The following is a 56,736-nucleotide window of genomic DNA, read 5'->3' as shown; positions in this document are numbered from 1 at the left end:
GCCGCCGCGGGCTTTACCTCGAAGACCTCTACGTGCAGCCCGCGCTGCGCGGCAGCGGGCTCGGAACGGCACTGCTGCGCCGGGTCGCGGCGATCGCCGTCGAGCGCCAGTGCGGACGCTTCGAGTGGTCCGTTCTCGACTGGAATCAGAATGCGATCGACTTCTACACGAAGATGGGGGCCACCGTGCTGCCCGATTGGCGCATCGTGCGCATCACCGACGCCGCACTGAATCGGCTCGCGGGCGCAACGAGCTGAGGTGCCACGGCTATTTTGCGCCGCACTCCCCGCGCTCCCATAGCGCGCGAATCGCGGCAATGCCATGGGCACCGGCTTCGCGCGCCTGCTCGAGCGTCGCGAGGCTCATGCCGCCGAGCGCGTAGACGGGAGCATTGCCGAGCGCCGCGAGCTCGCGAAACCGCAGCCACCCCAATGGCTCGGCCGTAGTATGCGTGGCAGTTGGCAACACGGGGGAAATAGTGACGAAGTCTGCCCCGATCCGGTTCGCATGCAGCACTTGCGCCTCGTCGTGACACGCCGCCGACATTAAGAATTCCGCCGGCAACGGCCTAGAGCCGCATGCCATCAGCCGCGTGCTCGTCAGATGCACGCCATCCGCTTGCAGCGACCGCGCCATATCGGCCGGCGCGTTCAGCAGCAATCGCGCCTCGTGGCGCCGGCAGCACGCCAATGCCTGTTCAGCCAACTGGGCATATTGCAAAGCAGTCAGCGTTTTGGCACGCAGTTGAACCAATCGGATGCCGCTTTCCAAAGCTCGTTCCAAGCGTCCGACGAATTCGGCGAAGGGCCTATCGGCCGGCGGCTCCGGCGTGACGAGATAGGTCTGCGGCAGGTCGATCGGCTGTGCCATCGAAACTCTCCCAATATGCATGAGGGAAGACAGGGCCGCGTGGCCGCGTTCGGATGCGACGACGCCGGCCGCGTTCGCCCGGGACTCGCCAGCGCTCAAGCCTCCGGCTCCTGCCCCGCCGAGGAAGCGTCGCCGAGCCACCCTTGCGTTTGCTCTCCAGGCAGCGCCTCGACTTGCCGCAGCTTCGTACTCATGACCCGCGTGCGACGCTCGGCCGCCTCGATCGAGCGCGTCACCGTTTCGAGCTGAGATTTCGTCTTGGCCAAAACGTCGCCGAACTTGCCGAACTCGGTCTTCACCGCACCGAGCACCTGCCATACTTCGCTGGACCGCTTCTCGATCGCGAGCGTGCGAAAACCCATCTGCAAGCTGTTCAAGAGCGCCGTCAGGGTCGTGGGACCCGCTATCGTGACGCGGTAGTCGCGCTGCAATTGATCGCTGAGCCCCGGGCGGCGCAGCACCTCGGCATAAAGCCCTTCCGTCGGCAAGAACAGCAACGCGAAATCGGTCGTGTGGGGCGGCGCCACGTACTTCTCGGCGATCGTGCGAGCCTCGGCGCGCACGCGCGCTTCCAAAGCACGCGACGCCTCTTCGACGGCGGCCGGATCGGCCCGCTCCTGGGCGTCGATCAAGCGTTCGTAGTCCTCCCGCGGAAACTTCGCGTCGATCGGCAGCCAGACGGGCACGGCCGTGCTCTGCGCATGGCTTGTGCCGCCCTCGCTCCGCCCGGGCAGCTTGATCGCGAATTCGACGCGCTCCGCGCTCTGGGGCACCGTTGCAACGTTCTTCGCGTACTGATCGGGCGTCAGCATCTGCTCGAGCAATGCCTCGAGCTGCACTTCTCCCCATGTGCCGCGCGTCTTCACGTTCGTCAGGACCTTCTTCAGATCGCCGACGCCGGCTGCCAGCGACTGCATTTCACCAAGGCCGCGGTGCACCTGCTCGAGCCGGTCCGAAACGAGCTTGAACGACTCGCCGAGCCGCTGCTCGAGCGTCGCGTGGAGCTTCTCATCCACCGTGCGGCGCATTTCCTCGAGCTTCGTCGCATTGTTCGCTTCGATATCCTTGAGCCGCGCCTCGAGCGTCGCCCGCACTTCGGCGAAGCGCCGGTCGTTCGCCTCGACGAGCTGCGCGAGTTGCTGTGCCAGCGTGTCGCCGAAGCGCTTGAGCGCGGCCGCTTGCTCGTCGCGCGATTCGTGCGCATGCCGTTGCAGGCTGTCGCGCATCGCATCGAGCTGAGCGGCGTTCGTTTCCGTCAATTGCGCGAGACGCTTGGCGAAGCCGTCGATCTGCTGGTTCTGCACAGTGGCCACGCTCGTCAATTGCGCGGCGAGCGTCTGCTGGAATTGCGCGAGACCACCGCCGAGCTCGGCACGGGACAAGCGCGACGTTTCGGCCAACTCGCCGCGCAGCTCGCGTTCGAGCCGCTCGTAGGCGCGCGCCTGCGTTTGCCCGGCCGTCTCGATGCATTCACCGAGCTCGGCGACGGCGGTGCGATCGTTCGCGTGGCTCGCGCTTCGGATCGCCATGGCGAGCGCGATCGCCAACAGCACAACGGCAACGACGAGCGCCGCGATGAGGATCGTCGTCATGAGCGCGGGCGGCCCAGCACTTCGGGATTGATCGGATTGGGCGGCTGCCCCGCGCGCGGCCCCATGCCAAGAGCGGCAATGAGATTGTCGGCCGCGAGGTTGGCCATCGCCCGGCGCGTGGATTCGGTCGCACTGGCAATATGCGGGGTGAGCACGACGCTCGGCGCCGTCAGCAGCCGCGGGTGTACGCTCGGCTCGCCCTCGAACACGTCGAGCCCCGCCGCGGCGAGGCGGCGTTCATGCAGCGCATCGGCCAGCGCGGCATCGTCGACGATGCCGCCGCGGGCGATATTCGTGAGCGTCGCCGTCGACTTCATCAGCGCGAGCTCGGCCGCGCCGATCGTATGGTGGCTTTGCGCCGTATAGGGCACCACGAGCACGACGTGATCGGCTTGCCGCAGCAAGTCTTCCTTGGCCAGATACTGCGCGCCGAGCTCGGCCTCGATTTGCGGCGCCACGCGCGAGCGGTTGTGGTACAGGACGCGCATCGAAAAGCCGCGAGCACGACGAGCGAGCGCCTGCCCGATGCGGCCCATGCCGATGATGCCGAGCGTCGTGCCGTAGACATCGGCGCTGAGGAAGCCGTCGTAGCGCCAAGCGCCCCACTTGCCGGCGCGCAGCCAATGCTCGCTTTCCGTGACGCGCCGCGCCGCCGCCATCATCAGCGCCCAGCCGAAGTCGGCCGTCGCTTCATTGAGGACGTCGGGCGTATTGGTCGCGATCACGTTGGCCGCGTTGAACGCGTCGATGTCGAAGTTGTTGTACCCCACGGCCATGTTCGCTACCGCGCGCAGCCGCGGGGCCACCGCGAAAATCGCCGCGCCGATCGGGTCGCCCGCCGTCAGCGCACCGTCCTTGTCGGCGAGCCGCCCTGCGAGCTCGTCGGGCGCCAGCGCGGGCCCGTCGTTCCAGTCGACGTCGAAGTACTGCTTCAGGCGCTCGACCACGTCGGGAAAGATCGGACGCGCGACGAGAATCTTCTGCATGGTGTCCTTCCTTGATTAAAAAAACAGGCAGGTCGTGAGCAAGAACAACGGGACGAGGACGGCTGCCGACCATGCGAGGTACCCGAAAAAGCTCGGCATGCGCACGCCCCGCGACTCCACGATCGCCTTGACCATGAAGTTCGGCGCATTGCCGATGTAGCTGTTCGCGCCCATGAAAACGGCACCTGCCGAAATGGCGGCCAGTGTCGACGCCCCGGCGTTCATCAACGCGTGCGCATCGCCGCCCACGAGATTGAAGAACACGAGGTACGTCGGTGCGTTATCGAGAAACGACGACAGGATACCCGTCGCCCAGAAATACATCGCGTCGATCGGCTGACCGTTGCTGCCGGTCACGAGATGCAGCACCGAGGCGAACGCACCGTCCTCGCCGGCCCGCAGCATCATGACCACCGGCGCAATCGTGATGAAGATCGCGCCGAAGAGCTTCGCCACTTCCTCGATCGGCGCCCATGTAAAGGCGTTGCCGGTGCGCGCCGTGCGCGGCGTGATCACGAGCGAGACGAGCGTGAGCACGACGAGCGACGCATCGCGCACGACGTCCTGTAGCGCCAGATGCGCGCCGAGCACGTTGAAAGCGATGCCCGGCTTCCATAGCCCGCTCATCAGGACGAGCCCGATGACGACGGCGAGCAGCGCGAAGTTTCGCTTGCCTTCGATGACGATGCCGATGGCCTCCGGCGCCCTGTCGCGATCGGGCGCTCCCGCTTCGCCGGGGCGACGGTAATAGTACGCGTCCAGCGCATAGAACACGGCCAGCAGCACGGCGCACACGAACAGCATCGGCAGCGCGAGATGACGCGTCGTCCAAAAGAAGCTCACGCCGTTCAGGAAGCCGAGGAACAGCGGCGGATCGCCGAGCGGGGAAAGCGACCCACCCACGTTCGCCACGAGAAAAATGAAGAAGACGAAGACGTGGACGATGTGCCTGCGATTCTCGTTTGCGCGCAAGAGCGGCCGGATCAGCAGCATCGCGGCTCCCGTGGTGCCCATGATGCTCGCCAGGGCGGTGCCGAGCGCGAGCAGCGCCGCATTGACGCGCGGCGAGCCATGCAGCGCGCCGCGCACGCAGATGCCGCCGGCGACCGTATAGAGCGCCGTCAGCAAAACGATGAACGGCACATATTCAGCGACGACCGCATGGGCGAATGCATCGGCAGCCGCCGCGGCACCGAACGCATAGCCGAACGGTGCAAGAAACGCGATCGCCCACGCAGCTGCGATCTTGCCGAAATGGCGATGCCAGAACGCCGGCGCGATCAACGGAAACAACGCAATCGAAAGCAGTATCCCGACGAACGGAATGGCCCACTGCGGGCCGAGCGCCGCGCCGTCGGGCATGACGGATGCAGCGGAAGCAGCCGATGCGGCCGAGGACCACCCGGCGACGGTCAATGCCAATGCACTCGCCGCCACCTTGCGCACGCAGGCGGCTCGTTTTCCAATCATGAACTTCCCTCTTGGTTCGTTGCAGTGCAGGCGATCGCGCGGCTCAAGCGCCGCGCACGACGATCACATGGACGCGATACGGGCCGTGTGCGCCGAGCACGATCGTTTGCTCGATATCGCCCGTGCGCGAAGGCCCCGAGACGAAATTCACGGCACGCGGCAGTTCCCCGCCGCCCTCGGCACGCATCAGCGCGAACGCCTCCTCGTGCCCGGCCACGATGCGCGAAGCGGGTACGACGGCGATATGCGTCTCGGGCAAAAGCGCCATCGACGCTTCGGTTTCGGGCCCCGACAGCAGCACGAGCGAGCCGGTCTCGGCCGTCGCGCAAAAGCACCCCGTCATGCCCACGAGATCGTCGTTCTCCGGCTTGCGGAACTCGACGGCGAGACCGGCCTGCTCCCACGGCAATGCTCGCAGCGCGGCCCATGCGACGGCCTGCGGTGCGGCGCCGAGCTGCGTCAAATAGCGTACCGCGGCAGCCGGGACCTCATCGAGCGATTCCACGAGTTCGACGGTGCTCGCCATGAGCCGCGCTTCGTCGACGAAACGTGCCGTGAGCCCTTCGCGATCGGACGGGAGCTCGGGACGCGGGCCCGGCGGATGCCGCGCGAGGTAATCGGCGACGGCCTCGCGCTCGCCCGGCTCGGGTTGCGCCGAGCGGCCCGCCGCCGCGCGGATTCGAGCGAGTATGTTGCGCCGCGCCGCCGATGTATCCATCGCGTTCACCATCAAGAGCCGAATGAATGGCCGATTATACGGGCCTTCTTTTTTGGGATACATCGCCCGTCCGGCCTGATACCGTGCCTCAGTCGGGGCCGTCGTCGGCCGGCGTTTCGATCCCGAAAACCTGCCGCAGATAAGCGAGATAAGCCTTGTCGTCGCACATGTTCTTGCCCGGCGAATCGGACAGCTTCGCGACAGGCTGCCCGTTGCAGCGGACCATCTTGATGACGATCTGCAACGGGCTGTAGCCGAGGTCGTTCGTTAGATTCGTGCCGACGCCGAACGCGAGCCGGCAACGACCCCGGAAACGCTCGTAGAGCTGCAGCACTTTCGGGATGTCGAGTGCGTCGGAGAACACGAGCACCTTGGTGCGCGGATCGCAGCGATTCTCCTCGTAGTGGCGCAGCAACTGCTCGCCCCACTCGAACGGATCGCCGGAATCGTGGCGCGCACCGTCGAACAGCTTGCAAAAGTACATGTCGAAGTCGTTCAAGAACGCCTTCATGCCGTAGACGTCCGACAACGCGATGCCGAGGTCGCCGCGGTACTCCTTCGCCCAATGCTCGAAGCCGTACGTCTGCGAATCGCGCAGGCGCGGGCCGAGCGCCTGGCAAGCTTGCAGATACTCGTGCGCCATCGTGCCGAGCGGCGTGAGGCCGTGCTTCTTCGCGTAGAACACGTTGCTCGTGCCGGCGAACTGCTCGCCGATGCCGTCCATCAGCGTGAGGATCACTTCCTCGTGCCAGCGTTTCGAGAAGCGCCGGCGCGTACCGTAATCGGCGATCTTGCAATCGGCGAATTCGGGCCGGGCGCCGAGCAGCGCGATCTTCTCGGACAGGCGCTCGCGGCCGATCGCGTAGTCGGGCTGCCGCTGCGTATTGCGGAAGTACACCTCGTTGACGATCGCGAGCACGGGGATCTCGAACAAGATCGTGTGCAGCCAGGGGCCTTTGATCGAGATGTCGATCTCGCCGTTGCCCTTGGGCGACGCCTCGATCGAAATGTACTTCTCGTTCAAATGAAACAGCGCGAGGAAATCGATGAAATCGCTCTTGATGAAGCGCATCGCGCGCAGGTACTCGAGCTCGTCGTCGGCGAAGTACAGGTTGCACAGCTGACGCACCTCGTCGCGGATTTCCTCGACATAGGGCGTGAGATCCACGTTCGGCGTGCGGCAACGGAAGCGATACTCCACGGCCGCCGCCGGAAACTGATGCAGAACGACCTGCATCATCGTGAACTTGTAGAGATCCGTATCGAGCAGCGAAGTGATGATCATGGTTTCGGCTAAAGCGCGCAATGAGGCGGCGCCTGGGCCGCCCGTCTCCGAGGATTCGCCGCATGTTACCCCAATGACGGCGCAAGGCGTGCGGGCCGTGCAGCGACCCGGGCACGATACGGGCCCGCGGCTCATAAACTAATCACGAATCGATCTAAACGACGCGAAGCCCCTCGGCACATCGTGGCGAGGACGTTCAGTTACAATACGCCGTTTGATGATTCGCATTTTCCCCAGATACCTGCAGGAGTTTGAATGACTCACGTTGTGACCGAAAGCTGCATCAAATGCCGCTATACCGACTGCGTCGACGTCTGCCCGGTGGACTGCTTTCGCGAAGGTCCCAACTTCCTCGCGATCGACCCCGATGAATGCATCGACTGTGCCGTGTGCGTCGCCGAATGTCCGGTGAATGCGATCTACGCCGAGGAAGACGTGCCCGGCGATCAGCAGCAGTTCACGGCGCTGAACGCGGAACTCGCGAAGGCGTGGCCCAGCATCACGAAAACGAAGTCGCCGCTGCCCGAAGCCGACGAGTTCAAGGATATCCAGGACAAGCTGCAGTACCTCGAGCGCTGACGAGACCTGGCGGCACGCCCACGCGTCGCGCTCGCTGACGCGCTGACACGCGCTGACGGCCAGCGCCGGTTTCGCCCGTCTCGCGCGTTCGGCGCGTTCGGCGCGTTCGGCACGAAACGAACCCTAGGGTATTGACAGGGCGAGAGCCGGTACATAAAATCTCGCTTCTCTGCTGTTGTTGTTCCCCGATAGCTCAGTCGGTAGAGCGCCGGACTGTTAATCCGTAGGTCCCTGGTTCGAGCCCAGGTCGGGGAGCCAAAGAATGAATGGAAAAGCCCGTTCGTCATAACGGGCTTTTTTACGCGGGCTTTTTACGCAGTAGCCGCGCAATAGTCGCGGCCGCGCGATAGCCGCGCGCCGTTTTCACCGTAGCACGTTGTTCCCCGATAGCTCAGTCGGTAGAGCGCCGGACTGTTAATCCGTAGGTCCCTGGTTCGAGCCCAGGTCGGGGAGCCAAAGCTTCAGCCAAAGAAGGGCCCGTCGTTCGATCGACGGGCCCTTTTTGCATTCGAGGGCCGCCCGGCGGGCATCGGCAGCACATCGGCCGTTGGGCTCAGCGGCCGGCAGCGAGCCGTTGTGATACCTTCACCTCCGGTACCCGCCCCGCGTGCGCCGCACGGCCTCGGCCTGGCGCTTCGCGGCCGGGCGACTCCTCGCGCAAACGCACCATCGCCAGCTTGCCATGAGCCTCATTCCGCTTTCGCCGCTCTCCATCGTCACCGCCGCGTGCTTCTCGCTCGCCTGCGCCGCCTCGCCCGCGCATGCCGAGGAAATCGGCAGCGTCAATACGAACTTCCATATCACGGGCTCCGATCGCGTCGTCGTGGAGGCCTACGACGATCCGAACGTCGCCGGGGTCACCTGTTTCGTGTCCCGCGCGCGCACGGGCGGAATCAAGGGCACGCTCGGCATCGCCGAGGATCCGACCGAAGCGTCGATCGCCTGCCGCCAAGTCGGCCCGATCAAGTTCGACGGCCCGCTCAAGCGTCAGGCCGACGTCTTTTCCGAGCGCATGTCGCTGATCTTCAAGACGCTTCACGTCGTGCGCATCGTCGATGCGAAACGCAATGCGCTCGTCTATCTGACGTACAGCGATCGTGTCGTCTCGGGCAGCGCCAAAAACAGCGTGAGCGCCGTGCCGATGCCGGCCGGCACGACCATCCCGCTGCGCTGACGCGCGCCGTCCGCCTACGCCACGCGCCTTCGATGCCCATCATGGACGAGCCCCGCTTCCGCGATTGCGCGCGCTACTGGCGCTCGCCGCTCGTGCCCGGCGCCGACATGCTCACGGCCGAATACCGCGAGCACGAGTTCTCGCCGCATTGGCATGAAGCCTATGCCGTCCCCGTCATCGAGGCCGGCGCGGAAATGTTCTCGTATCAGGGCGGCCACTACGTGGCAGAGGCCGGCACCGTGCCCGTCATCAACCCCGGCGAGGTCCATACCGGATCGCGCGCGATGGAAGTGGGCTGGCGCTACCGCGTCTTCTACCTTCCCGTCGATTTCATGGCGGCCCTCGCGGGCGAGATCGCCTCCGCGCCGCAGCCGATGCCGTGGTTTCCGGCCGACGTCATCCGCGATCCCGATCTCGCGATCCGCGTCGCGCGCGCGCATCGGTTGCTCGAGGGCATCACGGGCGCCCGAGACGGTGGCGCCTTGCGCGGCGATCCGCTCGCTGCCGAAACGGCCCTGATCGACGCCATGTCGGCGTTGATCGCGCGCCATGCGTTGCGCCATCCCGAAGCGCGCCCGACGAACATCGATCCGCCGCGCGTCGCGTTGATGAAGGAACGGCTCGCGGCCGATCTGACCGCGCCGCTGAGCCTGAGCGAGCTGGCCGCGGACGTAGGCCTGTCGGCGTTCCACGCGGCTCGGCTGTTCACGCAAGCCACGCGCATGCCGCCGCACGCGTGGCGCAATCAGCTGCGGCTGCAGCGCGCGCTGGGGCCGCTGCGCGAAGGCGTCGCCGTGGCCGACGTGGCCGCAGCCTGCGGCTTCACCGATCAAAGTCACTTCACGCGGCACTTCCGGCGCATGTTCGGCGTCCCGCCGGGCCGGTGGCAGGCGGGCGACGGCATCCGCTGAGCCGTGCCCCGATGTTGCCCCGGTGCTTCCGCGATCCGATGCCTCGAAGATCCGGCCGCGCATCGGCAAACGGCGCCGGAACGCGTCCGTCGCAGCCGGCCGAAAGCAAGAACGTACAAGCGCTGCGCGGCAAGCGGACGCTATCCTGCCTGCAGGAGGACTTCCCCTTGAAACCGCGCATTCCGCTCAACGAATTCATCGACGGCGCCCGCGACACGATTCCGATGATGGTCGGCGCCGCTCCGTTCGGCGTCATCTTCGGCACGCTCGTCACCGCGGGCCCGCTGAGCCCCTGGCATGGCCAACTCATGTCGCTCGCCGTCTTCGCCGGCTCCTCGCAGTTCATCGCGCTGGGGCTGATCTCGGCGCATGCGAGCTTCCTCGTCGTATGGGCCACCACGCTGATCGTGAACCTGCGTCACGTGCTCTACAGCGCGACGCTGGCCCCCTACGTGTCGCGCCTGCCCGTGCGCTGGCGGCTGGCGCTCGGCGGCTTGCTGACTGACGAAGTGTTCGCCGTCGCCTACGCTCACTATCGCCATGCGCCGCCCGGGCGAATCGGGCCGCATTACTTCCTCGGTTCGGGCGTCGCCATGTACGTGAATTGGCAGCTTTGGACCCTGGCCGGGCTCCTGTTCGGCGCAGCCTTCCCGCGGCTGCAGTCGCTCGGGCTCGATTTCGCGATGGTTGCCACCTTCATTGCGATCGTCGTGCCGCAACTCGTCTCGCTGCGCTACGTCGCATCGGCCGCCACGGCGGGCGTCGTCGCCCTAGCCTGCGCCGGCTTGCCGTACAAGCTCGGCCTGCTGGCCGCCGTGGCGGCCGGAGTCGCCGTCGGCGTCGTGTTGTCCAAGCCCTGGGCGACCAGTGGCGGCACCGGCCGCGGCCGTTCCGGTTCGCAGGCCGACGGTGCCGAGCAGCGCGGCCGAGCCGAACGCGCCACAAGCGCCGAAGACGTCGAGCGCTCAGCCGTCGCGCATACCGGTCGCACCGCGGAGATCGCGCCATGAGCTACGTCGTCCTGATCCTCGGCATGGCGGTCGTCACGTTCCTCATCCGATCGACGGTATTTCTGCTCGGCGAGCGCATCGTGTTCCCGCCGCTCGTGCGCACGGCGCTTGGTTTCGTCCCCGTGACGGTCCTCACGGCCATCATCGTCCCGATGGCCGTCACGCCCCATGGTGGTGCACCCGAGATCACCTGGCGCAACCCACAGCTCGTAGGCGCGCTCGCCGCCTGCGCGGTCTCGGCCGCGACGCGCAGGCCCCTCCTCACCATCGCCGTCGGGCTCGCGGTATTTTTCGCCTGGCAAGGCTGGGTGGTGCGCTAGCCCCGGCCCGGCCCCGCGCTCGGCAGCGATACGGGGCGGGGGCCTGCCCCCAAATAGTCCGACGACATCGGAAACTGGCCCTCAAGTTCTGCGCTCGCTCGCCGTTATTCAGACGAAGCGCGTTTTTTGGCCGCGCGGCGCAGGGGCGCGCCGGCGCCCGGCGTCGGTAGCGGTCCGAAACGCGCGTGCAAAAACCGTAAAAGCGCCGGCCAGCGAGCGGATTGCCCAGTATTTGGGGTGCCGTGCCGGCTCGACCGTCGGGTGCCTGGGCGAACGCCGCCGGGACACCTTGCGAAGGACGCGCGACCAGGACAAGCCATGGGTCAAATCACCCTTTCCCTTCGAGAAGAGACGATCGCTTCGCTGCAGAAGGACTTCGACGCCTTCATGCGCGTATCGCTCAAGCTCGACCCCCAATTCGCGACGCCTTCGTTCGAGGACTTCCTGCGAGCGAAGCTGCTCGACAACATGGTCCCGCTGACGGAGCATGCCGTGCAGCGCATGCTTCAAGGTGGCCAGTACGCCTGGGCGAAGCGCACGCTGGAGAAGGAGTTCCCGGACGTCGTGGCGATCCTGATGCGTCAAGCCGAGGAGTTCGGCTTCAGCTTCGCGGTGCGCTCGGAATGGACGTCCGAGGAAGTGGCGAAGGCCGCCCGCGAATGGGCGAGCGCGATCGTCAAGGAAGCCGGCGGCGAGGATGCGCTCGTCGATCCGCTCGCCGCGCAGATCAAGTCGACGGTACGCGACATTCAATCGCTCGAAGAAAAAATGCAAACGCCGGCCTGGCGGCTCGCGGAATCGCTGCGTCAGCGCGTCTACGAGGCGAAGATCGCCTGCGAGACGAGCGTCGGCAGCTCGGCGCGCGAAAAACTCGGCGAATTGCGCGGATTGCTGAAGCTCGGCCTCGCGCACGGCTCGTTCCAAAAACAGGAAGCGCAACAGATCATGGAGTATCTGCGGCTGCTCAAGCCCGAGATCTTCGTCGAAGAACCCTACGACATCTTCACGCGCATGGCCGCTTGGATGCGCAGCTTCTTCATGCCGCCGGCCCGTCCGGCGCAGCCCCGCGCCGCCGAGCCGCGCCGCCCCCGCTGAACGCGGCGGGTCAATCCCACATCGCCTTGAGCTGCGCGGCGATATCGACGCGCGCCTTCGCCGCGGCGGCCAACCCCGCCGCCGTGGGCGGCGCGACGCTCGCTATGCGCGGCCACGCCTGCACATCGAACAGCCCGAGCAGCGGCTCGGGGATGAACCGCGTGCGCGATGCCCAGACGTGGCGGTCGCCTAGCGCGCTCTGGTTGTGCACGTAAAAGCGCTGCGGGATGACGATGTGCAGATCTTCCTTGGCCCGCGTCATCGCAACGTACAGCAGGCGCCGCTCCTCTTCGATCTCGTCTTGGCTGCCCGTGCCGAGATCGGACGGAATGCAGCCGTCGACGCCGTTGAGCACGAACACGTTGCGCCACTCCTGCCCCTTGGCCGAGTGGATCGTCGAGAGAATGAGGTAGTCCTCGTCGACGAGCGGCACCCCCGATTCGCCGCTCGTCGCATCGGGCGGGTCGAGCGTCAGCTCGGTCAGGAAACGCTCGCGCGTCGGGAATGTGGCGGCCAAGCTTTCCATTTGGAGGATGTCGGCGTGACGCATGGCCGCATCTTCATGATTGCGCTCGAGATGGGGCTCGTACCAGCGGCGCACTTGCTCGAATTGCGCCGGCCACGCGGTGCGCGCGGCACCGACTTCGTCCATCAATGCCGTGAACGCAGGCCAATCGGCCGCGGCGCGCGGCGGCGGCGCATACGCACCGAGCGCGGCCGGCAGCAGGCCGGCCTCGGCGACGGCGTCGAGCACTCGGCCGGCCGTCGCCGGACCGATGCCCGGCATCAGTTGCAAGACACGGAATCCCGCCACGCGGTCGCGTGGGTTTTGCGCCCACCGGAGCACCGCAAGCACGTCCTTTACGTGCACCGAATCCAGAAAGCGCAGGCCGCCGAATTTGACGAACGGAATATTGCGCCGCGCGAGTTCGAGCTCGAGCGCAGCGCTGTGATGCGCGGCGCGAAACAGCACGGCTTGCGCCTTGAGCGCCGTCCCCGCCTCGCGCGCTTCGAGCACCATTTCGACGACATAGCGCGCCTGCTCGACCTCGCCCGCGACCGTCACGAGCCTGGGGCGCTGCGCCGAGTCGCGATCGGTCCATAAGTCCTTCGTAAAGCGCTCCGCCGCCAATCCGATCACGGCGTTCGACGCCGCGAGAATCGGCGCCGTCGAACGGTAGTTCCGTTCGAGCGTGACGCGCGCGGCGCTAGGCGTGAAATGCGCTGGGAAATCGAGGATGTTGCGCACGGTCGCCCCGCGGAACGAATAGATCGACTGCGCATCGTCGCCGACCACCGTGAGCCCGCGCCCATCAGGTTTCATCGCGAGCAGGATCGTCGCCTGCAAGCGGTTGGTGTCTTGATATTCATCGACGAGGACATGGTCGAAGCGCTGCCCGAGATCGGCGGCAATCGACGGTTCGGCGGCCATCCGCGACCAGTACAGCAGCAAATCGTCGTAGTCGAGAACGTTCTGCGCTTGCTTGGCCGCGACGTAGCCGGCGAACAGCGCCCGTAAATCGGCCTCCCATTCGCGACACCATGGAAACGCCTGTTCGAGCACGTGAGGCAACGTCGCTCCCGTGTTGACCACGCGCGAATAGATTGCGAGGCAAGTGCCCTTGACGGGAAAGCGGCGCTCCTTCGCCGACAAACCGATCTCATGACGCACCACGTTCATGAGATCGGCGCAGTCTTCGCGGTCGTTGATCGTAAACGCGGGGGACACCCCGATCGAGTCCGCATATTCGCGCAGCAGGCGCGCGCCGACGCCGTGGAACGTGCCGGACCAGGTCAGCGCCTGTACCAGATCGGCACGCGTGCCGAGCGCTTGCGCGGCGATCCGCGTTGCGCGCCGCGTCATGTCCTGCGCCGCGCGCCGCGAGAACGTGAGCAGCAGCACACGCCGTGGATCGGCGCCCTGCACGAGCAGGTGCGCCACGCGATGCGCGAGCGTATTGGTCTTGCCCGAGCCCGCGCCGGCGATGACGAGCAGCGGCGCACCCGGATTCGCGCGCTCGCCGACGCCATGCACGACGGCAGCGCGCTGCGCCTCGTTCAGTTTCTCGAGGTACGGGACGGGCGGCACGGCACACACCGGCTCGGCTGCGGCAGAAATTGGGGACACGGGAATGAGCAATCGTTCGAACTGACGCGCGCCGGCAATCTCAATGAACGTGGCCGGCGCCGCGCATACTGTATAGCCATACAGGGTCACGCCGCAAGTACCGGGCGGCCCGAACGCGTTCATGCGGGTACTTTGATCGGATCTCCCGCGTGGCTTATGATGCCTGCCCTAGTCGCTTTCGCGCCGCATGCCGGCGCCGCTCATCGCCATGGCCAATCTCAATTTCACGCTCACGGGCGATTACGTCGAACTACACAATTTGCTCAAGCTGATGGGCCTGGCCGACAGCGGCGGCTCGGCGAAGGCGCTCGTTGCGGCGGGCGAAGTGAGGGTCGACGGTCAAATCGAGCTGCGCAAGACCTGCAAGATCCGCGCGGGGCAAGTCGTCATGCTCGGCGATACGCGCATCGCCGTTCACGAGCCGGGCTGAAGCACGGGCAGGCGCCAGGCATCCGATCTCGAAAATTGCACCCGCCGCCCTGCCCCGCAGCGCCCAGCACACTATTCGCGGCAGCGCAGACCATCGACAGGCAAGCGCCGAAGCAATAAGCTCTTTTCTTTCCGACAAAACAACGAGGGCCGCATGCGCTGAATGCGCCGATGCGCCGCCCGTTGCGCCTCGCTCGCTTCGCCATGCCAGAGTCCACTGTTACGAGGGCCGCCGCCGCGCCGGCCCCGCCACCGCTTTCTCGCCACGCAGCCGACACGGCTCGCCTGGCCGCCCCGCTCGCCATCGCGCAGCTGTCGCAGATGGCGATGGGCGTCACCGACACGATCCTGCTCGGCTCGTTGAGCGCCGACGCGCTCGCCGCAGGCGGCCTCGGCGCGGGGATTTTCTTCGTCATCGTCACGCTGCTGCAAGGCGTGCTGACTTCCGTGAGCGTCACGGTCGCCAATGCGCGCGGCGCGCAAGCCGAGCATCGCGTGCCGCACATCTACTGGACGGGGCTCGCACTGTCGGTGCTGCTTGCGGTCCCGGCCTTCGTGCTGCTCTCGTTCGCCCAGCCGATCCTGCTCGCATTCGGCGAACCGGCCACGCTCGCGCACGACGTCGGCGCCTACACGGGCGTGCTGCGTTTCGCCTCGCTCGGCAGCCTGATCGGCGTCGGCATGATGCGCGCGTTCCTGCCGGCCATCGGCGCGGCGAAGCGCCTGCTATGGGTCTCCCTCGTCGGCGTGGTATTCAACGGCGTGCTGAACTACGGGCTCATTCACGGCGCCTGGGGGCTGCCGCGGCTCGGCATGCTGGGCTCGGCCACCGCCACGACCGTCACGATCTGGCTCAGCACCATCGCGCTCGTCGCGCTGTTGCACGGGCGCCCGCGCTACAAGCACTTCGTGGTCGCCAAGCGCCCCACCATGCCGCTCATGAGCGAGTTGTTCTCGATCGGCTGGCCCGTGGCGATCACGTACGGCGTGGAATCGATGCTGTTTCTCTGCACCGGCCTGTTCATCGGACTCATGGGTGAAAAGCCGCTGGCTGCTCACCAGGTCGCGCTGAGCGTGAGCTCCGTGACGTTCATGGTGCCGCTCGCCATCGGGCAAGCGGCCAACGTGCGCGTCGGCTATTGGATCGGCGCCGGCAATCGCATTGCCGCACGTCACGCCGGCTTCGTCGCGCTCGGGCTCGGCGTCGCCTACATGTCGATGACGGGGCTGCTGTTCATCGTCGCCCCGCACACCATCGTCGGCCTCTATCTGAACATCGTCGGCCTCTATCTGAAGCTCGACGATCCGGCCAACGCGCAGACGATCTCGATCGCGGCATCGCTGCTTCGCGTGGCGGCATTGTTCCAGATCGTCGACGGCATGCAGACGATCGGCTCGGGCTGCCTGCGCGGACTCAAAGATACGCGCGTGCCCATGCTCGCCGCTGCGTTCGGCTACTGGGCCGTCGGCTTTCCCACCGGATATCTGCTCGCGTTTCACGCCGGCTATGGGCCACGCGGCCTCTGGTGGGGGCTCGCGGCTGGCCTCGCAAGCGTCGCCGTGCTGATGACCGCACGGTTCGAGCGCCGCACGCGGCTGCCGGCCAGAGCCTAGTGCCCTGAGTCGGTTTTCGTTTCGTTTTCAATAAGCAAAGCAATCTTTATTGGTTGGCGGGTGCGCGTCATCCGCCTAGGATCGTTACGGACTCTTCTGACAGGGTATTGGGCCCGCGCATTCGGCGGGCCGTTTTTTGTCGAATACGCCATGCGTAGTGCGTGATGCCACGATGTGCGCACGCAGCATGCGCGCCCGCATGCTTGACGAGTAATCAGCGCCGGCTTCTCATAGAATGCGGTAATGAGATAACGAGTGCCGCGCGAGCCCCCTAGGGCTCGATCAGGCCGGTCCGTCAGCGAAGGAAGAGTCCGACGTGTTCGATGAGCAATGGCGGCGGCCCTGGGCCGCTCGGCGTCAACCGCTGTGGCGCGGGCAGATCCCGCGTGTCGATGCGGCCCGCATCGGGCGCTGGCTCGCGCTCGTCTTTCTGGGCTGCTTGGCCGCCGCATGCGCAACGTTGCCGCCGGCCACTTCGCTGAACCGCCCTGCCACCCACGCGCTGGCCGACCCGGGCGCGACACCGCTCGGCCAGGCCCTCGCGCCGCTCGTGGCGGCACACGAAGGACAATCGGGCTTTCGGCTGCTGACCGACGGCACCGACGCGCTGCAAATGCGGATCGCGCTCGCCCGCGCGGCCACCAAGACGCTCGATCTGCAGTACTACATCGCGGCCGAGGATACGACCGGGCGGTTGCTGCTCGCTGCCGCGCTTTATGCGGCCGATCGCGGCGTGCGAGTCCGAATGCTCGTCGACGACCTGAACTTCGACGACACGCGGCGTTTGATGGCCGCGCTTTCGACTCATCCTGACATCGAGGTGCGCATCTTCAACCCGTTCGGCACCACGCGCCCGAGCGTCTTTACCCGCACCGAAACGTTTCTGACCCGCATCGATCGCTTCACCCACCGCATGCACAACAAAGCGATGATCGCCGACGACGAAGTGGCGATCGTCGGCGGCCGCAATCTCGGCGACGAGTACTTCAGCGCAAGCCCCAAGTTGCAGTTCCGCGATCTTGACGTCGTCGCCGCGGGCCCGATCGTCGAGGACGTCTCGAAGAGCTTCGACGCATTTTGGAACAGCGCGGGCGCCTATCCATTGAGCGCGGTCGACAAGAAGAACTACGCCGCGGGCGACCTGAAAGCCGCGCGTGCGGAATTGCGTGCGCATTGGAAGGCGCAGGCCCAGGCCGTCGGCGCAAAACCGCTGCGCGCCGCACCGCTCTGGCAGCAAATCGCCCAGCAGCAAATGGGGCTCATCTGGGCGCACGCGACGTTCAGTGTCGATTCGCCGCTCAAGATCACCGCCCCGGACGACGACTACCGCAGCCCGCCGATGCACAAGCTCGCCGAACTGCTCCGCGGCGCACAGCACGAGGTCTTGCTTCTCTCGCCCTACTTCGTGCCGCACGATGCCGGCGTCAAGCTGCTTTCGGAACTCACGCACCGCGGCGTGCGCGTGGCCGTCGTCACGAACTCGATGGCATCGACCGATGCCGTCGCCGTGCAAGCCGGCTACAACCCCTATCGCATTCCTTTGCTGAAAGCGGGCGTCGAACTGTACGAGTTCCAGCCGCTGCAGCGAGAGCATTCGCGCTTTTTCGGAGGCTCGGAATCGCGCGCGAGCCTCCATGCCAAAGCTTATGTCATCGACCGGCGGACACTCGTCATCGGGTCGCTGAACTTCGATCCACGTTCCGCGCACCTGAACAGCGAGCTCGCGCTCGTCATCGACAGCCCGGCGATAGCGGGCCAAGTGGCGGGCCTCATCGAGCAGTCGATGTCGCCGAGCGTAAGCTATCGCGTGCGTCTGGCCACGCCGAACGAGCAAGCGCAGGCCCGCGCGCTCGGCGAACCGGATTCGGGCCTCGTCTGGACCGGCGAGGAACGGCACGGCGATGGGCCGCCGCATCCGCACACCTGGACGCTCGACCCCGAAGCCGGGTTCGTACGCAATTTGCTCACAGGTCTATTCTCGTTGTTGCCGATCGACTCGCAACTTTAGGCGCACGCGCAGATCGCGCCCGGGCCGAACCCCCGCTTTTACATTTTTTCGTAACGGAGCTGACGCACCATGACCGAAAACCATCGCATGGAGCGCGACACGTTCGGCGAAATCGCCGTACCGGCCGCGCGCTTGTGGGGCGCGCAGACGCAACGCTCGCTGCTCAATTTCAAGATTTCGACCGAGAAGCAGTCACCCGAACTCATCACCGCCCTCGCCGTCATCAAGCGCGCCGCGGCCGAGGTCAATCTCGAGTTGGGCGTCTTGTCCGAGGATAAAGCGCACGCGATCATGCAAGCGGCCGACGAAGTCATCGAGGGCCGCCACGCAGGCGAATTTCCGCTGGCTGTCTGGCAAACCGGTTCGGGCACGCAAACGAACATGAACCTGAACGAGGTCATCGCCAATCGTGCCAGCGAATTGCTCGGCGGCGAGCGCGGCGAAGCGCGCAAGGTGCATCCGAACGACGACGTCAATCGTGGCCAGTCGTCGAACGACGTATTTCCGACGGCGATGCACGTCGCGGCCGCGAGCGCGATCGTCAAACACCTGTTGCCGACGCTCGCCACGCTGCGCGCCACGCTCGAGGCGAAGTCGAGCGCCTTTGCCGACATCGTCAAGATCGGCCGCACCCACTTGCAAGACGCGACGCCGCTCACGCTCGGGCAAGAGTTCTCGGGCTACGCCGCGCAACTGGCGCACGGCATCGCGCACGTGGAATCGGCGCTGCCTCACTTGTACGAGCTCGCGCAGGGCGGCACGGCCGTCGGCACGGGGCTCAATGCCCATCCGCAATTCGCCGAGCGGGTTGCAGCGGCGATCGGCCGTTTGACGGGCATCCCGTTCGTCAGTGCCCCGAACAAATTCGAGGTGATGGCCGCGGCCGACGCACTGGTCTTCGCGCATGGTGCGCTAAAGACGGTGGCCGCGAGCCTCATGAAGATCGCCAACGACGTACGCTGGCTCGCGAGCGGTCCACGCTGCGGCTTGGGTGAAATAGCGATACCGGAGAACGAGCCGGGGAGCTCGATCATGCCGGGCAAGGTCAATCCGACGCAGTCGGAAGCGGTCACGATGCTGTGCTGCCAGGTGTTCGGCAACGACGTGGCGATCAATCTCGGCGGCGCGAGCGGCAATTTCGAGCTGAACGTGTTCCGTCCGATGATCGCGCACAACGTGCTGCAATCGATCCGCCTGCTCGCGGACGGGGCGCAAAGCTTCAACGATCATTGCGCCGTCGGCATCGAGCCCAACCGCGCGCGCATCGATACGCTGCTGAACGAATCGCTGATGCTCGTGACGGCGCTCAACCCGCACATCGGCTACGACAAGGCCGCGCAAATCGCGAAGAAGGCGCACAAGGAAGGCACGACGCTGAAGGCCGCGGCACTCGCGTTGGGGTACGTGACCGAGGCGCAGTTCGACGAATGGGTGCGTCCCGAGGCAATGACGGGACGGAGCGGGTAAATCGACGGGCGGGCGGCCGACGGAGCCCGCCCCGTCCAGCAGGAAATCACTACGCACCGTTAAGGGTTTCCTTACGCTTTTTTCGGCCTAGCGCTCAATGTATTTTCACGGCGCGCCCATTAAGATAAGCGTGACGGCAGAATCGTTAGGACTACTAATTGATAGGCGGTAGGTCATTTCGCCGCCGTACACGGCCGGCCTGAGGCGCGGCCACGTTCATTGTCCAACCCACTACCGGCCGAGACGGCAAGACGTTTCGGTTGCGTTGCTTCCACGCTATCTATTGATCCAGGGCGTATCTATTGATTCTGAGCGCTGAGCTTTCGACTCGAAAGGCAAACGTTTGCGTCGAAAGATGCGGGCGAACGCCGTACGACAGAACGGGAAAAAAAACGAAGATGAAGATAAAAGGTCGAATCCACCAGGGGTTCTGGGCTGCTTGTGCGGTGTTGCCCTTGGTTTCATGCAGCGGCGGATCGTCCGGCACAGCCGGCACGGCCGGCACCGTGCAGCATGCTTCCACGCAGGCCGTGGCTGCCGCAGCGGTTCCAGGGGCCGCGGCCACGAGCTGGGCCAGTGTCACATGGGGCGGCGGCGGCTATGTCACCGGCCTCATCTATCATCCGACCAACGCGAGCCTGCTCTACGCGCGTACCGACGTCGGCGGCGCCTACCGCTGGGACGCGACTTCGTCGTCGTGGATCCCTCTGACCGATGGCCTCGGCTTCGGCCAAACGGAAGGCCGGTATCACGGCGTCGAAAGCCTCGCCCTCGACCCGACCAACGACCAGATCGTCTACATGGTCACCGGCGACACCACGTACTGGGGTGCCAACGGCCGCATCTATATTTCGGCCGATCGCGGCAACACTTGGACGTGGTATAGCCTGCCGTTCTCGGTAGGCGGCAACGATACGGGCCGGGCTGTCGGCGAGCGCCTAGCGGTCGATCCCAACGATCCGTCGACGCTGTTTTACGGTTCGCGCACGGCAGGCCTATGGAAGAGCACGGACTCGGGCCACACCTGGGCCCAAGTCACGGGGCTGTCGTCCACCACGATGACGGGCACGCCGATCGGCGTCGAGCAGGTCGTATTCGACACCTCGACCATCGGTAGCGGCCAGCCGACTTGGATCATGTGGGCCTCCATCGCCCCCGACTATGCCAACGCGGCGGGCCTGACCTCGACGCTGTACAAATCCTTCAACGGCGGTGCGACATGGACGCCGGTCCCGGTCCCATCCACTGTGTCCGGCTACTATATTCCCCACATCGTTCGCACGGCCGACGGCCTGTTCTACATGGTGTTCAACAAGAACGCCGGACAAGGCGCCGTCGGGCCTGGCTATCTCTACCAATTCGGTGCCAGCGACAACAACAACTGGACCTTGCTCAATAGCAGCGCCAACGGGGGCTACGGCGGCTTGTCGGTCTCCGGCCTCGGTTCGAGCGCCCGCATCGCCCTGGGCGTGACGGGCACGTGGGGCAACTACCCCGGGCAGCAAGTCACCCAGATCTCCGACGACGGCGGCAATAGCTGGCGCGAAATCGAAGCCAACATGACGCACACGGGCGGTGACGGCTACTCGGGCTGGAACGAAGACACCGTGATCGATCCGGCCAACCGCGATCACATCATGCATATCTTCGGCGGCGGCATCTGGGAAACCACGAACGCCTCCTCGGCCGCGCCGACCTGGAACCTCAAGGTGAACAACCTCGAGGAAACCGCGACCTTGTCCGTCACCACGCCGCCGGCCGGCGCGCCCTACAAGCTCATCAACAGCGCGGGCGATATCGGCACATGGGTCATCACGGACCTCACGACTCGGCCGACGCTTGGGCCCACCGCGAATTGGAGCAGCGGCAACGCGGCTGATATGGCTTGGTCCGATCCCCTCTACATCGTCGGCGCCGGCGTGGCGAACTGGTCCGGTGCCGGCGGCTTCGGCTTCTGGTCCGGCGATGGCGGCAACACGTGGGCGAACTTCGCGAGCCTGCCTGCCGGTGCTCAAGCGAGCACTGCCGCCACCGGCAACATCGTGGCCACGTCGCGCAACAACGTGGTCTGGGCCCCGGCCAATTCGGTGCCGTCGTACACCACGGACAATGGCGCGAGCTGGACCGCGACGAACCTGCCGGCGCTGGCGGTGGTCGGCCAAGGCTGGCCGCGCGGCTATCGCTTGGCGGCCGATCGCCGGAATCCGAACAAGATTTACGCCTATGATTCGGGCGGCGCAACATGGGCGACGCCGGGCAAGGTCTATGTCTCGACCGATGGCGGTCATACGTTCGGCCTGAGTCAGGGTTCGGTGTCGGCGAACCTCGCCCCCAACGACTGGAACGACAGCTCGATCGCGGTCAACCCCAACGTCGAGGGCGACATCTGGCTGAGCGACGGCAACGCCGTGTACCACTCGGTGGATTCGGGAACGAGCTGGACGAAGCTGAGCGGCTTTGCTTCCGCCAACGGCGCGCCGGGAGCCAGCCAGATCGCGTTGGGCAAGGCGGCCGACGGCAGTTCGTACTCGGCGGCGATCTATGTGGTGGGTACGATGAACGGCGTATGGGGCGTGTATCACTCCGACGACGGCGGGGCGACCTGGTCGCGCTTCAACGACGATGCGCATCAGTTCGGCGGCATCCAACACATCGCGGCCGACTGGAACACCTACGGGCGCATCTACGTCAACGGCACTGGCCGCGGTCTGATCTACAGCAATTGACGTTCATCGCCCGATCGACCATCTGGTAACCCCTTGCAATTCGTCTGAGCGAGGGGTGAACGGAATGGGTAGTCGTCACGACCCGAAAGCCGGCCACCCGCTTTCGGGTTTTTCATGCGCCGGCCAGCAGCGATGCCGGCCGCACCCCCCTCAATCCGCCAACATCGCCTCGTGCTGCAACCCGAGCATGAAGCCGCCCCAATGCCGCCCGCCGACGAACACCGGCTTCGACACGAGCACGAAGATATCGCCCACATCGCGCACGTAGGCCTGAAACAGAAATTCACGGGTATCGTCGCCGCACTTCAACAGCATCGGATTGCCGTTGTGAAACCGCTTGTCTCTCGAATGAGCGAGGTTGCGCGCTGGATCGGCCGTCTGCGGCTGGCAGTACTTGCTCACGTGCGTCGGCGGATACGTCTCGCCTTTCGTGACCATCACGGCCAAGTCGCAACCCGGTATCCGTGCCGCCATCTCATCGTAGAACGGCCGGAAGACTTTCTCGAATGCCTGGTCGTACGACGTTCGATATTGCGTCGGATTCGTGCCCGCAATCGCTTTGTAGTTCTTGTCGAACACGTCGAAACCGTTGCGCATCAGGTCGCCCAACATCGCTTCGCAGCGTGCGGCGCCGGCATTCAGGTGGGCCACCACGCGGCCGAATGCGCCATCGGACGCTTGCATTCGCCCGAACTGCTCCATGACTTGCTCGGACGAGTGCATGAGCGTCTGCGACGTCTCGATGCAAGTCTTCATCAATGCCGACATCTCGTCCGACAACTCACGCATGTCTGCGGCATGCTCGCGGATTTGGTGATTGTTATCGGCAGACGCCGCCACCGCCTGGCTGATCGCACCGATTTCCTCGGACACGCGCGCACTGCCGTCGGCAAATCGGCCGAGCTGTTCGGTCGCACCGCCGATCACATCGCAGCTGGCACCGATGTTGGTCGAGATCGCTTCGGCGGCATCCGACGTTTGCCGCGATTGCGCGCGGATCGCCTCGATCTGCGCCGTCACTTCGGCTGCGAGGGTGCGGGTGCGCTCCGCGAGCCGGCGCACCTCGGCCGCGATGACGGCGAAACCGCGCCCCGACTGCCCGGCGCGGGCCGCCTCGATCGACGCGTTCACCGCGAGCAGATTCGTCTGGCTCGAAATCGCCCCGATTTCACCCACGACGCCGATGATGGACTGCGTGCCCTCCATCAGCTTGCCGATGTTCGCATTGAACGCAGTCATCGTCTGCGCCGCGTTTCGTGCTTTGTCGTTCGCCGAGACCATGTCGGTCCGCGTGTTCGCCAGCCCGGCCGCGAGTTCATCGGCGACGCCGGAGATCACATCGACACTGCGGCGAATCGAATCGACCTCGCTCGCGCTGCGCTCGATCGATGCGAACATCTCTTGCGCCAGTTCGGCTTGCTTGCCTGCGCGGCCGTTGGCGTCCTTCACTTCTTTGCCGATTTGCGCGGCCTGCACGGCGACAGCGGTGTTGTGCTTTCGGATCGCCCGCAGCAGCATGGCCTGCCCAGCCCCAGCCGTGAGCACCATCGCCCTCAGCGCGCCGATTCCCATCGCCTTGAACGCGCCCTTCATCCCTCCGCTCCCACCGGACTGTCTTCCCCGACCGCGGCAGCAACCGGCGCCTGGCGCGACCCGGCCTGCGCCGCGCGAGCGCCCGCCCGCGTGAGCAAAGCGGCATGCTCGTCGCAGAACGCGAGACCCGCCTGATAACCGGCCTCAAATAGCAGCTTCATGTTGGACGCCGACCAATCGAGCATCTTCGGCCAGTGGCTTTCGGGAACATGCGCGGTCAGGTCGACCTTCAGCAGTTTGCGCTTGGGCTTGCCCGTCGCCGGATCGATGTTGTGCTGCAGTTCGAACAACCGCACGTCGTCCTTCGACAATTGCACGAGCGGATTGATGATCGAATGCACCCACGAATCGTAGAGGGAACGCGGCGTGCGGATCAGCTTGTCGAGACCGAGGATGTCGAACACGACGAGCGTGTCGAGATCGCGATGGATTCCCGGCGCGGCAGGGTCGTCCGATACGAGCGCCTTGAAGTTGATCGTATCGATCGCGGATCCCTCGATGTACTCCTCGCCGCCGATTCGATACGGCGGATAAATCATCGGGAACGCGAAGGCGGCCTGCATGTGCTCGACCGTGATCTCGTCTTTGCCCCAAATCGTCATCTCGCCCCGCGTCGTGTTGTAGGCGTTGATGTAGAACTCGGGCGCGATGTCCGGCACGGCGGCAAAATCGATCGCCTGCGCGGCGAACGGCAGATGCGCGCATAGGCCGCGGCTCGCCGCGGTGAGATCCGTCGGGCTCGCGGCGGCAAAGCCGAGCCGCAGCCAATCGGCCCATAGGCCGGTCATGTAGTTCGGCGAAAACGTGTCGAACAACGGCTGCGTAAACGGCGACGTCAAGAGTGCGTTCCGGTATGCGCCGGCCGCCGCGCCGGGCTTCATGAAGACTTTGTAGTTGACGGGAAACCAATCGTAGATGGCATCGTCGACGCCGACGTTCTGCCATTGCGTCAAAGCGGCGCGTGGATCGCCGCCAGCGGGCGCGGCATAGAGCAACCCCATCAGCGCGCCAGCGCCTGCGGTCGAGATGATGTCGAAGAAGATGCCCCGATCGATGAAGGCGACGAGTGCGCCCGCGACGAGGCTCGAATTCGGCGCGCCGCCGCTGATCAGCAACGCTTTCTTGCCCTGCTCGGGAGCAACGGCCGCACGCCGTTCAGGAGCGGCTTTGGAGGCGGGGCGAGTGGCCATGCGAAGTTCTCCGTCGGCTGGTGGTCGTTCGTACTTACGGCAGCGGACGGCAATTCTTTAGACTTATTCCTCGAATCGGCACTTCGCCGGCGGCAAAGGGCGCGACGACGTGCTTCTCATCGTGCTTCTCATCGCGCTTCTCATCGCGCTTGCCATCGCTAACCGGCCTCCGACTGCGCAGGCCCAACGTCAAGCACGGGCTGCTGCTTCGGTTCGCTAGATCGAGCCCTTGGCCATCTCTTCGGGCTTGAGTTCGACGATCGCGTCGAGCGCCGCTTTGACATCCATCGCGTACTTGGCCACGCGCTTTTGCTCGTCCGTCCGCGGCTCGAACGCCGGCACCGGAATCGGCGTGCCGTTTTCATCGACGGCCACGAACACGACGAGGCAATCGGTAGTCAGGCGCAGTTGCCCGCTCTTGGGATCGCCGGCATGCACGGTGACGTGGATGTGCATGCTCGTGCGGCCCGTTGCGACCACGCGTGCACGCAATTCCACGAGATTGCCGACGAGAATCGGCCGGCGAAAGCGAATGTTGCCGACGCTGACGGTCACACAGTAGCGCCCCGACCAGACGGCCGCGCAAGCGTAGGCCGTCTCGTCGATCCATTTCATCAATGCGCCGCCGTGCACCTTGCCGCCGAAATTGACGGAAGTCGGCTCGGCCAGGAAACGGAACGTGGTTTCCGAACGGTCCAAGGGGGTCGAAGGCGTGCTCATCGTGGCTCCGGTGATGCGCGTTCGCGCAGCTAGAAAGGAGCCGATTATACGGGTGCCAATATTGGCCCTCCGTGGCCCCGGCCCCATGCGCGCACGATTTCAGGCTCGCCCGCCGATGCCCGATGACGCCGCCGCATCGAGCGGCGCAAAACGCTCTCGGTAATTGAGCGGCGGCACACCGAAGCGTCGAACGAATGCACGCCGCAAATTTTGCTCGGTGCCGAAGCCGCAATCGAGCGCGATTCGCTTCATCGGCCGGCGCGATTGAGCAAGCGAGCGAGCAGCCGCTTCGAGCCGCAGCGCCTCGACGGTCTTGGCCGGCGTACGTCCGACCGCTTCGACGTAGCGCCGCGCAAACGTGCGCGGCGACATGCGGGCCCGCTCGGCGAGCCGTTCGACCGAAAGATCGCCGCGCAGGTTCGTGACCATCCAGGCATGCAGCGCGTCGAACTCCCCCGTCGCGCATTGCTGCGCATCGAGCGTCGCGCTGAACTGCGATTGCCCGCCAGGGCGCTTCATGAACACGACGAGCCGTCGCGCCGCCTGCATCGCAACCGCATGCCCGAAATCTTCTTCGATCAGCGCGAGCGCCAGATCGATGCCGGCGGTCACGCCCGCCGAGGTCCAAACGGCGCGGCCCTCGCGCACGTCGCGGATGAAGATCGGATCGGCATCGACCTCGATTGCCGGGAAGCAACGGGCAAGCTCGTCGGCACTGCGCCAGTGCGTCGTCGCACGGCGGCCTTCGAGCAAACCGGCGGCGGCCAAATAGAACGCACCGACGCACACCGAGCAGACACGGCGCGCCCGCGGCGCGGCGCGCTCGAGCCACTTCACGAGCTGCGGGTCGAGCACCATCCGATCGGCCACGAACGTGCCGGCGACGATGATCGTGTCGATCGGCTCATGCTCCAGCGCATCGAGCCGCTCGACGACGACCGGCAGGCCGACGTGCGTCTGCAGCGTGCCGCCTTCGATCGATGCGACGCGCAATCGATAGGCGACGGCCTCGTCGCCGATGCTCTTGCGCGCCTGGCGCAACTCGAGCTCGGCTCGCCAAAACGCTTCGAGCGGGCCGCATGCGTCGAGCAACACGAGATGCGGTGCGACGGCGAACACGATTTGACGTACGGGGCCTGTTGCGGGCGCAATCATTAGGAATCCTCACCGATTGAAAAGCGATTCGTTTCGCTGGCCTCACGACATGCCGGCTGCGGCAAGCGTACTCGCACGCGCGCGCGACCATGCATAAACGAGCGTTACGCCAGCCGCCACCGCCAACGCCGGCAAGATCGACGCGCTCACGGCGGACCAGCCGAATCGGGCCAGCAACTGTCCCGCCGTCAACGACGCCAGCGCGGTGCAAGCGAACGTGGTGAACTCGCTCGTGGCCTGCGTCTTGGCCCTTTCGCTCGGACGATACGATTGCGCGAGCAAGGTCGTGCCGCCGACGAACATGAAATTCCATCCCACGCCGAGGCAAGCCAGCGCCGCGTAGAAATGCGGCAAATCCGTGGACGAGAGCGCGATCGCTCCGCACGCCGCCGACAGCACGATGCCCGCGCCGACGATGCGCAACACACCGAAGCGGGCGATCAAGCGCGCGGTGAAAAACGACGGCGCATACATGCCGACGAGATGCCATTCGATGATGCGGGCGCCGTCCCCGATCGTATGGCCGCAGGCGACCGCCGCGATCGGCGTGGCCGTCATCACGAACATCATGACCATATAGCCGATCGCGTTGTTGGCGAGGGCCGCCATGAAAATCGGCTGCCGGATGATCTGCAAGAGCGGTCGCGCACCGGGCTCGGAAGCGCTCGCCTTGGCCGGCGCTCCCGCCGAAGCGTTCGCCGCGGCGGCAGGGCCCGCATTGCGATAGCCGGCCAGCACGAGCGCCATCGATGCGAGGCCGAGCAGCGTCACGAGCGCATACGAACCGGCGAACGTGACGGGCGCGAGCCAATCGCGGCTCCAGGCGGCAAGCGCAGGCCCGAGGACGGCGGCAACGACGCCCCCCGTCAACACCGTCGAAATCGCCCGGCTTTTCGCGTGCGTCTCGACGGCATCGGCCGCCGCGAGGCGGTAGTACTGCGCGAAAGCCTGGAACACGCCGACCGTGGCGGTGCCGCAGCAAAACAACCAGAAGCTATGAATGAAGATCGCGTGCACGGAGATGGCGCCGCCCGCCGCACCGACGGCCGCGCCCAACGCGAAGCCGGCCCGGCGGCCGATGCGCGCCATCAAGAACGAGGCGAAGATCGTCGTCAGCGCGGCGGCGACGGTGATCAGCGAGAACGGCAGCGTCGCGAGCGCTTTGTCGTCGGCGAGCGTATAGCCGACGAGACCCGTCAACGTGAGATCGATCGAGACGGACGACGTGTAGAGCGCCTGGCAGAGCGCCAGAATGCGCGCATTGCGGCGGCCGGCATGTTCGCGGCCGAGTTCTACGGTCGAGGAAGCGTGCATCGGGTACCTCTGGCGGGACGAGAAAAGTCGTATCCTCCCCCGAGCCGAATTGGCAGACGTGCCAATGATGCATCAATTCCTGCCAACGTGTGCGATCGCAGCGCATCGCTTGGCCCTTCGACGTTTCGGTCCGCCGGCACACTTCGATTCAGCCGCGCACCGGGGCCGCGCACTACTTGTGAAGGGTGATGCCCTGATCGATCGTGCCGTACATCGTGATGCTGCCGCCGCCGGACGAACCACCGCTCTGCGCGCAGCCGACGCACAGCCACGCGGCCAAAACAACCGTCAACCACGCTTTCATTCATGCTCCTGCTCAAAACCGCTTGAAAACCGTGCCGAAACGGCATTCTAGCGCCGTCCCCCACCCCTTTCGGCGTTGAGCTTTCGGCGTTGAGCGCGCTGCTTCGGCAACTGGGATCCGAGACGGCGATCCGCCGCTGCGGCGTCTTTTCGCTAGCGACCGTCCACAACCGGTCTTCAGGCCGGGGTCCCGGCTCACCGCCCTGAAGGGCGGAGTTTCAACCCGGAGTCAGGTTTACGATGAATCGAAGCAAATCGAAGCGAATCGAAGCACCACTGCGCATTCCATACTTCATGTTACGCAGAAGCATCGATTGCATCCGGCGTTTACAGTTGAGCCTTGCACTCCACATCGACTCGACGAGGACACGCCATGGCCACCCTCCCCTCCGATTCCGAACGCGAGACCGCTCACTTCCCGGGCCTCTCGCGCATCGGCGCGCTGCTTGCCGATCCTGGCCGCGCCGCAATGCTGTGGTCACTGATGGACGGCAGCGCAAGACCCGCCGGCGAGTTGACGATGATCGCGGGACTCTCGCCTTCGGCGGCGAGCGGCCACCTCGCCAAACTCGCCGAAAGCGGCTTGGTGGCGCTCGAGGTCAGGGGACGCCACCGCTATTACCGGATCGCGACACCCGAGATCGCCGCGGCCATCGAGGCGCTCGCGCACCTGGCACAGGCCAGCGCGCCGGCTCGGCCCGCGCCCGTGGCAGGGCGCACGGTGCCGCTCGATATGCGCTACGCGCGCACCTGCTACGACCATATGGCCGGCGAGCTGGCCGTACGCGTCTTCGATCACCTCCTTGCGCGCGGCTGGCTCATCGACGAAGGCGGCAACGTCGAAGCCACGGAGGAAGGCTCCGTCATGCTCACACGCTGGGGCATCGACGTCGGCGCGCAGCGCGCACGCAAACGACGTTTCGCCTGCACCTGCCTCGATTGGAGCGAGCGGCGCGCCCATCTGGGCGGGGCGCTCGGCGCAGCGCTGCTCGATCATTGGACGCATCATCGCTGGGTCGAGCCCGCCGAAAAACCGCGTGTGCTGCGCATCACGCCCGCCGGGCACGAGCGGTTCGACGCGTTGCTTTCGGCTTGAGCGGCCGCACCCCGATATTTTTGGTTACACGCAGGAACGGACCGCTACAAAACGGAGCGCATTGATACACGCGGTGGGGCTACAGTGCTGTCACGGACCGTCGTACGATCCGACACCAAAAGAGATCCCCATGACCACCGCCACCCGCACATCGCTGACGACTTTCCGGCGCATCGCCGGCTATACCCTGCTCGCGCTCGCGCCGTTCACGTTCGCCACGCGCGCCGCGTTTGCGCAAACGCCGCCAGCGCCCGACGGCGCACCCGCCATGCAAGCCGGCGATCCGCCGGGACGCGTCGCCCGTCTGAACTACATGGCCGGTACCGTGACGACCGAGCCGGCCGGCGCGACCGACTGGTCGTATGCCGCCGTCAATCGTCCGCTGACGACGGGCGATCAACTCTGGAACGACGCCAATGCGCGCTCGGAGCTGCACATCGGTTCGACAGCCGTGCGTCTGGGCTCATCCACGAGCCTCGACGTCATGAACCTCGACGACACCCATGCGCAATTGAAAGTCGCGCAGGGCACGTTGTCGACGCGCGTGCGAGAAATGCCGAGCGGCTCGTCGTATGAAATCGACACGCCCAACGTCGCGCTCGGCGTGACGCGGCCCGGCGATTACCGCGTCGACGTTGCGCCCGACGGCAGCACGACGACGGTGACGGTGCGCAGCGGAGCGCTCACGGCCTACGGCGATAACGGGCAGGTGCCCGTCGAGGCAGGGCAGCAGATCACGTTCACGGGGACGAACCTGCAAGAGGCATCCGTCGCAGAGGCGCCCTCGCCCGATGCCTTCGATGCGTGGGCCGCGCACCGCGACGCCGCGGAAGACCGGTCGGTTTCGGCCCGCTACGTGTCGCGCGACATGCCCGGCTACGAGGATCTCGACGCGAACGGCACGTGGAGCAACGATCCGCAGTACGGCGCGATCTGGGTGCCGAATCAAGAGCCCGCCGGTTGGGCGCCCTACCATGACGGCCATTGGGCTTGGATCGCGCCCTGGGGCTGGACGTGGATCGACGATGCGCCGTGGGGCTTCGCACCGTACCACTACGGGCGCTGGGCGTACGTACGCTCGTCCTGGTGCTGGGTGCCCGGGCCGCTCGTCGTCAGCGCGCCGCCCGTCTATGCGCCGGCGCTCGTCGCGTTCGTCGGCGGTGGCGGCGGCGTCAGTTGGGGTGTCAGCCTGACGATCGGCGGCGCCGCGGCGGCAGGGCTCGCCTGGTTCCCGCTCGGCCCCGGCGAAGTGTGGCATCCGGGCTGGGGCGGCTGGAGCCCGCACTACTACGAGCGTGTGAATCGGACGGTCATCGTCAACAATAACGTCAACATCACCAACATCCACAACACGTACGTCAACTATCGTGCGCCGGGCGCCGTCACCGCCGTGCCGGCCACCGCGTTCGTGCACGGCCAGCCGGTAGCACGGTTTGCTCAGCATGTCGATCCGCGGCAATGGCGGAACGTCAAATTCAGCCCGGGTGCGGCAGGCGTGGCGCCGGTACGCCAAAGCTTCGCCTCGGGACTACGCCCGGCTGTCAACCATCCGCCGCGGACGCTGGCCGCGCGTCCCGTCGTCGCGACGCGCGCGCCGGCTACGCCGGCCGTCTACCGCGATCCGCTGGCCCGGCACCTCGCGCAAGCGGGCGGCAAAGTGCCCGGCGCGGGCGCGCCTGTCGTGCGGCCGGCAACGCCGGGTTCGGTCGCGGGCCGTGCCCCGCAAATGAACATGCACGACGTACGCGTCGTCGACACACATACGCCCGTCATCACGCCGATGCACGGTCGTGCGAACGTCCCGCAGCGCGGAGAGCAGCCTGGCACGCAACCGCATCCGGAGACTGGAGCGCAGCCGCATCCGGAAGCGGGCGCGCAGCAGCCGCACGAGCCCAGCACGGGTCAAGCGCCACGCTCCAGCGCCGAGGTGCCGGCGCGCGCTCCAGCAGCAATGGAGCATGCACAGCCGAACAACGGTGTGCCGCGCCCGCCCGCGATGAACCATCCGCCCGCCGAGCGCGGCGGAGAAGCCGGTGCACGCCCCGCTCCGTCTTGGACGCAGCCGCATGCGCCCGTCACCGAGCAGCATCCGCCGATGAACGAACAGCGGATGCAGCCTCAGCCGCATGCGCAACAGCCGCAGATGCAACCGCGTGCTCAGCAGCCGGAGGGACAGCCGCGTGTCGAGCAGCCGAGCCCGCAACCGCGCAACGAGCCTGCTCGACAGGAACAGCCGCGGGCGGAGCCGCAGCCTCGCATCGAGCAACCGCAGCCGCGTCCCCAACCTCAGCCCCACGTCGAGCAGCCGCGACCGCAGCCACAGCCTCAGCCCCACGTCGAGCAGCCGGGCCCTCTCACGCAGCCTCAGCTCCACTTCGAGCAGCCGCGTCCTCAGCCGCAGCCTCAGCCCCACGTCGAGCAGCCGCGCCCTCAGCCGCAGCCTCAGCCCCACTTCGAGCAGCCGCGTCCGCAGCCGCAGCCTCAGCCCCACGTCGAGCAGCCGCGCCCTCAGCCGCAGCCAAGGCCTGAGCCCGCCCCGCAGCAGCACCCGCAACATGAGCAGCAACATGCAGCGGCGCCGGCGCATCCCAGCCGCGAGCATCGGCAAGGCTGACGGCGACCGCCGATGAAACGACAAAGCCCGCGAATCGCAAGGCACGACCTATCGGCACCTTGCGATTCGCGGGCTTTCTTTCGGCGTAGCCGGCAAATTAGCCGGCGCGGCCCTCCGCGCTCAAACGGCCATCGGCGCGGTCAACGGGTCGTGATGCCGATAGCCGGCGAGCGAGAAATCGCCCGGCTCGACTCGCTCGAGCCATTCTGGCGCGTACACACCCGTCTCCGCATAAGCCGGAACGCGATCGGCAATGACGAGCCGCGGGCTTTCATACGGTTCGCGCTCGAGCTGCCGCTCGAGCATATCGAGCTGGTTCTCGTAGATGTGCGCATCGCCGATGAAATACGTGAACCAACGCGGCGCATAGCCGGTCAGCCGCCCCACGAGCGACAGCAGCGCCGCCCCTTCGGCCAGATTGAACGGCGTGCCGAGCCCGACGTCGTTGCTGCGGATATAGAGGCACAACGAGATTTCCCGGCGCGCGACGTTCGGCAGGAACTGATAGAGCAAGTGGCAGGCAGGCAGCGCAATCTGATCGAGCAGCGCGGGATTCCAGCCGTGAAACAGAATACGGCGATCGGCGGGATTGCTCATGATGGTGTCGAGACACTGCCGCAGCTGATCGATCGCCTTGTAGAGGAGCACCTTTTGCACACCCGCTTCCTCGAACTGCGTGACGATGCGGTAGCCGCGCACGGTGGCATCGGCCACGCGCGCCGGGTGAGACGCGTCGATCACCTTGTAGCCGGGCCACTTGCGCCATTGGACGCCGTAGACGTCGCCAAGGTCGTCCGTCCCCTCGCGGTACGGATTAGCGAGCCACTGAGCGTTCTCATTCGCATTCGCATCCCAGACCTTGCACCCGAGGGCGCGGAAATCGGCCGCGCTGCGCGACGCGCGCAGGAACCCGATCATTTCGCCGATCGCCGATTTGAACGCGAGTTTTTTCGTGGTGACGGCCGGAAACCCTTCCTGCAGATCGAAGCGCAGCATCGCGCCCGGCATCGTGATCGTGCGAATGCCGGTGCGGTTCTCCTGCCAGGTGCCCGTATCGAGGATCGTGCGGACAAGGTCGAGATACTGTTTCATGCGCTGGGGTCCTTCGGCTCGTGCGAGCGCTGGTGCTCGTGGCGCACGGCCGCCTTCGCGCCGCGCAAAGCGCGATTTTACCAAGCAGCGAGAATTCCGCCCGGCGCCGCGCTCGAGCGGCACGGGGCAAAGGCCGGACAGCTCGAGCACGGCCCCGCTTCGTCAGCTCGACAGCCGCTGATCGCCGGGCTCCGGGTGGATGTCGCGCATGCCGTGCGAGCTCAATAGCCGGTACAGCGTCACGCGCGAGATGCCGAGCTCCTGAGCGGCATCGCCGTAGCGGCCCCGATGGCGCAGCAGCGCAACCTCGATCACTTGCCGCTCCGCCGCTTCGCGCGCCTGTGCGAGCGAGACGGGCGCAATCTCTACGTACTCTGCCAGTTCGAGATCGTGGGCCGTGATGTGCCGCCCCTCCGACATCACGATCGCCCGCCGCACGCGATTGATCAGTTCGCGCACGTTGCCGGGCCACGCGTAATTGTGGAGCGCCGCGATCGCATCGGCCGAGAACCCGCGCAGCCGGTGCGTGCCGTCCTTTCGAAAACGCTCGAGCATGTGACGGGCCAACAGCTCGATGTCCTTGCCTCGCGCGCGCAGCGGCGGCTCGTCGATCTGCAGCACGCAGAGCCGATGATAGAGATCGGCGCGAAATCGTCCCTCGGCCATCGCCCGCTGCATGTCGATATGCGTGGCCGAGATCACGCGCACGTCGACCGCGATCGATTCGTGGCCACCGAGCCGTTCGATGCGGCCCTCTTGCAGAAAGCGCAGCAGGCTCGCTTGGCTTTCGAGCGGTAGGTCACCGATCTCGTCGAGAAACAACGTGCCGCCATGCGCAGCTTCGATGCGGCCGATCTTGCGCTGATGCGCGCCCGTGAATGCGCCGCGCTCGTAGCCGAATAATTCGGACTGCAGCAGATGCGTCGGAATGGCGCCGCAGTTGATCGCCACGAACGGCGCCGCGCGGCGCGCCGAGCGCTCGTGGATCGCGACCGACGTAAGCTCCTTGCCCGTGCCCGATTCGCCCGAGACGAAGACGGGCGCATCGGTCATCGCCACTTTTCGAATCATGCGAAAGAGCATTCGCATGGCCTCGCACGAACCGACCATTTCTCCTTCGCCCGTATGCGCGGGAGGCTCGTCCTCTTCCTCGTCGCGCGCGCCGAGCACGACCATCCCATACGCATGGCCGACCGAATCGACGATGCGCGGCGCTTCATAAGGCATGGTGATGTAGTCGTAGCAGTAGTCGAGCACGAGGCGGCGCAGCGCGCTCTCCTGCATTTGCCCGGGTGCCGTGGCCGCGACCCAGCCGACGTTCGGCCTCGTCAAACAAGGTTCGAGCGCAATGATCTCGTGCGAATCGAAGCGGCTGGACAGATCGAGCAACCCGCCGGCCGCGGCGTCGCTGCGTAGCGCCCGTCGCGCATCGCGCGCACTGGCCGCCACCTCGACTTCCCAGCCGCGCGCATTGAATTGCGCGCTCAATTGCGTGTTGACGTCGCGAGTGACGTAAATCAGGTGTCGATTTGCGGGTTCCATTGTTCAGACCTCTTATGGATGAACGGGAAGCGAAACACCGTGCCATCGCCGATGCGCCGGCGCACGCTCGCCTCTGACCCGCCCGGGTGGGCGAAGCCCGCTCACAGTCCTTTGCCCAAACTACCGCGACCCCGCAAATGAATTATTAATAGCAATTGCCGTGTGCTCGGCTTTTTAATCGACGTGAAACTGTTCACACAGCTTACTATACGACCCGTCATTCAGACACCCGCACCGACCGTAAGAATTGAAACAAGAGAGGCCGAGGCAAGCGCCATGCGGTTTGGCGCGGATAGTGCAGCGCAATGTTAAACGTCGATTCGTGGCGCTTTTACGACATGGGATTTCCGCCGACGAATCGGCTTCCCCAATGCTTTTCGATATGCCGTTTCAGCCCTGAAACGGATTTCGGCGTTTGAGTTTGCCGCAGCTCGGGCAATGACGAGAAAAGCCAATTGCCGCAACGGTTTCGCGCCCATGGCACAGCTTTCGCGTTAGCTCCGCGCAACACGGAGAGACGCCATGCACCTCGTTCACCCCATTTCGCTTCGTTCCCGCGCGGTCATCGTCGCAGCGCTTGGCATCGCGCTCGCCGCATTCGCGGCGCCGGGCCGGGCGCACGCCGGCGCACTGAGCGATAGCGACGTACGCGCGACCGGCGAAGCCGCGCTGTTCGCCGCCGAATCGCCGGTAAGCAATGCCGCCGCGCTCGACGACCGTGTGCTCGCGCGTCAGCGCGGCACCGGCCCGGGACTCATGACGGTCGGCGCATCGATGCAAGTCCTCAAAGGCTCGCCCTCGGTGACGCTCTGGGACGAAATCGCGCCGCCCGCACCGGTGCCGGTACCGGCCGATTCGGCCCATGTGGCTCAGAGCAACGCGGTCAGCTATTTCCGTCAGTAGCGCAGCGAGCCGATGGCTCATCCTTGCCGGAGAACCCGACATGATCCTCACCCTCTTCGCCTCGAACCGGCGCCTCGCTCGAGCGGCACTTGCGCCGAGCATCGCCGCGGCGCTCGCGGCCATCGCACCGAGCGCTCACGCACAGGCGAACGATCGCTCCGGCGACATCATCGTCGAGCGCCAAGTCATGCCGCGCGATGCGTTCAAGGCGCTGCCCCGAGACGAGAACCCGGTCGCTGTGCGCGCAACGACTTTCCCGGCCCCGGCATTCGATTCGTCGGTCGCCACGCTCGTGTCCGACGCGGATCTCACGCAAGCGCACGGCTCGCAAGGCATCGCGGGCACCGGCCTCGGCGGCGGCGCGGCGAGCCTGCAGACGTTGACGAAGGTTCTCGGCGGCTCGGCGACGGGCAGCAACGTCGCCATGGGCCCGGGCGGGCTCGCGCCGACGACGACAGGCATCGGCGGCAAGATCTCGACGTCGGTGACGGGTGCACTCGCGCCGTTGAGCTCGGCGCTCTCGGGTGTCGGAGGGCTCAAATGAACGCGCACATCGCCATGCGCCGCGCACGCGCGGCCGCCGCTGTCGCCGCCGGCTTCGCAGCGCTCGCAGCCTCACCGACGACGTGGGCGCAAACCACCCCCGTCGTCACGGGCAACGCAGCCATTGCGGCCGATGCCTTCGCGGGCTCGAAAGGCGTTCTCGCCGTGAACGAAGCGGCGGGGCTCGACAACGCACAAACCAATCAAGCAGCGATCGTCTTGGCGCCGAACGGCGTCGCCGGCACGAGCTCGGCGCAACGCGTGCAAGCCAGCGCGCGCGTGCCGAGCGCGGTGGCCAGCATCGAAGACGGCGCCTTTTCGAACGTGTCCGGCGTGACGATGGTGAATCAAGCGGCGGGCGCGGCCAATCTCCAACGCAACAGCGTCGTTCTCGGCGCTGCCGCGCAAGGAGTGGAGAGCGTGTCGGACAGCGTCTTGTCCGCCGCCTCTCCCAAGCAAGGACGTGTGGATGCATCGGCGATGGCCCATGGCGAGCGCGCGGTGCACATCGGCAACGATGTGCTCAAGAACGCGAGCGGCATCGCGCAAATCAACCAGACGGCCGGCGCCGGTAATGCCACGGCGAATAGTTTCGTGCTCCGTCCCCCGGCGGGCACTTTTTTCTAACGCAGCACCTCTTCGTATCGGAGCGTCATCATGAAGCGCACACTCATCGCAGCCGCAGTGCTGGCAGCAGCGTCGGGCACCGCATTCGCCCACAACGTCAAGAACCCGTTCATCTTCAATGCCACGGCCGTGGCGCAGAACGTCGACATCGACGGCTTCGTCCGCCTGTTCGGCTGCGTCTCCGTGTCGAGCACGGTCGGCGCCGTCGTCAACAACAACCAGGTCGCCTGGTCGAACGCGATGCTCGATCCGACCGCGCAAAGCTATACGATGGGCGCGATCACGACGACCTTGAACAACAACTACAGCTCGGTGAAGGGCTCCGGCTACTCGGTCGGCTCGAGCAAGAGCAGCGAATCGGGCTCGGCATCCTTCGCGCAAGCGTTCGAAGCGTCGTCGGCCTATGCCTACAAGCATCAAAACAGTGCGATCTCGGGCGGCGGCTACGAGTACAGCAACCAAAAATCGAGCAGCTCGAGCAGCAGCTCGCATACCTCGCAAGATGCGAGCGCCACCTTGACGGCGAGCGGATCGGCCAACTTGGGCTACACCTATAGCGCCGACCACGATCACCACGGCGACGACAGCCACGGCTTCGGCAACTTCAGCGCACACGGCAATCTCAATCTGAATGCATTCGAAGGCAGCGCGACGGACGCGTCCGCGTCCTCGAGCAGCCAGAGCGCGAACAGCGGATCGGGCCAAGGCGCGGCCTGGACGTTCCACGCCGATCAGGGCTCGGGCGGCCAAGCATTCGCGGAGCAATCGTCGGGCAGCGTGGCATGGAGCAAGACGCATGAGAAGAGCCACTCGGCCTCGTGGGCTTATGCCAACTCGAGAGACACGACGGACGTGACGGTGACGGGCTCGGTGACGCAGTACATCGACACGCAAAAACCGGGCAATCTGACGGCCACGACGGGTGCCGGCGCAGGCAGCGGCTCCGCCGGCAACATCGGCATGAACGTCGCGGAAGGCATCGACAACGCGCAGAGCAACGATGCTTCGCTGGCTTCGGTCGACCAAGGCAATGTGTTCGGCAACGCACAGATCTTCAGCACGCAGTCGTCCGGCGGGCAAGCGAAGATCAATAACTTCATGCTCAACGCTTCGCTCGGCGACAACTCACTGAGCGGCGTGTCCGGCAACGTGGGCGTGAACATCACGGCAGGCGTCGCCAACGTGCAGAACAACAGCCTGGCCGCATCGACGACGAACCTGAAGGACGGTGCGATTCCGCTCGCCGTCGCGATGGTCGCCACCGACGACAACGGCCAAGCGGCGAACCTGAGCTTCCAAGGCTCGATCAGCGGCACGGCCATGATCGGTGCCGGTGCGCTGCAGAACGCGACGGGCAACATCGGCGTGAACATCGCCGGTGGCGCCGGCAATCTGCAGCACAACGGCCTCGCGATCGCCGCGACGAACATCACCGGCCATTGAGCGCCACCGAGGGCGGCCGGCGGTACGCGCACGGCCAGGCCGCCGTCGGTTCGAGCGCTCACGCATACCGGCCGCAGAACAGCGGCCGGTATGCGCCTTCGAGGGGAAGCAGCATGTCGAGTCATGCTCGGTACGGGGCATGGCGGACGTTCGCCGCGCTCATTTGCGCCGCGATATGTGCGCCAAGCAACGCGCAGTCGGCCATCGATACGTCTAACCTTGCCGGCGTGCCACTCATCAAAACGGTGCGCTCCATGCGGGATATTCGATACAGCCATATCGTCAGCCAGCGCTACGACTACAGTTGCGGCTCGGCCGCGCTCGCGACGCTGCTCAAGTACGGCTATGGCATCGACATTCCGGAGCCGGAGCTGATTCGCCGCATGATGGCGTTCTCGACGCCGGAAGTCGTCGTCAAGAACGGCTTTTCGATGCTCGACATGAAGCACTTCGTCGAGACGATCGGGCTGCGGGGCCGCGGCTTTCGCGTGACCCTCGACGCGCTCTACCACCTCAGAATCCCCGTGCTCGTGCTGATGAACATCGGCGGCTACGAGCACTTCGTCATCGTCAAGCATGCCGAGAACGGACGCGTGTTCATCGCCGATCCCGCGCTCGGCAATCGCATCGTGCTCGACGAGGAATTCGTCGCGAGCTGGAACGGGCTCGTGTTCGCGGTCCTCGGCAAGCCCTTCAGGGAGGATTCCCCGCTATTGCAGGACAACGTGTCGCTGGCTTTGAAGCTGCGCGAGCGAGCGCTCGACGCGAGCACGGCCGCGACGCCCTTCGTGGATTACGGATTGTCTAGGGCAGACTGGTTCTGAAACCCCATGAAGCACTTCATCGCTTCACCGCTTACGCTCGCGCTTGCCGCATGCACTCTCGCGAGCACCGCGCAAGCCGCGCAGCGGCTCACCGCGCCGCCGGAGTTTCTCTCGGCGCAGGCCGGCGCCTTAGCCGGCAATGTCAGTTGGCAAGCCGTCGACGACGACGTGCTGGCGCATCAAACCGGCAAGGCGCCCGGTGCCGAGATGGTCTCGGGCCTCGTGCTGGATCTCGTCTCGCAATGGCAAATGCCGAACGGGGCCTCCGCGACCGCGCACGGCAAGCTGACGGTCACGACCGGCGCCGACAACTCGCTCTCGGCCCAGGTGTCGGCCTCGGCGCAAGCAAACGACGGGCTCAATCACGGCAACGGGAATCAATACGGCACCGCCCATGGGACCGGTTCGACGTCGTCGTCCGCCGCCGCGCAAGCCAGCGCCATGGGCGGCCAGAACGTCTCGGTCAACGGCGTCTCGCAGATCACGCAAGTCGCCGGCAACGGCAATACGAGCATGAACTCGGCCGTCATCGACTTCGATGGATCGGGTACATCGAACCTCACCGCGGGCGGGGCGGCCGGCGCGCACAACCCGAGTGCATCGGCGGCGAGCGTATCGGGCAACGTCACGGCGACGGTGACCTTCGGTAACGGTGGCGTGGCGCTGAGCCTGCAAACGCCCGCCGGCATCGCGAGGCAGACGATCGCGCCGACGGGGGCGCAAGGCGGCGGCGCCATCGCGCAGTTGGTCCAAGTGGCGGGCAACGCCCAAGCGGTCGTCAACCAACTGCAGTTGCACATCCAAACGCAGCCGACGTCCGGTGCGCTGCTGCGGCAGTTGGGCGTATTGCAGGCCATGCAGAACGCCGCGCTGGGCAGGCGCTAGCGCCAACGAGGAATCATCGCGGCAACGAGGGGCATCGACAACGTAGGCAATCGGCAATCGGCAATCGACATAAACAGGCGCGCGGCAACGGGGCCGTCGACCGACGCTCGCACCGACGAAAGACCGGGGGAACGACAATGCACAAGATGTCAACGAGGAGCGCGAGCCTTGCGCGGCAGGCCGGCCGCATGCGGCTCGCGGCCATACCGGCCGCGGTTTTGGCGCTGGGCCTGCCGCATGCGGCATCGGCACAAGCGCTCGCGGAGCAATCGCTCGAGACGCGGTTGACCACCCTCATGCGCGTGGTCGACGAGCAGCAACGCCAGATTCAATCGCTCGAGGCGCAGGTCACTAAGCTCGAAATGGCGGAGCGCGGCCGGGGCCTGGCCGGCAGCGCGAACGGCGATGCCGCATCGGCACCGCCGCCCGGCTCGGACGGGCTGCCCGCCCCGCTGCCTCCGCTTGCTCAGGTTGCGCCGGGCTCGACGGGCCCGACGAGCGGCGGATCGACGGCAACGGGCGTGCCGACCACCCCCGCGATCCCCGAGCCGGCCGGCGGTACCGCGGCGGCAGGCTCGGAAGGCGGTGCGATCGGCACGACGCAAAAAGCCGCCCAGCCCGTGCGCACCGAAGCGGAAAATGCCGTCGTGCAGCGCGAGCACGCACCGCTGTTCGACCGCAAGCTCACGCTCGATTGGGGCATCAGCGACACGTACTACGACCGCCGCCAGCTCCAGTTGTCGGGGTTCCTTGCGCTCGATGCGATCTTCCTCGGCAACATCAATTTGGGGGAAACGAAGTCCCATCAAGTGATGGCCGACCTCGACGCTCGCTACGGTCTCACTGACCGCATCAGCTTCGACGTCGACGTGCCCTACGTCTATCGCCATAGCGATTTCATCGTCGGCGGCGCAGGCGGCGCGGCGAGCGCGCTGTCCGATGCCTCGGCCAACTCGAGCGCGATCGGCGACGTCAATTTCGGGCTGTACTACCAGTTCCTCAAGGAAAGCGGCAACTGGCCCGACGTCGTCGGCAGCCTGCGCGTGAAGGCCCCGACGGGCACCTCGCCGTTCGGCATCAAGCTCGTCCAGGTCGACCCGAACAACACGAGCCTCGTCGCCCCGACCAAGCTGCCGACGGGCACGGGCTTTTGGAACTTCACGGCCGGCGTATCGGTGTTGAAGACGTACGACCCGGTCGTGCTGTTCGGCAGCCTGTCGTACACCTACAACCTCGCGCGCTCGTTCTCGGACGTCTCGTCCGTCCAAGGGCAAACCCAGCCGGCCAAGGTCAAGCTCGGCGACGTCTTCCAATGGGGTGGGGGCGTCGCCCTCGCCTTCTCGGAGAAAGATTCGGCGAGCGTCTCGTACACGATGGCGATCGAGCCGCAGAGCGAGACACAGGCGCCCGGACAAGGCTGGCAGAAGGTCCCCGGCAGCGAGACGGTTGCCGCGGCCGTGAATTTCGGATTGAACCACGTCGTGAACAAGCACTTGACGATCAACGGATCGGTATCGATCGGGCTCACGCCCGACGCGCCGAACTTCGTCGTCGGCGTGCGGTTCCCGTACACCTTTTGATCGTTTCGATGCTTGACCCTACGGGAGCATCTCGTGCGTGACACATCACATTCGACAGCGGCGGGGCCGCTCGGCGCCAGTGCGCCGCCTTTATCGCTCGCACACAGCAAGCAAGCCGGCGAGCGCGAGCGACAGTGCGACGAACGGCTGCTCGTCTACCTCTCGCGCGCGCCCGAAGACACGCTCGTCGAACACCTGAAGCGCTGCGGCTGGAGCGTGGCGCTCGCGCGCACGCCCAGCGAATGCGCGCGAGCGATACGGCCGGACGTGCCGTATGCGGGCATCGTCGACGTATCGCACTTCACCGCGCGCGAACTCTGCGCATTGGAGACGAGCTTGCGCCAGCCGCTCGTCGGCTGGGTGGCGCTGGCGAACGAGGAGCGGCTCGAAGAGCCCGACGTGCGACGCCTGATTCGCAGCTATTGCTTCGATTACCTGAAGCTGCCCGCCAGCGCGCAGACGATCGATTACCTCGCCGGCCACGCGTTCGGCATGATCACGTTGACCGATCTCGATCTCGTCGCGGGCATGGCGAGCGTGGGCGACGACGAAATGGTCGGCACTTGCGACGCGATGCAGCAGCTCTTTCGCACGATCCGCAAAGTCGCGAACACCGATGCGGCAGTCTTCATCGCCGGCGAGTCCGGCACGGGCAAGGAACTCACTGCCGTCGCGATTCACGAGCGGTCGCCGCGGCGCAACGAGCCGTTCGTCGCGATCAACTGCGGGGCGATCCCGCATCACTTGCTGCAATCGGAGTTGTTCGGCTACGAACGTGGCGCGTTCACGGGAGCGAATCAACGCAAGATCGGGCGCGTCGAGGCCGCGAGCGGCGGCACGCTGTTCCTCGATGAAATCGGCGACTTGCCGCTGGAAAGCCAAGCGAGCCTGCTGCGCTTCCTTCAGGAGGGCAGGATCGAGCGGCTCGGCGGGCGCGAATCGATTGCCGTCGACGTGCGCGTGATCTCGGCCACGCACGTCGACCTCGAAGGCGCGATGCGCGACGGCCGCTTCCGCGCGGACCTGTTTCATCGCTTGTGCGTGCTGCGCATCGACGAACCGCCGCTGCGCTCGCGCGGCAAGGACATCGAAATCTTGGCGCATCACATCTTGCACAAGTTCAAGACGGACAGCGCCCGGCGCATTCGCGGCTTCGCGCCCTCCGCGATCGAGGCCATGCACAAGTACAACTGGCCCGGCAACGTGCGTGAATTGATCAACCGCGTGCGGCGCGCGATCGTGATGGCCGAAGGCAAACTGATCGGCGCAGACGATCTCGATCTCGCGCAGTTCACGGAGCAAGAGACGATGACGCTCGCGCAAGCGCGCGAGACGGCGGAAAAACGCGCGATCGAAACGGCGCTGCTACGGCATCGGCATCGGCTGAACGAAGCCGCCACCGATCTCGGCATCTCGCGCGTCACGCTTTATCGGCTGATGGGCGCGCATGGATTGCGAGACCCCGCCGCATCGGAGGAAAAAACGGGCGAACCGGACGACGCAGGACTACCGGGCGTCTCGGGCGTCTCGGGCGTTTCGGGCGATAGCAAGGCGGCGGCGGACTGAAATCGAAGCGGCCACGCAGTTGCGTGGCGAACGCCCGAGGCAGTGGCGTAAAATCGGCGGCTCGAATCCACCGCTCGCCGCGTCTCGAGACGGACGTTCCTCGATCGTGGGCGTTTTCACGTCCAGCGAACTTCCGCCTCGTGCCACGCCGGCCTCATCGCCTCGACCATGACGACACTGACCATCATCGTCGCCCGCGCCCGCAACGGCGTGATCGGCCGCGACAACCAACTGCCGTGGCATCTGCCCGAGGACCTCGGTTTCTTCAAGCGCACGACGATGGGCGCGCCGATCATCATGGGCCGCAAGACGCACGAGTCGATCGGCCGCCCGTTGCCGGGCCGCCGCAACATCGTCGTCACGCGCGACGCAAGCCGGCGCTTCGAAGGATGCGAAATGGCAACGAGCATCGGCGAAGCATTGACGCTGGCCGCGCAGGACGGCGCTCAGGAAGCGTTTCTCATCGGCGGCACGCAACTGTACGCCGAAGGTATCGGCTTCGCCGACAAACTCGTGATCACCGAAATCGACGCCGACGTCGAAGGGGATGCGACGTTTCCGGCACCCGATCCGGCGCAGTGGGAAGTCGTGTCGCGCGAACCGCATCGCGCGGAAGCATTCGACTACGAACGCGTCGTTTATCGGCGCAGTGCGCCGGCTAAGGCCTAGTAGGGCATCCGTCTGCCGGCCGCCGCGGCGGGCCGGCCTCTTCATGCGGGTCGACCACGATGCGCCGAACGCGTGCGAGGCGCCCGCACCCGCCGCGTCGTTATCGTTTCGCTCATTGTCCGGCGATCGTCATCCGCTCGATCAGCACCGAACCGGTCTGCTTCGTTCCCCGCACGATCGAATCGGCACCGATCGCGACGATGTGGCGGAACATTTCCTGCAGCGTGCCGGCAACGGTGATCTCTTCGACGGGATATTGGATCTTGCCGTTCTCCACCCAGAAACCCGACGCGCCGCGCGAATAGTCGCCGGTCACGTAGTTGACGCCCTGCCCCATCAGCTCGGTCAACAGCAGCCCCGTGCCGAGCTTGCGCAGCATCGCCTCGAAGTCGTCCTCGGGCCGCGTCTGGCTGCTTCGCAGCGTCAGATTGTGCGAGCCGCCCGCGTTGCCCGTGGTCTGCATCCCGAGCTTGCGCGCCGAATAGGTCGACAAAAAGTAGCCCTCGACTACGCCGTCCGTCACCACGGAGCGCTGTTTCGTGCGCACCCCCTCTTCGTCGAACGGCGCGCTGCCCATGGCGCGCGGCACGTGCGGGTCTTCGACGATCTGAACGTGCGGCGCGAAAACGCTCTTGCCGAGGCTATCGACGAGAAACGACGTCTTGCGATACAGGGCCCCGCCGCTCGTTGCCTGCACGAACGCGCCGAGCAAACCGGCCGCGAGCGGTGCCTCGAACAGCACCGGCACCTTGCGCGTGTCGAGCCGGCGGGCGCCGAGCCGCGCCAGCGCGCGCTGCGCGGCGTACCGGCCGATCGCCTCGGGATCGGCGAGCGCCTGCGCGCTGCGCTTCGACGAGTACCAATCGTCACGCTGCATGTTGCGGCCGCTGCCGGCAATCGGCGCGCAGGCGACGTAGTGACGCGAGTACGGGTAGCCCGCCAAGAAGCCGCGGGTCGTCGCGAGCACGAACTGCGAGTGCTGCGCCGACACGCTGGCACCTTCCGAATTGCGGATCTGCGGATCGGTCGCGAACGCGGCGTCTTCGGCGCGGCGGGCGAGCTCGACGGCTTCGTCGGCCGATAGGTGCCACGGGTGATACAGATCGAGATCGCGCGGATCTTTCTCCAGCAGCTCGGCTTCGGCAAGCCCGGCGCAGTCGTCCTCGGCCGTGAAGCGCGCGATGTTGTAGGCGGCGGCCACGGTGTCGCGCAACGCCTCCTTCGAAAAGTCCGACGTGCTCGCATTGCCGCGCTTGGCACCGATGAAAACGGTCACGCCGACCATCTTGTCGCGGTTGTGCTCGATCGTCTCGACTTCGCCGCGCCGCACGGACACGGAGAGCCCGTCGCCTTCGGAAATTTCCGTGGCGGCGTCGGTGGCGCCCAGCGACTTCGCGTGCTTGAGAATGTCGGACGCGATTTCCTTCAGTTCGTCTTGCGTGTGCGGGAAAAAGCGTTGTGAGGTTTCCGTATCCGCTGCCATCGTGTTTGCCGTCCGGTGAAAAGCTGTCTGTTGAGCACGGCTCGGAGCGCCTGCGGCGGATTCGCCGCGCCGGCGCGCCCGATCGTTTGCATCCCGCGATCATAGCAAGGCTTGAGCGGATGGTCGCGCGAGCGAGCGAACACGGCGTGCAACGGCGGCGGCACAAGCCGGGCCAGCCGCCGCCGCACGCTACAATATCGCCCATGACACGCAAAACCCGCATCCAACCGATCGAGCACGACGACGCGGCCGATCAAGCATTCGACGAGCGCCCCAGCAAATCGCAACTGAAGCGCGAAATGCACGCGCTGCAGACGTTGGGCGTCGATCTCGTCGAACTGCCGAAAGACGCCCTCAAACGCATGCCGATGCCCGAAAACCTGGCCGACGCCGTGCGCGAAGCGCGCCGCATCACCGATCATGAGGGCAAACGCCGGCAAATCCAATACATCGGGCGCGTGATGCGCACGCTGCGGGAGGACGAAATCGCCGCGCTGCGCACCGCGCTCGACACGCACCGCGGCGTGAACAAGGCCGAAACGGCGCGCCTGCACTGGATCGAGCAGACGCGCGAGCGGTTGCTCGCTCACGACGACACCTTCACGGCGTTTTTGCGCGAGCACCCGGGCGCCGATGCCCAGGAAGGCCGCACGCTGATCCGCAACGCACGCAAGGAAGCCGAGCAAGGCAAGCCGCCGCGCTATTTCCGCGAGTTGTTCCAATGGATCAAGACCGCGAGCGGCGGCGCAGGCGAAGACCCGCACGACGACGAAGCGACGGAAGACGACGATGACTAAACCCACGCGCAGCCATCCCGACGAGATCGTCGTCGGCCTCGTATCGGTCAGCGATCGTGCCTCGAGCGGCGTCTACGAAGACAAGGGGCTGCCCGCGCTCGAAGCATGGCTCGGCCAAGCGCTGGCCTCGCCCTGGCGGGTGGAGAAGCGGCTGATCGCGGACGAGCCCGAGCGGATTTCGGCCACGCTGATCGAGCTCGTCGATACGTTCGGCTGCGATCTCGTGCTGACGACGGGCGGCACGGGGCCGGCGCGGCGGGACGTGACGCCCGAGGCGACGCTCGCGGTGGGCTCGAAGGAAATGCCTGGCTTCGGCGAGCAGATGCGCCAAATCAGTCTCAATTTCGTCCCGACGGCGATTCTGTCACGCCAAGTGGCCGTGATCCGCGAAACGGCGGGCCACGCGGCATTGATCATCAATCTGCCGGGCCAGCCCAAGTCGATTCAGGAAACGCTGGAAGGGTTGCGCGACGATACGGGCGCCGTGAAGGTGCCCGGCATCTTCGCGGCCGTGCCCTATTGCATCGATCTCATCGGCGGCCCATACGTGACCACGAACGAGCAAGTCGTCGCGGCTTTTCGGCCCAAGAGCGCCCGGCGCGCGTCTTCCTGAACTTCCGCCTGAAGCGCCTGGGGCCTCGCGCACCTTCGCGCGGGCGCGAAGCCGGCGAGCGGCGGCGTCATGCTTACCCGCTCGGCCCCTTGGCCCTCAAAGCGCTTCGGCGGTTCAGTTGCCTTCGGCGATGGGGGTCTCGCTCGATGCGACGAGGAAATGCTCGCGATAGTACTTGAGCTCGTCGATCGACTCGTGGATGTCGGCCAGCGCCGTGTGCATCGCGCGCTTTTGAAAGCCCTTGTAGATCACGGGCTGCCAACGGCGGCACAACTCCTTGAGCGTGCTGACGTCGAGGTTGCGGTAGTGGAAAAACCGCTCCAGCTCGGGCATCCAGCGCGCCATGAAGCGGCGGTCCTGGCAAATCGAATTTCCGCACATCGGCGACTTGCCGGGCGGCACGTAGTTGCCGAGAAATGCGCGAATCTGCTCGGCGGCATCGGCTTCGGAGACGGTCGATGCGCGCACGCGATCGATGAGCCCCGACCTGCCGTGCGTGTTCTTGTTCCAATCGTCCATTTTGTCGAGCGTTTCGTCGCTCTGATGGATCGCGAACACAGGGCCCTCGACCACCTTGTCGAGCGTCGAGTTCGTCACGACGACCGCGATTTCGATGATGCGGTCGGTGTCGGGCTCGAGCCCCGTCATTTCCATGTCGAGCCAAACGAGATTCATCTCGCTGCGCGCGAGCGTCGGCTCGCCGACGGGTTCGAGTAAGTCAGTCATGAGGCAATCCGTTGATGGGTGCGAAACTTTATAATTCTCGCATAGATAACTTGGACTTCCCGATGCCCGCTCTCGACTTCACCGTTTTGTTCGCCGTCATGGTGGTCGCGATGGTCGCCACGAAATTGTGGCTCGCCTCGCGACAAATCCGCTTCGTGGCGGCCCACAGGGATGCGGTGCCGAGGCAGTTCGCCGATACGATCCCACTGGCCGCGCATCGGCGCGCGGCCGACTACACCGTCGTGCGCACGCGCCTGTCGATGGTCGAAATCATCGTCGGCGCCGCCGTGCTGATCGGCCTCACGCTGCTCGGCGGAGTAGAAGCGCTCGACCACGCAGTCGCCGGCTGGCTCGGCGAAGGTTATGCGGGCCAGATCGGCCTCGTTGCGGCGGTCGTGATCGTGACGAGCATCATCGATCTGCCGTTCGACTATTACCGGCAGTTCGTCGTCGAGGAACGGTTCGGATTCAATCGGATGACGCGAGCGATCTTCTTCGCCGATCTCGCCAAGGGCGTCGGGCTCGGCGCCGCATTCGGGCTGCCGCTCCTCTTCGTGGTGCTCTGGCTCATGGGGCGTGCCGGCGGCCTCTGGTGGCTGTGGGCCTGGGCCGTCGTCATCGGGTTCCAACTGCTCGCGCTCGTGCTGTATCCGCGGCTGATCGCGCCGCTGTTCAACAAGTTCGAGCCGTTGACGGACGAAGCGCTCGTGCACCGGATCGACGCGCTGATGAAGCGTTGCGGGTTCGCCGCCAAGGGCCTGTTCGTCATGGACGGCAGCCGCCGCTCCGCACACGGCAACGCCTATTTCACGGGCTTTGGCGCCACCAAGCGCATCGTCTTCTTCGATACGCTGCTTGCTCGCCTGACGGGCAGCGAGATCGAAGCGGTGCTCGCGCACGAACTCGGGCATTTCAAGCGCCGCCACGTAATCAAGCGCATGCTCGTGACGTTCGCGATCAGCCTCGGCTTGTTCGCGCTGCTCGGCTGGCTCGGCGGGCGCACCTGGTTCTACGAGGGGCTCGGCGTGCGCCCTTCGATGACGGGCAGCAACGATGCGCTGGCGCTGGTGCTGTTCTTCCTCGCGCTGCCGGTGTTCATGTTCTTCGTCACGCCGCTCGGCAGCTTGAGCTCACGCAAGCACGAGTTCGAAGCCGATGCCTTCGCGGCGAGCCAAACCGATGCGCATGAACTCGTGAGCGCGCTCGTCAAGCTCTACGAAGACAACGCGTCCACGTTGACGCCCGATCCAGTCTATACGGCGTTCTATTACTCGCACCCACCCGCATCGCAGCGGATCGAACGGCTGCTGCGACACGCATGAGCGCCCGTCCAGCCAAAGCCGGCAAGCAAGCCGGCACCGCGCAGTCGCACGGGCTCGTCATCGCCGCGCACGGGCGTCATTACTTGGTCGCGCCGGAGCGCGAGCCGCACAGGCTGTTGCAGTGTTTTCCGCGCGGAAAGAAAAGCGAGGTGGCCGTGGGCGATCGCGTCGCCTACGAACCCACATCGACGGATCAGGGCGTGATCGTGGCGATCGGCGAGCGGCGCAATCTGCTCTACCGTTCCGATCAATACAAATCGAAGCTCTTTGCGGCCAATCTCGATCAATTGCTGATCGTGCTGGCCACCGAGCCGCACTTCAGCGAGGATCTCCTCGGCCGTGCGCTCGTCGCCGCGGAAGCCAACGAGCTGGCACCGGTCATCGTCCTGAACAAGACCGACGTGACGACGGCGCTGCCCGCGGCGCGCGAACGCCTCGCCCCCTACCGCGCACTGGGTTACGACGTGCTCGAGCTGTCGATCAAGACGCGCCCGGACGAAGCGCGCTCGGCGCTGAGCGAACGGTTGCGCGGCCATGCGACGCTGTTGCTCGGCCAATCGGGGATGGGCAAATCCACGCTGGTCAATCTGATCGTGCCCGAAGCGGACGTCGCCACGCGCGAGATTTCGACCGCACTGAACAGCGGCCGCCATACGACGACCTTTACGCGGCTGTACCCGCTCCCGGACGGCGGTGCGCTGATCGATTCGCCGGGCTTTCAGGAGTTCGGCCTCCACCATCTGACCGAAGGCCGTCTCGAGCGGGCCTTTCCCGAATTCCGGCCGCTGCTTGCGCACTGCCGCTTCTACAATTGTCATCATCTGCACGAGCCAGGGTGCGCGATTCTCGACGCGCTGGCGAACGGCCGCATCGCGCGCGAGCGGCACGCGCTCTATGCTCAGCTCGTGCATGAGGCGAGCCAGGTCGTCAGATAACGAACGCCAAAGCCAACCATAACCCTAACCGGAACCGACCGCGAGGCGCGATCCGCGCGATGCAAGCCCCATGCTGAAGCTCACTTTGGCACCGAATCCCGTCATCGGCCAACATTGGGTCAATGTGCTGGCAGCTGCGGGGATCGCTTGCGAACTCCACAACCGGTACTTGAACGGTGCGCTGGGCGAAATCCCGGCTGACCAGTGCGCGCCGGAACTGTGGCTCGTCGACGAACGCGACGAAGCCTTGGCGAGACGAATCTTGGCGGCCGCGCGAAGCGGACCGCCGCCCGGCGCGTTGCCGTGGACGTGCCGAGCGTGCGGGGAAATGCTGGAGCCGCAGTTCACAGCCTGCTGGCGCTGCGGCGCCTGGCGCGAAGCCGATTGACGCAGGGCCTGCAGCACCGGAATCGCCAGGCGGAATCGCCCTCTAAACGCCTTCGCCTCGGCCGCTACCCCACCCAAACGGCGATCGTCAGCATGAGCAGCAAGATCATCCAGAGGATGACGGCACGCCAGACGAGACCTACCGCCGATTGCAGCGTACGCGGCGTGCAATCGTCGCCGACGGTCAGCGGGCCGCCGTCGGGCGTGCCGAGCGCATCGAGGCTCGAAGGCTCGGCTAGGGGGCCAGCCAACCGTGCGCCGAGCGCTCCGCTGCCCGCGGCGAGCAAGACGCCGTCGTTGGCGTCGGGCCATTGGCGCGCGTGATTGCGCCACGCATAGATCGCATCTTCGAAGTTGCCGACGATCGCGAAGCCGAGCGCCGTCAGGCGCGAAGGGATCCAGTCGATGACGAAAAACGCATTGCGAGCGAACGTGCCGAAGGCGGCCGTGCGCTCGCCGACGGATACGGTCCAGCTACGCGCGAGATATTCTGAGATCCGGTAGAGCACGGCGCCGGCCGGACCGATGGGCACGAGAAACCAGAAGAACACGCCGAACACGTGCCGATGCGAAGCCACGACGGCGTGGATCAGCGTATGGCGCACGATCTCGCCGACGGGCATGTCGATCGTTTCCATGCCGGTCCATTCGGCGAGAATTTCACGCGCGCGCGGGACATCGTCATTATTCAGCGCGAGATGGATATCGGTGAAGTAATGACTGAACTGGCGAAAGCCGAGCGTGAAATAAACGATGACGACGTTCCAGAGGAACGCCAGCGCAAAACTGATTCGATAAAGGACGTAATAGATCGCAGCGACGGCCAGCGTCCACGGCAGCACGACGACGAGCCATGCGAGCATGCCGTGTTTTCTCTTGCCCGCGTCGAAGCCCAGCGCGGCGGATTCCGCATGGTATTGCAGCAGCGCGAAGATCGGGTTGCTCTGCGAGAGCGCGCGTAGCTGTTCGATGACGAGGGCCAACAATACGGAGAAAAAGGTCATGCGAGGGACCGTGGCAATTCGAGTTTGTTCGTATGTCGCGTAACGATAGCACAGGCCGCCGCACCACAATGTGGACGTATCGGTTCAGCCACGCGCGGCATGACACACGGGCGATGAAGTCATGCGGCCAAAAAGCGATAGAAATTGCGCAACATGCCGGCTGTTGCGCCCCAAATGAAATATTGTCCGCCGGGAGAAGGCCGCGGATACGGCATGGCAAAAAAGCGACGCTCGCCGCCCTCCCATCGCAAAAGTCGCACTTCGTGGTTGGCGGGATTCATCAGAAAAGGAAGCGGCACCTCGAAGATCTCCGCTACTTCCAGCGTATCGGCGTGCACCGTGAACGGTCCATGAACGATCCCGACGACGGGCGTAACCCGAAAGCCCGTGCCCGTGAGGTAATCGGGCAGCGCACCGAGCACTTCGACGCGCTCTGGAGCGAGGGCGACCTCCTCTTGCGCCTCGCGCAGCGCCGTTGCGGTTGCGTCGCGATCGAACGGCTCTCGGCGTCCCCCGGGAAAACTGATCTGCCCAGCGTGATCGCTCAAGTGATCGGCGCGCTGAGTGAGCAGCACCGAAAGCCCTGCCTCGCGTACGACGAGCGGCATGAGCACGGCGGCGGCGCGCGGGTCGCCGCGCCCGGCGAACGTCTCGAACGGCTCAGGCGCCCAGGCCAAACGTTGCGCGAAGCGCTCGCGCAGACCGGCCGGCGTCAACCGATGAGCGGCCACGCGGGGCAGGTCGGCCCCAGTGGTTTCGATCGGCAACACTTCAGGTTCGAAGACGGGACGAATCAAGGTGACACTCGTGAAGTCGCGGGCGGATATCCGCCATTGTGACTCGGCAAGACCCAAAGAAAAAAGCACCCGAAGCGGGTGCTTTTTCTTACAGCTCACACGTTTAGGAAGCCGTGCGGACCTTCGTGACCAGCTTTTCCTTGATACGTGCCGATTTGCCCGAGCGCTCGCGCAGGTAGTACAGCTTCGCACGACGCACATCGCCGCGACGCTTCACGACGATGCTGGCCAACAGCGGCGAATACGTTTGGAACGTACGCTCGACGCCTTCGCCCGACGAAATCTTGCGGACGATGAACGACGAGTTCAGGCCGCGATTGCGCTTGGCGATCACGACGCCTTCGTAGGCCTGGACGCGCTTGCGGTTGCCTTCGACCACGTTCACGTTGACGATGACCGTATCGCCGGGAGCGAATTCGGGGATCGACTTCTCGCCGAGCACGCGCTGGATTTCTTCCTGCTCGAGTTTTTCAATCAGATTCATCACTGACTCCTTATGCCATCTTGTCGGCGTTCTGCCTGCCGTGTGCCGAATCGGCAATGTGGCTCGGCCCCGATAGAGGATGGGTTCACATCTGGCACCGCTTCCGAAGCGGTACCGCCTTTGCCGTGCGCGAGCGCCCGAAGCCCGTTCAGGACTTCGATGCCGCTTTCGCCAGGCTTGCGAGCCACGCCTCGTCGGCACGGCTCAACATCTTGTTTCGCCGCGCGCGCTCGATCAGATCGGGCCGCTTGGCGAGGGTATTGCCGAGCGCTTCCTTGCGCCGCCACTGCTCGATTTCGGCATGATGCCCGCCGAGCAGCACATCGGGAACACGCATACCCTCGTATTCCTCGGGGCGCGTGTAATGCGGGCAATCGAGCAGCCCATCCACGAAACTATCCTGCACCGCCGACTGAGCATCGCCGAGCACGCCCGGCAGTTGCCGCACGACTGCGTCCATCAACGCCATGGCAGGCAACTCCCCACCGGACAGGACGAAATCGCCCAAGCTCACTTCCTCGTCGACACAACGATCGATGAGACGCTGATCGATCGCTTCATATCGCCCGCACAGCAAGACGAGCCCCGGTTCGCCGGCGAAGCGCATCACACGTTCGTGATCGAGCGGCGCCCCTTGAGGCGACATCATCACGACGCGAGCCCCGGACACACCCTGGGCTTCCTGTGCCGCCTTCGCCGCGCCGATGGCCGCCTCGAGCGGCTTGGCCAGCATGACCATACCCGGCCCGCCGCCATAGGGGCGATCGTCGACGGTACGGTAATTGTCCGTCGTGAAATCGCGCGGATTCCACGTTCTCAAGCCGAACCGCCCTTGCTTTGCTGCTCGGCTCGTGATGCCCCACTCGGTCACCGCGCGGAACATCTCGGGAAAGAGCGTGACGACATCGAACTGCATCGCGCGCTCCCTGATGTGGATCATGCTCAGTAATCGGCTTCCCAATCGACGACGATACGCTTCGCCGCCTGATCCACCGTCTTCACGTACACGCCGACGAACGGGATCAACCGCTCGCCGGTCGTCGGCTGCCCGTCCTTGCCGTGCGACGGATACTCGACGCGGAGCACCGAGTGCGCGCCGTTGTCGATGAGATCGGCAACCGCACCGAGTGCGACACCGGCCTCGTTGACGACTTCAAGGCCGATCAAGTCGACCCAGTAAAATTCGTCGGCCTCGAGCGTGGGGAAATCGCCGCGACGGACATGAACGCGCCAGCCGCGTAACGCAAGCGCCTGATCACGGTCGTCGACGCCGGAGAACTGCGCGACGATGCTGTCGCCATGCACCTTTGCGGCCAAGACCGCCGCAGCCTTGATCTCTCGCCCTTTGACGAGCCACCAGCGTTTGGCGTTCGTCAAAGCGTCGCCGCCCTGAGCCGCGCCGGCATGCGCCGCGACCTTCACCCAGCCCTTCAGGCCGTAGGCATCGACAATGGCGCCGACTTCGACGGCATCATCGGGCAACGCCTCGACCCATTCGACGCCCGACGCCTGACCGGCTGCCGCACCCGCGGCAGTGCGCTCGACCGGCTTGCGCGCGAACGCGCCAAACGACACAGGCGCCCGAGAGGCCGTTTTTGCTCGGCCCGAGCCGCCCGAATCACGAACGGACATCGACAAACCTCACAGTTGCTCGATCACGAGCGGCTGCCTGCCGACCGCTGCTTGCACGGCGCGGCTCGCGCGAAGTGCCCGCAACATCTGGCTCACATTGCCGCCGGCGCGATCAAGCAGCCGGTTGCGCCTGTTGCGCTTGCTTCACGAGACGCTCGACCGTCGGCGACAATTGCGCGCCCACGCCTTGCCAGTACGTCAGACGATCTTGCGCAATACGCAGCGATTCGCCCTTCGTGGCAACCGGGTTGTAGAAGCCGACGCGCTCGATGAAGCGGCCGTCACGACGGTTGCGCGAATCGGTGGCGACGATGTTGTAGAACGGGCGCTTCTTCGAGCCGCCACGTGCCAAGCGGATGATGACCATACTGTAATCCTTGAAAACCGGGGGTTCGGAACCACTGAAACGCTCGATTATAGCGGGAAACTGAAACCATAACAAACACTTACCTTAAAGGCCGTCCCGTCCGTGCAACCACATCCAGGCTCGATGTAAAGCCGGCGACGTACAATGCGCGCTCGGGCGCCCGCGAGAAGCGGGTGTTTTTCTCGACGAACCCCCGCTTTACGGCCCTCCACGCTCCTTCGGTCATGTCAACACGCGCTTTCGCCGCCCCCACGCGCTTCCGCTCCAAAACACTCACCGCGTTGCTCGCCTTTTCGTTGGGCAGCGTCGGCGCTCATCGCTTCTATCTGTACGGCCCGCGCGATCCATTCGGATGGGCGCATGTACTCGGCACGGCGCTCGGCATCCCTGGCGTGCTGCTGCTCGCCGCCTCGGAGCGAACCTCGGCGCTCGGATGGGCGCTGGCGGCGCCCGGCGCCCTATCCGTGCTTGCGGCCTTTCTCGCGGCGATCGTCTACGGGCTGCGCCCCGACGAAAAATGGGACGCCCAATTCAATGCCGGGCACACGCGTAGCAGTCAATCCGGCTGGGGCGTGGTTTTCGTCGTGATTTTTTCGTTGTTCATCGGCGCGCTGCTGCTGATGAGCGGCCTCGCCGTGACGTTTCAGACGTACTTCGAATCGCAAGGGGGGCTGAGTACCTCGCTCTCGCAGTGATGCCGGCCAACCGCGCCCGTCAAAACAGATCCATCTGCGGGTTCGGTGCCGCGATTGCGGCCGGTTTCTTGAAATGCGACATATCGAGGATACCGTGGCGCCGTGGATTGAGGCCGAGCCGCTTGACCGCTTGATCGAATCGCTGCTTCAGCAAATCTGCCCAAACGCCTTCTCCCTTCATGCGCTGCCCGAAGGACGAGTCGTAGTCCTTGCCGCCGCGCATATCGTGCACGCGTGCCATGACGCGGTCCGCACGCTGCGGGAAATGCGCGGCGAGCCAATCCTTGAAGAGCGGCGCCACCTCCCAAGGCAAGCGCAAGACGATATAGCTCGCGCTCGTTGCGCCCGCTTCCGCGCAGGCCTCCATCACCCGTTCGAGATCCGGTTCGGTCACGAATGGAATGACGGGGGCAATGCTGACGCCTACCGGAATGCCTGCTTCGCTGAGCGCGCGGATCGTGCGGAGCCTACGGGCCGGCGTCGCGGCGCGCGGCTCGAGCGTCCGCGCAATTTGCGCGTCGAGCGTGGTCACCGTAATCGCGGCCATGACTTGTCCGCGCTCGGCCATCGGTGCGAGCAAATCGATGTCGCGCTCGATCAGCGAAGACTTCGTGATCGCGGCGAACGGATGTCCATGATCGTGCAAGACTTCGATGACCCGCCGCGTCAGACGTAATTCGCGCTCGACGGGTTGATACGCGTCTGTGTTCACGCCGAGTGCGATCGGTTCCGGCGTGTAGTGCTTTTTCGATAGCTCACGTTGCAAAAGCTCGGGCGCGTTGACCTTGGCGTAAATTCGGCTTTCGAAATCGAGGCCCGGCGAAAGCCCGAGATAGCTGTGCGTTGGACGGGCAAAGCAGTAGATGCAGCCGTGTTCGCAGCCGCGATAGGGATTCAGCGAAACGCTAAATGGGATATCGGGTGACGTGTTGCGGGTCAGAATGCCCCGCGCGCGCTCGGTGAACACTTGGGTCTTGAGCGAAGGCGGAACGGCGTCTTCATCTGCTGGCAGCCAGCCGTCATCGACGGCCTCGCGCTTGTCGAGCTCGTAGCGCCCTTGCAGATTCGTGACAGCGCCCCGCCCCTTGAGCGGTGCGGGTGGAGCAATGGGATATTCGGCTTCTCGATCGTCCATCATGCGCACAGGCCACGTGTGATCGCTCGGCCTGCCTCCCGTGCGGGATGTGTATAGACGATCTTTTTACTGTATGAATGTACAGTATGTCAAGCGGGTAACACTGGTGCTGGGACGAGGGAACAGGCAGCTGCGGAGGGAAAAGGGCGGCGGTGCTGCCGATGAGCGTTTCGGCGTTTCCAAACACGAAACCCCCGACAGCGGTTGGCTATCGGGGGTTTGGTGAGGCATTGCATGGATCGCAGTGGGCGCTTGAGCGCGCACTGCGACGGGCACGTAAGGAGCCTGACGATTACCTACTTTCACACGGGTATCCGC

At 65.5% G+C, this 56,736-nt stretch carries 52 protein-coding genes, 2 tRNA genes and 1 pseudogene (1 of these 55 only partly in view); 31 read left to right on the top strand and 24 right to left on the bottom strand.

Annotated features, from left to right (window positions below):
• Window positions 1-257, top strand: the 3' portion of a protein-coding gene (locus tag ACTHNZ_RS09390; protein WP_440542229.1) for an N-acetyltransferase family protein. The gene continues 229 nt to the left of window position 1, outside the view; 257 of the gene's 486 nt are visible here — the last part of the coding sequence; the start codon falls outside the window, past its left edge; its stop codon occupies window positions 255-257.
• 10 nt (window positions 258-267) lie between these two features.
• Here the strand turns inward: ACTHNZ_RS09390 and ACTHNZ_RS09385 are convergent, their stop codons facing one another.
• The 6 genes from ACTHNZ_RS09385 to pncB all read right to left on the bottom strand — a co-directional run bounded on the left by ACTHNZ_RS09385 (window position 268) and on the right by pncB (window position 6,921).
• Window positions 268-870 (bottom strand): thiamine phosphate synthase, encoded by a 603-nt coding sequence (locus ACTHNZ_RS09385; RefSeq protein WP_440542228.1) that lies wholly within the window; start codon window positions 868-870, stop codon window positions 268-270.
• 95 nt (window positions 871-965) lie between these two features.
• A complete protein-coding gene (rmuC, locus tag ACTHNZ_RS09380) occupies window positions 966-2,462 on the bottom strand; it encodes a DNA recombination protein RmuC (RefSeq protein WP_440542227.1) in 1,497 nt (498 codons plus the stop codon).
• Window positions 2,459-3,448, bottom strand: coding sequence for a 2-hydroxyacid dehydrogenase (locus tag ACTHNZ_RS09375; protein WP_440542226.1), 990 nt, complete (start codon window positions 3,446-3,448; stop codon window positions 2,459-2,461). Before ACTHNZ_RS09375 ends, rmuC begins: the two co-directional genes overlap by 4 nt.
• A 15-nt stretch (window positions 3,449-3,463) precedes the next feature.
• Entirely contained in the window at window positions 3,464-4,810 is a 1,347-nt protein-coding gene (locus tag ACTHNZ_RS09370) for a sodium:proton antiporter (RefSeq protein WP_440542237.1), read from the bottom strand.
• Window positions 4,811-4,961: 151 nt separating this feature from the next.
• Window positions 4,962-5,636 carry a LutC/YkgG family protein gene (locus ACTHNZ_RS09365; RefSeq protein WP_440542225.1) on the bottom strand — a complete coding sequence of 225 codons (675 nt, stop codon included), beginning with the start codon at window positions 5,634-5,636 and terminating at the stop codon, window positions 4,962-4,964.
• Between the two features lie 88 nt (window positions 5,637-5,724).
• On the bottom strand, window positions 5,725-6,921 hold the full coding sequence (pncB, locus tag ACTHNZ_RS09360; RefSeq protein ID WP_440542224.1) for a nicotinate phosphoribosyltransferase: 1,197 nt from the start codon (window positions 6,919-6,921) through the stop codon (window positions 5,725-5,727).
• Between the two features lie 255 nt (window positions 6,922-7,176).
• Here pncB and fdxA point away from each other — a divergent pair, with 255 nt between their 5' ends.
• The 8 genes and pseudogenes from fdxA to ACTHNZ_RS09320 all read left to right on the top strand — a co-directional run bounded on the left by fdxA (window position 7,177) and on the right by ACTHNZ_RS09320 (window position 12,010).
• Window positions 7,177-7,500 carry a ferredoxin FdxA gene (gene fdxA / locus ACTHNZ_RS09355; protein ID WP_440542223.1) on the top strand — a complete coding sequence of 108 codons (324 nt, stop codon included), beginning with the start codon at window positions 7,177-7,179 and terminating at the stop codon, window positions 7,498-7,500.
• Window positions 7,501-7,682: 182 nt separating this feature from the next.
• Window positions 7,683-7,758, top strand: a tRNA-Asn gene (locus tag ACTHNZ_RS09350).
• Window positions 7,759-7,880: 122 nt separating this feature from the next.
• Window positions 7,881-7,956, top strand: a tRNA-Asn gene (locus ACTHNZ_RS09345).
• A gap of 226 nt (window positions 7,957-8,182) precedes the next feature.
• Window positions 8,183-8,674 (top strand): CreA family protein, encoded by a 492-nt coding sequence (locus ACTHNZ_RS09340; RefSeq protein WP_440542222.1) that lies wholly within the window; start codon window positions 8,183-8,185, stop codon window positions 8,672-8,674.
• A gap of 41 nt (window positions 8,675-8,715) precedes the next feature.
• A complete protein-coding gene (locus tag ACTHNZ_RS09335) occupies window positions 8,716-9,585 on the top strand; it encodes a helix-turn-helix domain-containing protein (protein WP_440542221.1) in 870 nt (289 codons plus the stop codon).
• Window positions 9,586-9,623: 38 nt separating this feature from the next.
• Window positions 9,624-10,469 (top strand): annotated as a pseudogene (locus ACTHNZ_RS09330) (AzlC family ABC transporter permease); the annotation flags it as partial.
• 122 nt (window positions 10,470-10,591) lie between these two features.
• A complete protein-coding gene (locus ACTHNZ_RS09325; protein ID WP_440542220.1) occupies window positions 10,592-10,915 on the top strand; it encodes an AzlD domain-containing protein in 324 nt (107 codons plus the stop codon).
• A gap of 318 nt (window positions 10,916-11,233) precedes the next feature.
• Window positions 11,234-12,010, top strand: a complete 777-nt coding sequence (locus ACTHNZ_RS09320; RefSeq protein WP_440542219.1) for a DUF4088 family protein — start codon at window positions 11,234-11,236, stop codon at window positions 12,008-12,010.
• A gap of 10 nt (window positions 12,011-12,020) precedes the next feature.
• Here the strand turns inward: ACTHNZ_RS09320 and ACTHNZ_RS09315 are convergent, their stop codons facing one another.
• Window positions 12,021-14,261 (bottom strand): ATP-dependent helicase, encoded by a 2,241-nt coding sequence (locus ACTHNZ_RS09315; RefSeq protein ID WP_440542218.1) that lies wholly within the window; start codon window positions 14,259-14,261, stop codon window positions 12,021-12,023.
• An 85-nt stretch (window positions 14,262-14,346) separates the two neighbouring features.
• On the opposite strand from ACTHNZ_RS09315, the gene ACTHNZ_RS09310 reads away from it, so the two are divergent.
• The 5 genes from ACTHNZ_RS09310 to ACTHNZ_RS09290 all read left to right on the top strand — a co-directional run bounded on the left by ACTHNZ_RS09310 (window position 14,347) and on the right by ACTHNZ_RS09290 (window position 22,382).
• Window positions 14,347-14,568, top strand: coding sequence for an RNA-binding S4 domain-containing protein (locus tag ACTHNZ_RS09310; protein ID WP_440542217.1), 222 nt, complete (start codon window positions 14,347-14,349; stop codon window positions 14,566-14,568).
• A 203-nt stretch (window positions 14,569-14,771) separates the two neighbouring features.
• Window positions 14,772-16,181 carry an MATE family efflux transporter gene (locus ACTHNZ_RS09305; protein WP_440542216.1) on the top strand — a complete coding sequence of 470 codons (1,410 nt, stop codon included), beginning with the start codon at window positions 14,772-14,774 and terminating at the stop codon, window positions 16,179-16,181.
• Window positions 16,182-16,560: 379 nt separating this feature from the next.
• Entirely contained in the window at window positions 16,561-18,189 is a 1,629-nt protein-coding gene (locus ACTHNZ_RS09300; protein ID WP_440542236.1) for a phospholipase D family protein, read from the top strand.
• Between the two features lie 69 nt (window positions 18,190-18,258).
• Window positions 18,259-19,656, top strand: coding sequence for a class II fumarate hydratase (gene fumC, locus ACTHNZ_RS09295; protein WP_440542215.1), 1,398 nt, complete (start codon window positions 18,259-18,261; stop codon window positions 19,654-19,656).
• 506 nt (window positions 19,657-20,162) lie between these two features.
• A complete protein-coding gene (locus ACTHNZ_RS09290; RefSeq protein WP_440542214.1) occupies window positions 20,163-22,382 on the top strand; it encodes a dockerin in 2,220 nt (739 codons plus the stop codon).
• Between the two features lie 150 nt (window positions 22,383-22,532).
• Here ACTHNZ_RS09290 and ACTHNZ_RS09285 read toward each other — a convergent pair whose 3' ends face one another.
• From ACTHNZ_RS09285 to ACTHNZ_RS09260, 6 genes are all read right to left on the bottom strand, one after another.
• Complete coding sequence (locus ACTHNZ_RS09285; RefSeq protein ID WP_440542213.1) at window positions 22,533-23,975, bottom strand: methyl-accepting chemotaxis protein; 1,443 nt, start codon at window positions 23,973-23,975, stop codon at window positions 22,533-22,535.
• A complete protein-coding gene (locus tag ACTHNZ_RS09280) occupies window positions 23,972-25,165 on the bottom strand; it encodes a patatin-like phospholipase family protein (protein ID WP_440542212.1) in 1,194 nt (397 codons plus the stop codon). The genes ACTHNZ_RS09285 and ACTHNZ_RS09280 overlap by 4 nt, the downstream gene beginning before the upstream one ends.
• Before the next feature lie 216 nt (window positions 25,166-25,381).
• Window positions 25,382-25,885, bottom strand: a complete 504-nt coding sequence (locus ACTHNZ_RS09275) for an acyl-CoA thioesterase (protein WP_440542211.1) — start codon at window positions 25,883-25,885, stop codon at window positions 25,382-25,384.
• A 99-nt stretch (window positions 25,886-25,984) separates the two neighbouring features.
• Window positions 25,985-27,040, bottom strand: a complete 1,056-nt coding sequence (locus tag ACTHNZ_RS09270) for a GlxA family transcriptional regulator (RefSeq protein ID WP_440542210.1) — start codon at window positions 27,038-27,040, stop codon at window positions 25,985-25,987.
• Between the two features lie 42 nt (window positions 27,041-27,082).
• Complete coding sequence (locus ACTHNZ_RS09265) at window positions 27,083-28,354, bottom strand: MFS transporter (RefSeq protein ID WP_440542209.1); 1,272 nt, start codon at window positions 28,352-28,354, stop codon at window positions 27,083-27,085.
• Window positions 28,355-28,526: 172 nt separating this feature from the next.
• Window positions 28,527-28,658 (bottom strand): hypothetical protein, encoded by a 132-nt coding sequence (locus tag ACTHNZ_RS09260; protein ID WP_440542208.1) that lies wholly within the window; start codon window positions 28,656-28,658, stop codon window positions 28,527-28,529.
• Window positions 28,659-29,030: 372 nt separating this feature from the next.
• Between ACTHNZ_RS09260 and ACTHNZ_RS09255 the strand changes: the two genes are divergently transcribed.
• Together ACTHNZ_RS09255 and ACTHNZ_RS09250 are read left to right on the top strand one after the other, a co-directional pair.
• On the top strand, window positions 29,031-29,753 hold the full coding sequence (locus ACTHNZ_RS09255) for an ArsR/SmtB family transcription factor (RefSeq protein WP_440542207.1): 723 nt from the start codon (window positions 29,031-29,033) through the stop codon (window positions 29,751-29,753).
• 130 nt (window positions 29,754-29,883) lie between these two features.
• Entirely contained in the window at window positions 29,884-32,367 is a 2,484-nt protein-coding gene (locus ACTHNZ_RS09250; protein ID WP_440542206.1) for a DUF6600 domain-containing protein, read from the top strand.
• A 120-nt stretch (window positions 32,368-32,487) separates the two neighbouring features.
• Here ACTHNZ_RS09250 and ACTHNZ_RS09245 read toward each other — a convergent pair whose 3' ends face one another.
• Both ACTHNZ_RS09245 and ACTHNZ_RS09240 read right to left on the bottom strand, forming a co-directional pair.
• Window positions 32,488-33,459: a thymidylate synthase gene (locus tag ACTHNZ_RS09245; RefSeq protein WP_440542205.1), complete on the bottom strand. Its 972-nt coding sequence runs from the start codon at window positions 33,457-33,459 to the stop codon at window positions 32,488-32,490.
• Between the two features lie 162 nt (window positions 33,460-33,621).
• A complete protein-coding gene (locus tag ACTHNZ_RS09240) occupies window positions 33,622-35,001 on the bottom strand; it encodes a sigma 54-interacting transcriptional regulator (protein WP_440542204.1) in 1,380 nt (459 codons plus the stop codon).
• Window positions 35,002-35,523: 522 nt separating this feature from the next.
• Here ACTHNZ_RS09240 and ACTHNZ_RS09235 point away from each other — a divergent pair.
• The 9 genes from ACTHNZ_RS09235 to ACTHNZ_RS09195 all read left to right on the top strand — a co-directional run bounded on the left by ACTHNZ_RS09235 (window position 35,524) and on the right by ACTHNZ_RS09195 (window position 44,041).
• Window positions 35,524-35,904 (top strand): hypothetical protein, encoded by a 381-nt coding sequence (locus tag ACTHNZ_RS09235; RefSeq protein WP_440542203.1) that lies wholly within the window; start codon window positions 35,524-35,526, stop codon window positions 35,902-35,904.
• A gap of 40 nt (window positions 35,905-35,944) precedes the next feature.
• Window positions 35,945-36,448, top strand: a complete 504-nt coding sequence (locus ACTHNZ_RS09230) for a hypothetical protein (protein WP_440542202.1) — start codon at window positions 35,945-35,947, stop codon at window positions 36,446-36,448.
• On the top strand, window positions 36,445-37,074 hold the full coding sequence (locus ACTHNZ_RS09225) for a hypothetical protein (protein ID WP_440542201.1): 630 nt from the start codon (window positions 36,445-36,447) through the stop codon (window positions 37,072-37,074). The genes ACTHNZ_RS09230 and ACTHNZ_RS09225 overlap by 4 nt, the downstream gene beginning before the upstream one ends.
• A gap of 30 nt (window positions 37,075-37,104) precedes the next feature.
• Entirely contained in the window at window positions 37,105-38,517 is a 1,413-nt protein-coding gene (locus tag ACTHNZ_RS09220) for a hypothetical protein (protein ID WP_440542200.1), read from the top strand.
• A gap of 113 nt (window positions 38,518-38,630) precedes the next feature.
• A complete protein-coding gene (locus ACTHNZ_RS09215) occupies window positions 38,631-39,341 on the top strand; it encodes a C39 family peptidase (protein WP_440542199.1) in 711 nt (236 codons plus the stop codon).
• Between the two features lie 6 nt (window positions 39,342-39,347).
• Window positions 39,348-40,226 carry a peptidase C39 gene (locus ACTHNZ_RS09210; protein WP_440542198.1) on the top strand — a complete coding sequence of 293 codons (879 nt, stop codon included), beginning with the start codon at window positions 39,348-39,350 and terminating at the stop codon, window positions 40,224-40,226.
• A gap of 146 nt (window positions 40,227-40,372) precedes the next feature.
• Complete coding sequence (locus tag ACTHNZ_RS09205; protein WP_440542197.1) at window positions 40,373-41,806, top strand: hypothetical protein; 1,434 nt, start codon at window positions 40,373-40,375, stop codon at window positions 41,804-41,806.
• A 33-nt stretch (window positions 41,807-41,839) separates the two neighbouring features.
• A complete protein-coding gene (locus ACTHNZ_RS09200) occupies window positions 41,840-43,372 on the top strand; it encodes a sigma 54-interacting transcriptional regulator (protein WP_440542196.1) in 1,533 nt (510 codons plus the stop codon).
• Window positions 43,373-43,540: 168 nt separating this feature from the next.
• A complete protein-coding gene (locus tag ACTHNZ_RS09195) occupies window positions 43,541-44,041 on the top strand; it encodes a dihydrofolate reductase (protein WP_440542195.1) in 501 nt (166 codons plus the stop codon).
• A gap of 112 nt (window positions 44,042-44,153) precedes the next feature.
• Here ACTHNZ_RS09195 and pmbA read toward each other — a convergent pair whose 3' ends face one another.
• Entirely contained in the window at window positions 44,154-45,524 is a 1,371-nt protein-coding gene (gene pmbA / locus ACTHNZ_RS09190) for a metalloprotease PmbA (protein ID WP_440542194.1), read from the bottom strand.
• Between the two features lie 203 nt (window positions 45,525-45,727).
• On the opposite strand from pmbA, the gene yjgA reads away from it, so the two are divergent.
• Window positions 45,728-46,321: a ribosome biogenesis factor YjgA gene (gene yjgA, locus ACTHNZ_RS09185; protein ID WP_440542193.1), complete on the top strand. Its 594-nt coding sequence runs from the start codon at window positions 45,728-45,730 to the stop codon at window positions 46,319-46,321.
• On the top strand, window positions 46,314-46,934 hold the full coding sequence (mog, locus tag ACTHNZ_RS09180) for a molybdopterin adenylyltransferase (protein ID WP_440542192.1): 621 nt from the start codon (window positions 46,314-46,316) through the stop codon (window positions 46,932-46,934). The genes yjgA and mog overlap by 8 nt, the downstream gene beginning before the upstream one ends.
• A gap of 114 nt (window positions 46,935-47,048) precedes the next feature.
• On the opposite strand, the gene orn is transcribed toward mog, so the two are convergent.
• The gene (gene orn / locus ACTHNZ_RS09175) at window positions 47,049-47,660 is read right to left on the bottom strand and encodes an oligoribonuclease (RefSeq protein WP_440542191.1); all 612 of its coding nucleotides are present in this window, start codon (window positions 47,658-47,660) and stop codon (window positions 47,049-47,051) included.
• Between the two features lie 62 nt (window positions 47,661-47,722).
• On the opposite strand from orn, the gene ACTHNZ_RS09170 reads away from it, so the two are divergent.
• From ACTHNZ_RS09170 to ACTHNZ_RS09160, 3 genes are all read left to right on the top strand, one after another.
• On the top strand, window positions 47,723-48,982 hold the full coding sequence (locus ACTHNZ_RS09170) for a M48 family metallopeptidase (protein ID WP_440542190.1): 1,260 nt from the start codon (window positions 47,723-47,725) through the stop codon (window positions 48,980-48,982).
• On the top strand, window positions 48,979-49,917 hold the full coding sequence (gene rsgA / locus ACTHNZ_RS09165) for a ribosome small subunit-dependent GTPase A (protein WP_440542189.1): 939 nt from the start codon (window positions 48,979-48,981) through the stop codon (window positions 49,915-49,917). Before ACTHNZ_RS09170 ends, rsgA begins: the two co-directional genes overlap by 4 nt.
• A 73-nt stretch (window positions 49,918-49,990) precedes the next feature.
• A complete protein-coding gene (locus ACTHNZ_RS09160; RefSeq protein ID WP_440542235.1) occupies window positions 49,991-50,305 on the top strand; it encodes a putative signal transducing protein in 315 nt (104 codons plus the stop codon).
• Window positions 50,306-50,369: 64 nt separating this feature from the next.
• Here ACTHNZ_RS09160 and ACTHNZ_RS09155 read toward each other — a convergent pair whose 3' ends face one another.
• The 6 genes from ACTHNZ_RS09155 to rpsP all read right to left on the bottom strand — a co-directional run bounded on the left by ACTHNZ_RS09155 (window position 50,370) and on the right by rpsP (window position 54,588).
• Window positions 50,370-51,308 (bottom strand): CobD/CbiB family protein, encoded by a 939-nt coding sequence (locus ACTHNZ_RS09155; RefSeq protein ID WP_440542188.1) that lies wholly within the window; start codon window positions 51,306-51,308, stop codon window positions 50,370-50,372.
• Between the two features lie 119 nt (window positions 51,309-51,427).
• On the bottom strand, window positions 51,428-52,105 hold the full coding sequence (locus ACTHNZ_RS09150; RefSeq protein WP_440542187.1) for a CoA pyrophosphatase: 678 nt from the start codon (window positions 52,103-52,105) through the stop codon (window positions 51,428-51,430).
• A gap of 103 nt (window positions 52,106-52,208) precedes the next feature.
• Window positions 52,209-52,589 carry a 50S ribosomal protein L19 gene (rplS, locus tag ACTHNZ_RS09145; RefSeq protein WP_440542186.1) on the bottom strand — a complete coding sequence of 127 codons (381 nt, stop codon included), beginning with the start codon at window positions 52,587-52,589 and terminating at the stop codon, window positions 52,209-52,211.
• 148 nt (window positions 52,590-52,737) lie between these two features.
• A complete protein-coding gene (gene trmD, locus ACTHNZ_RS09140) occupies window positions 52,738-53,529 on the bottom strand; it encodes a tRNA (guanosine(37)-N1)-methyltransferase TrmD (protein WP_440542185.1) in 792 nt (263 codons plus the stop codon).
• Between the two features lie 2 nt (window positions 53,530-53,531).
• The gene (gene rimM / locus ACTHNZ_RS09135) at window positions 53,532-54,221 is read right to left on the bottom strand and encodes a ribosome maturation factor RimM (protein WP_440542184.1); all 690 of its coding nucleotides are present in this window, start codon (window positions 54,219-54,221) and stop codon (window positions 53,532-53,534) included.
• Window positions 54,222-54,333: 112 nt separating this feature from the next.
• Window positions 54,334-54,588, bottom strand: a complete 255-nt coding sequence (gene rpsP, locus ACTHNZ_RS09130; RefSeq protein ID WP_091011518.1) for a 30S ribosomal protein S16 — start codon at window positions 54,586-54,588, stop codon at window positions 54,334-54,336.
• A gap of 224 nt (window positions 54,589-54,812) precedes the next feature.
• Here rpsP and ACTHNZ_RS09125 point away from each other — a divergent pair, with 224 nt between their 5' ends.
• Window positions 54,813-55,283: an NINE protein gene (locus ACTHNZ_RS09125; RefSeq protein WP_440542183.1), complete on the top strand. Its 471-nt coding sequence runs from the start codon at window positions 54,813-54,815 to the stop codon at window positions 55,281-55,283.
• 19 nt (window positions 55,284-55,302) lie between these two features.
• Here ACTHNZ_RS09125 and ACTHNZ_RS09120 read toward each other — a convergent pair whose 3' ends face one another.
• Window positions 55,303-56,418 (bottom strand): PA0069 family radical SAM protein, encoded by a 1,116-nt coding sequence (locus ACTHNZ_RS09120; RefSeq protein WP_440542234.1) that lies wholly within the window; start codon window positions 56,416-56,418, stop codon window positions 55,303-55,305.
• Window positions 56,419-56,736: the final 318 nt, after the last annotated feature.

This window comes from Trinickia sp. (genome assembly GCF_051953955.1).
Classification (GTDB): Bacteria; Pseudomonadota; Gammaproteobacteria; order Burkholderiales; family Burkholderiaceae; genus Trinickia.
Note: the sequence above shows the minus strand (reverse complement) of the source record. Positions and strands in the feature narration are given on the sequence as shown.

Bases quoted from the DNA above. Each gene is read 5' to 3' on its own strand.
- ACTHNZ_RS09385 (WP_440542228.1), bottom strand. From the start codon at position 870: ATGGCACAGCCGATCGACCTGCCGCAGACCTATCTCGTCACGCCGGAG.
- rmuC (WP_440542227.1), bottom strand. From the start codon at position 2,462: ATGACGACGATCCTCATCGCGGCGCTCGTCGTTGCCGTTGTGCTGTTG.
- ACTHNZ_RS09375 (WP_440542226.1), bottom strand. From the start codon at position 3,448: ATGCAGAAGATTCTCGTCGCGCGTCCGATCTTTCCCGACGTGGTCGAG.
- ACTHNZ_RS09370 (WP_440542237.1), bottom strand. From the start codon at position 4,810: ATGCCCGACGGCGCGGCGCTCGGCCCGCAGTGGGCCATTCCGTTCGTC.
- ACTHNZ_RS09365 (WP_440542225.1), bottom strand. From the start codon at position 5,636: ATGGATACATCGGCGGCGCGGCGCAACATACTCGCTCGAATCCGCGCG.
- pncB (WP_440542224.1), bottom strand. From the start codon at position 6,921: ATGATCATCACTTCGCTGCTCGATACGGATCTCTACAAGTTCACGATG.
- fdxA (WP_440542223.1), top strand. From the start codon at position 7,177: ATGACTCACGTTGTGACCGAAAGCTGCATCAAATGCCGCTATACCGAC.
- ACTHNZ_RS09340 (WP_440542222.1), top strand. From the start codon at position 8,183: ATGAGCCTCATTCCGCTTTCGCCGCTCTCCATCGTCACCGCCGCGTGC.
- ACTHNZ_RS09335 (WP_440542221.1), top strand. From the start codon at position 8,716: ATGGACGAGCCCCGCTTCCGCGATTGCGCGCGCTACTGGCGCTCGCCG.
- ACTHNZ_RS09325 (WP_440542220.1), top strand. From the start codon at position 10,592: ATGAGCTACGTCGTCCTGATCCTCGGCATGGCGGTCGTCACGTTCCTC.
- ACTHNZ_RS09320 (WP_440542219.1), top strand. From the start codon at position 11,234: ATGGGTCAAATCACCCTTTCCCTTCGAGAAGAGACGATCGCTTCGCTG.
- ACTHNZ_RS09315 (WP_440542218.1), bottom strand. From the start codon at position 14,261: ATGAACGCGTTCGGGCCGCCCGGTACTTGCGGCGTGACCCTGTATGGC.
- ACTHNZ_RS09310 (WP_440542217.1), top strand. From the start codon at position 14,347: ATGGCCAATCTCAATTTCACGCTCACGGGCGATTACGTCGAACTACAC.
- ACTHNZ_RS09305 (WP_440542216.1), top strand. From the start codon at position 14,772: ATGCCAGAGTCCACTGTTACGAGGGCCGCCGCCGCGCCGGCCCCGCCA.
- fumC (WP_440542215.1), top strand. From the start codon at position 18,259: ATGACCGAAAACCATCGCATGGAGCGCGACACGTTCGGCGAAATCGCC.
- ACTHNZ_RS09285 (WP_440542213.1), bottom strand. From the start codon at position 23,975: ATGAAGGGCGCGTTCAAGGCGATGGGAATCGGCGCGCTGAGGGCGATG.
- ACTHNZ_RS09280 (WP_440542212.1), bottom strand. From the start codon at position 25,165: ATGGCCACTCGCCCCGCCTCCAAAGCCGCTCCTGAACGGCGTGCGGCC.
- ACTHNZ_RS09275 (WP_440542211.1), bottom strand. From the start codon at position 25,885: ATGAGCACGCCTTCGACCCCCTTGGACCGTTCGGAAACCACGTTCCGT.
- ACTHNZ_RS09270 (WP_440542210.1), bottom strand. From the start codon at position 27,040: ATGATTGCGCCCGCAACAGGCCCCGTACGTCAAATCGTGTTCGCCGTC.
- ACTHNZ_RS09265 (WP_440542209.1), bottom strand. From the start codon at position 28,354: ATGCACGCTTCCTCGACCGTAGAACTCGGCCGCGAACATGCCGGCCGC.
- ACTHNZ_RS09260 (WP_440542208.1), bottom strand. From the start codon at position 28,658: ATGAAAGCGTGGTTGACGGTTGTTTTGGCCGCGTGGCTGTGCGTCGGC.
- ACTHNZ_RS09255 (WP_440542207.1), top strand. From the start codon at position 29,031: ATGGCCACCCTCCCCTCCGATTCCGAACGCGAGACCGCTCACTTCCCG.
- ACTHNZ_RS09250 (WP_440542206.1), top strand. From the start codon at position 29,884: ATGACCACCGCCACCCGCACATCGCTGACGACTTTCCGGCGCATCGCC.
- ACTHNZ_RS09245 (WP_440542205.1), bottom strand. From the start codon at position 33,459: ATGAAACAGTATCTCGACCTTGTCCGCACGATCCTCGATACGGGCACC.
- ACTHNZ_RS09240 (WP_440542204.1), bottom strand. From the start codon at position 35,001: ATGGAACCCGCAAATCGACACCTGATTTACGTCACTCGCGACGTCAAC.
- ACTHNZ_RS09235 (WP_440542203.1), top strand. From the start codon at position 35,524: ATGCACCTCGTTCACCCCATTTCGCTTCGTTCCCGCGCGGTCATCGTC.
- ACTHNZ_RS09230 (WP_440542202.1), top strand. From the start codon at position 35,945: ATGATCCTCACCCTCTTCGCCTCGAACCGGCGCCTCGCTCGAGCGGCA.
- ACTHNZ_RS09225 (WP_440542201.1), top strand. From the start codon at position 36,445: ATGAACGCGCACATCGCCATGCGCCGCGCACGCGCGGCCGCCGCTGTC.
- ACTHNZ_RS09220 (WP_440542200.1), top strand. From the start codon at position 37,105: ATGAAGCGCACACTCATCGCAGCCGCAGTGCTGGCAGCAGCGTCGGGC.
- ACTHNZ_RS09215 (WP_440542199.1), top strand. From the start codon at position 38,631: ATGTCGAGTCATGCTCGGTACGGGGCATGGCGGACGTTCGCCGCGCTC.
- ACTHNZ_RS09210 (WP_440542198.1), top strand. From the start codon at position 39,348: ATGAAGCACTTCATCGCTTCACCGCTTACGCTCGCGCTTGCCGCATGC.
- ACTHNZ_RS09205 (WP_440542197.1), top strand. From the start codon at position 40,373: ATGTCAACGAGGAGCGCGAGCCTTGCGCGGCAGGCCGGCCGCATGCGG.
- ACTHNZ_RS09195 (WP_440542195.1), top strand. From the start codon at position 43,541: ATGACGACACTGACCATCATCGTCGCCCGCGCCCGCAACGGCGTGATC.
- pmbA (WP_440542194.1), bottom strand. From the start codon at position 45,524: ATGGCAGCGGATACGGAAACCTCACAACGCTTTTTCCCGCACACGCAA.
- yjgA (WP_440542193.1), top strand. From the start codon at position 45,728: ATGACACGCAAAACCCGCATCCAACCGATCGAGCACGACGACGCGGCC.
- mog (WP_440542192.1), top strand. From the start codon at position 46,314: ATGACTAAACCCACGCGCAGCCATCCCGACGAGATCGTCGTCGGCCTC.
- orn (WP_440542191.1), bottom strand. From the start codon at position 47,660: ATGACTGACTTACTCGAACCCGTCGGCGAGCCGACGCTCGCGCGCAGC.
- ACTHNZ_RS09170 (WP_440542190.1), top strand. From the start codon at position 47,723: ATGCCCGCTCTCGACTTCACCGTTTTGTTCGCCGTCATGGTGGTCGCG.
- rsgA (WP_440542189.1), top strand. From the start codon at position 48,979: ATGAGCGCCCGTCCAGCCAAAGCCGGCAAGCAAGCCGGCACCGCGCAG.
- ACTHNZ_RS09155 (WP_440542188.1), bottom strand. From the start codon at position 51,308: ATGACCTTTTTCTCCGTATTGTTGGCCCTCGTCATCGAACAGCTACGC.
- rplS (WP_440542186.1), bottom strand. From the start codon at position 52,589: ATGAATCTGATTGAAAAACTCGAGCAGGAAGAAATCCAGCGCGTGCTC.
- trmD (WP_440542185.1), bottom strand. From the start codon at position 53,529: ATGATCCACATCAGGGAGCGCGCGATGCAGTTCGATGTCGTCACGCTC.
- rimM (WP_440542184.1), bottom strand. From the start codon at position 54,221: ATGTCCGTTCGTGATTCGGGCGGCTCGGGCCGAGCAAAAACGGCCTCT.
- rpsP (WP_091011518.1), bottom strand. From the start codon at position 54,588: ATGGTCATCATCCGCTTGGCACGTGGCGGCTCGAAGAAGCGCCCGTTC.
- ACTHNZ_RS09125 (WP_440542183.1), top strand. From the start codon at position 54,813: ATGTCAACACGCGCTTTCGCCGCCCCCACGCGCTTCCGCTCCAAAACA.
- ACTHNZ_RS09120 (WP_440542234.1), bottom strand. From the start codon at position 56,418: ATGGACGATCGAGAAGCCGAATATCCCATTGCTCCACCCGCACCGCTC.